Source organism: Undibacterium sp. 14-3-2 (genome assembly GCF_016595265.1).
GTDB classification, from domain to species: Bacteria; Pseudomonadota; Gammaproteobacteria; order Burkholderiales; family Burkholderiaceae_D; genus Undibacterium; species Undibacterium aquatile.
The window spans coordinates 1-57,671 of record NZ_JAENGS010000004.1 but is presented as its reverse complement, the minus strand read 5'-3'; the positions used below and the strand labels follow the sequence as shown (position 1 = coordinate 57,671).

Here is a 57,671-nt window from a genome sequence, read left to right as displayed (position 1 = left end):
AGAGCTGGAGCAATTGACGCAACTGCCAGACCTGCCAGCGATGAGCGACAGTACGAGACAGGTGCTACGTGGCATGCGGCATTTTTTTGCCCAGATCGATCTGGACTATCAGCGATCAGATAGTGAATTGGCTGAGTGCAGGCAGCGTCTCAGGCCAAATTCAGATGCGCTATCGCACGCAAATGCCAGCTTGCAGCAGGAGTGTGAAAGTGGCAATCAAATTCCGCCGACCTTGAAAGCGACGAACGATCAATTATTTTTTTCATCGGGAAAAAGTTCTGACGAAAATATCAATTCGGATAAGCTGAAGTCAGCGTTGACGGCGCTACAAAAACAGCAGTTTGCATTAGATCAGCATGCCATTGTCAGTGTGACAGATCCCAGTGGTACGATCATTTATGTCAATGAAAAATTTTGCGAGATCAGTAAGTACGGCTCCGCTGAACTCATAGGGCAAAACCATCGTATCGTTAATTCCGGATTACATACGCTGGCTTTTTTTCAGAATATGTGGAGAACGATTACCAGCGGTCATGTCTGGCACGGGGAAATTCGTAATAAGGCAAAGGATGGTAGCTATTATTGGACAAATGCGACTATCGTTCCTTTTCTGGATAGTCATCAGCGACCATATCAATATATTTCCATTCGCACTGATATCACGGAACAGTGGCGCTTACGTGAAAAGATAGAATCCAATCAGACGCTGATGCAAAACATGATGCATAACCTCGGACAAGGTGTGTACACGCTGGATGCACAAGGGGTATGTACGTTTCTTAACCCTGAGGCAGAGCGAATTCTGGGGCGGAGTCTGGTTGATTTGAAAGGGAAAATACTTCACGATCTTGTGCACTCTATACGTCCGGATGGTGCGCATGTTCAGAATCAGGATTGTCCGATACATCAAACAATCACATCCGGTGAAGTATTTCGTTCTGATCTCGAATACTTCCAGCATCAGTCCGGCAGTCTTTTTCCTGTGTCGATAGTCGCATCGCCAATTATTGATCGTGGCAAGATAGTTGGTTCCGTCGCTGTCTTTAAAGATATTTCAGACCGTTTAGCAACAGACCGGGCGCTTCGGGACAGTGAGGCAAGACAAAGGATGTTGCTCGACAATGCTGCTGACGCGGTGTTTGTTGCGAACACGAGTCAGCAATTGGTTTATGTGAATGATCTTGCCGCGAATATGCTGGGTTACTCCAGACTCGGGCTGCTTGGCAGCAGTATGTATAACTTATTGCCGTTAGCAGACCGGGAGCTGGCGATGCGCAATTTTTTGTGTCATATCCTGGAGGAGAAGCATTTCCGTGCCGAGATTACCTTGCTGAAAAAAGATGGGGATACCATCCCGGTTGAATTGAATGCCGCGCTTTTGCCGGATGGCAGCATCTATGGATCGTGCAGGGACATCACTGAGCGACTCCGGTTTGAGGCTGATCTGCTTCAGGCAAAAAATGATGCAGAGGCAGCGAATAAAGCAAAAAGCGAGTTCCTGGCGACAATGAGCCATGAAATCAGAACGCCGATGAATGGCATCATCGGAATGACGGAGTTGGCACTGGACACTGATCTCAGTGGTGAACAACGCGAATATCTTGAACTGGTTAAATTATCTTCCCAATCTTTAATGAGTATCATCAACGATATTCTGGATTTTTCGAAAATTGAGTCTGGAAAGATAGAGCTGGAAAAAATCGAGTTTTCTTTACGGGAATTGGTTGCTTCGTGTTTGAGGGCGCTGTCGCTCAGAGCGTCGGAAAAAGGCATAGAACTGGTCTATAAAATAGATGCAGCTATTCCGGAAATCGTGATCGGTGATCCTGGGCGTCTGCGTCAGATCATGACGAATCTCGTCGGTAACGCGATTAAATTCAGTGAAAAAGGTGAGGTGATTGTTGATGTCCAACTGGCACATGAAAATACGACACGACTCGACATTTATTTTTCTGTTACGGATCACGGCATCGGTATTCCGAAAGCAAAACAAAGCAGTATTTTTGATGCATTCAGTCAGGCGGACACGTCAACGACGCGTAAATATGGGGGGACTGGCCTTGGTCTGACAATTTCATCCCGACTGGTTCATTGTATGAACGGCTTGCTCGCGCTCAATAGCGAACCGGGGAAAGGGAGCACGTTTTACTTTACGATCAGCTTGGCAAAAGCTGAAAAAGATCGCGCTTCAAAACGAGTGGTGGATTTTGCTGGCATGACTGCACTGATTGTTGACGACAATGCTGTTAATCGCTTATTTTTTTCCGATACGCTGAGAAAATGGAAGATAAAACCCGTTGCTGCTACATCTGCAGAGGAGGCGCTGCGGTTGCTGTCGCAGCTGCAATCTGATGGGCGACATGTAGATGTGATTCTGCTTGATGTCTGTATGCCCGGTATGAGCGGCTTTGAATTTTTGACCCGGCTTGCTTCAGAATATGAAGAATTAAAATCAAAAACAGTGTTGCTTTCATCCGCAGGCTCGCGTGAGGGTTTCCTGGATTGCCAGGGATTAGGTATGACAAACTACGTTTTAAAACCTGTGAGTCAGTCCGAGCTTTACGATGCCATCAGTACCGTCGTGAAAGGTGAGAATAAAAAAACGACGCCGGGTGTTCAGGAGCAATTGGATAGTACGCAATATTCTTCTCCGCCATTACGCATTCTGGTTGTCGAGGATAATCCGGTGAATCAGAAACTGATTCTCGCGCTCTTGAATAAATGGAGTCATATTGCTACTGTGGCAGAAAATGGTCTGGATGCGCTGTCGCAGTTTTCACGGCAACCGTTTGATGCCATTCTGATGGATATGCAGATGCCGAAAATGGGAGGTGTCGAGGCAACGCAACGTATCCGCGACGCTGAACACTCACATGGCGATGGCCGACATACCCCTGTCATTGCAATGACGGCCAATGCCATGCCCGGCGACTGGGAACGATGTCATGAAGCGGGTATGGATTATTATTTATCCAAGCCTATCAGGGCGGAATTGTTAAGAGAATTACTGAAACAATTGGCGCAGAATACCAACGTGACCGCAGAGCAGGCACTGCAAAGTGCGAAAACTGACATGAATAACCCATCTTCAAAGACAGATATGCCGACAGAAAACACATCATTTGATTATGAGGCGGCTTTACTGAATGCCGACACAGAGATCGTCAACATTATCGCCCATTCTTTTCTTGACGCCTGTGATCAGTACAAGGCAGAAATTGCCGATGCCGTGGCGCGACAAGACAGCGAGTTACTGTACCGTTCTGCACACACACTGAAGGGGCTGGTTGGCAATTTCTGCGCGGTTCCGGTTGAGTCGCTGGCGAGGGAATTAGAGCATTTCGGTAAGACGAATGATTTGAGTGTGGCCGCGGCCAAGCAAGTGGAATTGTTTACTCAACTGGATCAGATGAATACTGCCTTGAAAAAGTTTTTGGCGACAAACTGATGCAAAAGCTGAACATTATTTACACACATAGTTGATTGCAGCCCCGCCAAAGATCAGCCACAGCCACAAGCTCATGGCGAGCAATACTGGTTTTATTCCTGCTTGTCGCAAGGTACTGATTTTTGTACTTAAGCCCAAAGCAACCATAGACATACAGAGAATAAAATTATCGGTGTTCGTCAACACGGTTCTGATTCCAGTTGGAATGATCAATACAGAGTTGATTGCAGCGACGCCGATAAACATGAAGGCAAACCAGGGAATTTCTATTCTGCTTTCGCTGCCATCAGTTTGTGGTATTACCTTCGTATTGTGTTTTTTAAGTAAGCGCAATACGAATGGCAGCAGGAGCAGAAATGGTGCCAGCATCATGACCCTGAGCATTTTCGTGATGACAGCAGCATCGCCCGCCGAGTCACTCACGGCCTTGCCGGCAACAATTACTTGCGCAACTTCATGCATGGTCGAACCTACGTAAATACCAAAGCCAGATGTCGAAAGCGGAATGACCTGGACATGCCTGTTCCACTCAAAAACAAGTGGATACATCAACATGCTGAGGGTGCCAAATATCATCACGCCAGAGATCGCAATACTGGCATCATCTGATTTCCCTTTAATCACTGGGCTCGTCGCCATGATTGCGGCCGCACCGCAGACAGAACTGCCCGCCCCAATCAAGACCGTTAATTTGTCGTCCAGCGCAAAGACTTTTTTTCCGAGAAATAAAGCGATGGCGAACGTTGTACCAAGGACGAGCGCGTCAATAGCGAATGCTGTGCCGCCGAGCTGTTGAATGTCCCTGAAACTCAGGCGCAAGCCGTACAGAATAATCCCGGCGCGCAACAATGTTTGTTTGGAAATCATCATGCCTTGCTCCAGCCCTCGATGCTGAAATATGGCATGGCTATTGCCCGCGATCATACCCAACAATATTGCGGTAGTCAGATTACTTAATCCATGGTTTTGCATCCAGACTAACTTGCTGAGCGACATAGCGATTGTCGCCAGTGTTGCGCATAACAGTAAGCCGGGAGCATATCCTCCCAGAGAAATCTTTTGGGGTGAGTTGGTTGAATCGGTGCGAATCATAATGATCTGTTTTTTGTGAATGAGCGCAGAATATCGTTTTTTATTAAACTAATAAAACGAATTAATTTTGTATAATTAAACTAAAAAATAGGTTAATTTATGAAAATCAGTCTGCGTCAATTGCAAGTATTCGTTTCAGTGGCAGAGCAGGGCAGCACTATGGCTGCGGCGAATGCTGTCGCACTCTCACAATCGGCTGCCAGTGCGGCACTGAATGAGCTGGAACATATGCTCAACACGCAGTTATTTGACCGTGTCGGTAAGCGTTTGCTGTTAAACGACAATGGTCGTCTATTAATGCCGCAGGCGCGCCTGATACTCGATGCTGCAAATTCGATAGAACTGCAGTTTTCGTCGGGGGATGCCAACTGGTCGTGTATCCGGATCGGTGCCAGTACAACGATAGGCAGTTATTGCTTGCCGGCTTTGCTGGCTGCCAGTCCAGTAACTGATTCACAACTGACTGCTTTTGCTCGGCACACCATGTCTCATCCGCAGATGACCATCGCGAATACGGCCGATATTGTCAGTGCTGTCGCGAATTACGAAGTCGATTTTGGTTTCATTGAGGGGCCTTGCCATCGCACGGATTTACTGGTTGAACCGTGGTTTGAGGATGAAATGGTCGTTGTTTGCTCACCGGAACATCCGTATGCGGCACAAAAGAATGGCAGCATCTGTATCAGGGAGTTGCGTTCTGCGTCCTGGTTGTTACGGGAGCACGGTTCCGGTACACGAGAAAATGTCGAGCAAGTGTTGTTGCCACATCTGAAAAACTTAAAACTGGCGGGCGAGTTCGGTACATCGGAAGCGATTATGCACGCGGCTGCTGCGGGTCTTGGGATCGCTTGCCTGTCACGTGTGGTAGTTGCTGATTTGCTGGCGCTGGGGAAATTACATGAACTGGAAACAAAACTTCCGCCACTAAAGCGTCATTTTTATCTGATATATAGTCCGCATAAACTATTGTCCCGGCATATACAGGATTTTTTGCAGTTTTGTCGTGGATGGCGACCCGAATAAAACGAAGCCACATCTTGATTGGATGTGGCTTCGTTTAATCATTCCTACAGATTGCGGCTTTGTTATTTGCTGATTGCTTTTGTGCGTTCCTGCAACCAGCTCAGCGCTGCACCAGTGACTCTTGGCGTCAGCCGTGCCAGCACCGTTGCATGGTAAGCGTTAAGCCAGTCGATTTCGTCATCACGCAAAAAGTTAACCAGAATACAGCGTGTATCGATAGGGCATAAAGTCAGCGTTTCAAATTTCAGATAGTCACCGAACTCCGTTGTCACTGCAGGCACGGTCAGCAGTAGATTTTCGATACGCACGCCCCATTGATCGGGACGATAAATACCAGGTTCATTGGACGTAATCATTCCTGCTTCCATTGCAGTATGGGCTTCTGCTAGTGCTCCTGAGATCGACTGTGGGCCTTCATGGACATTCAGGAAGTAACCAACGCCGTGGCCCGTTCCGTGACCGTAATTGATACCTTCCCGCCATATCGGCGCGCGCGCCACCGTATCCAGCATAGGTGATGGCGTACCGCGTGGAAACTGCATCTGCGACAGATTGATCATACCTTTGAGCACCAGCGTGAAATCACGTTTTTGCGCTTCAGACACCGTTCCTATCGGCATCACCCGGGTGATATCCGTGGTGCCATTCAGATATTGCCCGCCAGAGTCAATCAGTAACAGGCCGTCGCCTTCAATAACGGCGTGGGATTTTGGTGTTGCGCGATAATGTGGCATCGCGCCATTACCATTAAATCCGGCAATCGTGCCAAAGCTGGGTGAGATGAAATGCGGCTGACGAGCACGTGCTGCGCAGATTTGCTCATCAATCGTGATTTCTGTGATCGTTTGTTTGCCCAGACTGGTTTCGAGCCAACTGAAAAATTCACACAAAGCGGCACCGTCCTGCTCCATCGCTTCCCGCACGAATTGGGCTTCTTCCGCCGTTTTTCGCGATTTGGCAAACACGGATGGATTGATCGCCTCAACGACGCGGATTGAAGCAGGAATCGCGTCACGAAAGCCGTAAGTAATGCGGCGTGGATCAATTAATATGCTGTCTGTTGCCGGTAAATGTCGCAGAGCACTTTGGGCCTCTGAATAATCCGCAATTTCTATTTTATCCAGAGCCAGAACCGCAGCGAGATCCTGGTCAATTTTTCCTTTGGAAACAAACAGCGTCGCTTTGTCTGCGCTGATCAGCGCATGTGCGACAAACACCGGGTTGTAACTGACATCGGCACCACGCAAATTGAATATCCAGGCGATATCATCAACCGTGGAGACAAAATGCCAATCTGCATCCTTTGATCGCATTTGTTCGCGTACCTGCGTCAACTTATCTTTGCGACTGATGACAGCAAATGGTGCTTTGTGTTCGTATACCTGAGAGAGTGGCAAGCCAGGGCGATCCGGCCAGATATCTTGCAGCAGATCTTTGCTAGTATCGAGCCTGACAGACTTTGCTTGCAGCGCAGATGTCAGTGCGCGGGCGGTTGCCAGACCGAGTACGAAGCCATCGGCACCGACGGTTTGCCCGCTCGTCAGATGTTGTGCCAGCCAGTCGATATGTAAGGTCGCGGCAGCAGAAGCGATTTTCATCATCTGTATGCCCGTTGGTGCCAGCTCTTTTTCGGCCTGACTCCAGTAACGGCTATCCACCCATAAACCAGCGAAATCAGCCGTCACCACCAGCGTGCCGACCGAACCTGTAAAGCCTGACAGATACGTACGTCCTTGCCAGTGTTCTGGCAGATATTCGGATAAATGCGGATCAGCAGAAGGGATGATGTAAGCATCCAGACTATGCGCTTTCATGGCTGCACGAAGTTGCTGTAGCCGGGCTGGAATCGGGGAAATCATTGCGGACGCTGCGTTGGTGTTGCTTGTGCTGATTATGCTGTTCATGAAGTTATTTCCGGATAGGGAGAGTATCAAGACATCAGATTTTGGTAAAAGTTCTTTGTCTGCATAGTGCAATGCGATCAGATGAGGATCAACGGACAGGTCAGTTCTTCAGAAAGCGACGCATGACATAAGGTGCTGGTTCGTGGGGATTGGCGTGGGCGTAGTCGAGTTCCGGAGCCAGTTCAAATTCGTATGCGGTATATAAATCTAACAAGCGCGGCTGATCGGTTCTGACCCCTAGCCTGAGTTCAGTGATGCCAGCATTCTGTGCTGCATGGATGACTGCTTCCAGCAGATGTTGCGATAGCGATTGATTGCGAAAGGCCGGCAATATGCCCATGCGTCGTATTTCCCACACATTCGTATCGGTATCGAGAGCGGTCCAACGGACTGAGCCAGCTGGCATATCATCGATCAACAGCACAAAGCCCCCACCCTGGCATAAGTCGGCAATAACATCATCTGCATTTTCATGGTGCCCGGCAGAGCTGGCGGCAACTTTATTTGCCCAGCAACTGCGGGTCAGATGCGCAATCAGTTGCGCATCTTCGGGGACTGCTTCGCGTAGGGCTATATTCATGCTGGCAGAAAAATTAACGGACGCGCATTCCTGGTTGAGCACCTGGCCAGGCTTCAAGAATATACAGGCCGGGATTGGCTTTTTCGTCGGCCGCTGAGGCTGCCAGTACCATACCTTCGGACATGCCGAATTTCATTTTTCTTGGCGCAAGATTGGCCACCATCACCGTGAATTTTCCTATCAGTTGTTCTGGCTGATAAGCTGATTTGATGCCGGAAAATACGTTGCGGGTGCGGCCTTCGCCTACATCCAGCGTCAGACGCAGCAATTTGTCAGAGCCATCGACGTGCTCGCAATTGATGATTTTCGCAATACGCAGATCCACTTTGGCGAAGTCATCAATTTTGATTTCTTCTGCGAGTGCTTCTATGTCGCTGGCTTTTTCTTCTGTAGCGGGGGCCGCATCTGCCACTGGAGCATCAAATAACTGATCAAAAATCTTGATATCGACACGTTGCATCAGATGTGCGTACGGATGAATTTTATGTTGATGCGGAATCGGGGTGTTGACGTCTGCCCACTGCAAAGGTGCGATATCCAATTGCGCCTCTACCTGCGCTGCCAGTTGCGGCAGTACTGGTTTCAGGAAGATCGTCAGAATGCGGAAAGCTTCCAGCAAGCGGCTGCAGACTTCCTGTAATTTTGCATCGTTCTCTGGTTTCTTTGCCAGTTCCCAAGGTTTGTTTGCATCGACATACGCGTTAACCAGATCGGCTTGTTCCATCGCAGCACGCAGTGCTTTACCATATTCGCGGGACTCAAACAGCGCTTTGATTTCTGGCGCAGCATTGCGCAGATGCTGAATAAACGCGTCATCTGCTGTCGCCCAGTCGCTGGTAACAACACCGTCAAAACGCTTGGTGATAAAGCCGGCTGCGCGGCTGGCGATATTGATGTATTTACCGATCAGATCAGAATTCACGCGCGCCACAAAATCATCCGGATTCAAATCCAGATCTTCTACCTTGGCATTCAGTTTGGCGGCGAAATAGTAACGCAGCCATTCAGGGTTCATACCGATTTCCAGATAACGCAGCGGCGAGATACCTGTGCCGCGTGATTTCGACATTTTTTCGCCGGAAACGGTGACGAAGCCGTGGGCATACACATTATCTGGCGTTTTGTAGCCGGAAAATTTCAGCATCGCAGGCCAGAACAGGGTGTGGAAATAAGTAATGTCTTTACCGATGAAATGAATTTGTTCGGTGGTCGGATCCGCCATGAACGCATCGAAATCGCGACCGGTTTTATTGAAATAATTTTTCAGCGATGCCAGATAGCCGACTGGCGCATCCAGCCACACATAGAAATATTTGCCCGGCTGATCAGGAATTTCAATGCCAAAATAAGGTGCGTCACGGCTGATATCCCAGTCACCTAAACCGCCGTCGCCTTCCAGCCATTCTTTACATTTATTGGCGACTTCCGATTGCAGGCGATTGTCTTGCAGTGCCCAGCCACGCAGGAAGTCCACACATTTCTGGTTCGATAACTGGAAGAAAAAGTGCTCGGATGATTTCATCACCGGCGTAGCACCAGTGAGTGTTGAATACGGGTTTTTCAATTCAGTTGGTGCATAGACGGCACTGCAGACTTCGCAGGAATCGCCGTACTGGTCTTTGGCGCCACACTTCGGGCATTCGCCTTTGATGTAGCGATCCGGCAGAAACATGTTTTTGACCGGATCATAGAATTGCTCGATGGTCTTGCTGGTGATGAAGCCCGCTGTTTTGAGTTTGCGGTAGATATCCTGCGACAAGGCATGATTTTCCGGGCCATCGGTCGAATGCCAGTTGTCAAACTGAATATGAAAGCCATCGAGATATTGCTTGCGACCAGCCGCTATTTTCCCCACGAACTCTTGTGGAGAAATGCCGGCTTTTTCTGCCGCAATCATAATCGGCGCGCCGTGCGCATCGTCAGCACCGACAAAATGCACTTCGTTACCCGACATTCGCTGATGCCTTACCCAGATATCAGCCTGGATGTATTCCATGATGTGACCGAGGTGAAACGGAGCATTTGCGTAAGGAAGGGCGGTGGTAACGAAGAGCTTGCGGGTCATGGTTGATGCACTTTTTTATTTACGGACAAGGGCATTATTCTACCAGCGAAACTCTGGCTGAAAGTGTGTTTGCTGGAATGAGTGCTGAGCGAACAGGTATTTTCGCGGTCTTTTACCTTACCCTGCACAGTAACGTCGCCCTGAGTCAGATAACTGCCCCTGGGCTTGCCGGATTTTGTTGTTAATAGAGAGTTAATCGAGTATAGCCTGTGTCAGACGACCCATGCGCCATCACGATAGACTTCCTCGTCATCGAGTCGGACTGATTCAGTGATGGCAAAGACGTCGACATGGTGTCGACCTTCGCCCCGTTTGATATGCGGTTTCGCATAACTGCCATGTTTTGATCCTAATGACAGATGAATGCCGCACATGCGTTCATAGGTGCCGATGTCACGTACGGTACGGTCTTTGGAAAACGCGGGGTTCATTCCCAGCCCCAGCTCTCTGACCCAGATCACGCCATCATCCGCACGGATATTGGCCAGCACGCGGTCAAATTCCGGCGTGGAATCAAGCGCATCGACGACCTGGCCTTTACTGACAATCAGTGTGATCGGTTTTTCCGGTCGATTGACAGTAAATGTGGTGTCGCCAAACACAAAAATCCGCACGCGTCCGTTCACCGCTTCGAGATCAACGGATTCGGTGAACACTTCACCAATAGGAAATTGGCCACCGACGTTTTTCATTTCACGATAGTCGCCGATGTTCATCTTGGCGGATTCAAACTTGCCGCCGAAAATAAGCTGTTCGCCGCCGCTGTCAATAATACCGCTGCTGGCCTTGTCGATTTTCTCTTTGAGCGCGGGCCCCACAACCCGGTAGTACCCTGGGTCGTATGCCAGAGAGTCGATGTAATAATCCACTTCCTTGCCATCCATACGGCCAAGATGCGGATGCTCTATCACTTTCAGCCCTTTTTTAAACAGCTCCACACGCAAACGGTAAGCTTCAAGCCGGAAATTCGTCGATTGAATCAGTATGACCAGATCTGACGCTTGCAATTGCTCCAGCGTTTGTAAAATGAATGCCGGTGCAACCGCATCAAAGTCTATGCAGGTGGCCGTTGGCAGGCAGGCGCGGTAAGCCGCCGTCAATATCGTTGCCAGAGGTGAGTTCTGATCGTAAACGATGACGGCAGTTTTTTCCGGGCTGTGCTCAAACGCTGTGAGCAGTATGTTTTTTAAATGACCTGCGGCCGTATCAACGATGGTAGGCAGGGAGGGCGACAGGTTGGAAGGCGTAGACATAGATTGGTAGCGACCATCAGGTACGTATTCATGCGCCTGGTGGACTAAATGCGAAGGAAGACCGTATTTTAACAAGCTGCCTGAGTCCGGGCCGTTTTTTCCTTTGCTTTGGGACAAATCGATGTAAAGTTTTTCAGTGGAAGAAAAAAATGGCAGTTTTTTTTCCAGGAGCAATATTGCAGGCTCTGTGACAAGGTATGATCACGTCTCTCATGTGCCGAGAGATCGGTGATAGCCCGGTGACGCTAATCTTAATAATGACATCGATAACAAAAAATATTTTTTACCTCGTTTTTGTACAGGGCCTGATTTATCTGGCACCACTGGTGACTCTCCCTTATCTGACGCGGGTGTTAAGTGTGCCGGATTTTGCCGCCCTGGGTTTTGCCCAGGCAGTGATACAGTATTTTATTTTGATTACGGATTATGGTTTCGGGATTACTGCAACCAGACTGATCGCGATCAATAGCGGTGATAAGTACTCTGTTTCTGGTGTTGTTGCCAATACGCTCGCCGTGAAACTTATTTTGTCTGCCGCAGGCGGTTTGGCCTGTCTGTTGCTGATTGCCGTTTTTGCAGACGTGCAGCAGCACGCAGTGTTGTTCCTCGCATGCTTTATCGGCGTTTTAGGCAATGCACTTTTTCCGACCTGGTTATTTCAGGGCTTAGAGAGAATGCGGGCGCTCGCCCTGATTACCGCCGCATCGCGCCTGCTGCCTTTGCCGCTGGTTTTTGTTCTGGTTAAAACGACAGATGATCTGGTGATGGCAGCGGTGCTGCAAAACATCCCGGGTGTTGTCGCCGCTGTGATGTCCTTTTACTACGCGAGGCAAACTAAGATACTGGTAAGTGCCAGTATCAGTTTGCGCAGCATATGGGGGATGTTAAAAGAGGGATGGCCAGTCTTTTTGTCGAATATTTCCACCAGTTTTTACACGACGATCAATATCATTTTATTGAAGCTATTTGCCGGTGCCGATCAGGTCGCCTATTTTGCAGCGACCGATAAAATCCGCGTCGCTGCTCAAGGTTTCATTCAGCCTATCGCCGCCGCCTTGTTTCCCCGTATCGCCGCACTACATAAAGAATCCGATAAAAGCGACGAGTCGCGCTCGCTGATCCGGCGTGGTTCCTACATACTGTTAGGTGTTCAGTTAGCGGGTGGTCTCGTCCTGTTTTGTTTTGCCGACGTCATTGCATTACGCTACCTTGGCGCAAGTTTTGCGCAGGCAGCAATGTATCTGAAGGCACTTGCTTTTCTGCCGCTGGTGATTGGCTTTGCAACGATTATTTCTCAGTGGCGTTTTCTTGCTGTTGGTGAAAGCAGGATACTGAGCAAAATCTATCTGGTTGCCGGGCCGCTGCACGCGCTGTATGCCTGCTATCTGACGTATCGTTATCAATCGACAGGTTTGATCATTAGTCTGTATTTAACGGAAATACTGATTACCGTTGCAATGATTATCGCAGCAAGAAAAAAAGGTATTGTTTTATGGTGATTTTTTTAAGCATTCCTTCACCGTAGTCTGTACCGTTACTTGTTGATCTTACTTTTTCCCGCGCCACCCCATGCCGACGATAGATATTGCTTTAGCTTCATATAACGGAGAAAAATACATCTCCGCTCAGATCGATTCGATTTTTGCCAATGACGTGTCTGCTGTTGGTGCCTCGCTCGGTAAGCTGATTGTTTCCGATAACGTTTCAACAGATGCGACCGCAGAGATCGTGAGAAATATCTGCAACACATATACTCACGTGCAATTGCACATCAATCACCAGCGCGGTGTCATTCACAATTTTAATCATGCGCTGGCGCACACGGATGCTGCCTACGTCATGCTGGCTGATCAGGATGATGTCTGGCACAACAATAAAATCGCCCTGAGTTTTCAGAAAATGCAGGAGCTCGAACGCCAATTCGGGACGGAAGTGCCACTGCTGGTGTTCACCGATCTGGCGGTTACGGATCATCAGCTCAATGTGATTTCTCCTTCTTTTTTTGCGTATCAGAAAATTGATCCGGTCGGTTACGTTCGTCCAGAGTCCATGTTTCTGTATAACGTCGCACCCGGTTGCACCATGATGCTGAACCGTCGCTTGTTGGAAATGGCATCGCCGGTGCCTGATGGCGCAGTGATGCATGACTGGTGGCTGATGCTGGTAGCCGGTGTTTTCGGGCATATCGGCCATGTCGGTCAGGCGACCATGTTTTATCGCCAGCATGACAATAATCAGGTCGGTGCCAGTGTCAGTAGTTTTTGGGAGAAGCTGTTTTCTCCACGCAGAAAATTACAGCTGGCCCGTAAAAATTTACAGGATGCGATACGCCAGGCAAAACTGTTCACCGCACAATTTCCAGTTATTCCTGCAAAGTTTTCATCGACGCTCACCTATCTGACCGAGTTTGATCATCTCTCACGCTGGCAGCGTGTCAGAGGGCTGATGCAGCAAAAAATTATTGGCCCGACGTTCTGGGGTCGCGTGTTGCTGTATGCGGTGGCGGTTTTTTCGCCGGTTCTCCGTCGTACGCCTGGCTGTTGATGTCCGTGTGGATCAATGTTCCTGACCTTGAATTTGTGTTGTCATCGCTAGCACTATTTCACAGAGCATTGATCATCTTTGCATCTGCGGCTGCGTTTTTCCGCGCGTTTCGCTGCCACCTCGAATAAGTATCCGGTCACGCGGCTTGACAGGCGGTAGCGGTTGTCAGCGACGCGAATGTAAAGCCAGTCAAACAAGGGCTTTAGCAGTGGCCATCCGGTTGGCGCTGTGATCCAGCCTAGTCCGATGGCTTCATAAGCCAGCCGGAAAACGGCGACACCGGTCACGATACTGTTATCGGGTTTGATTGCATGGATGATGCGCATCAGTTCTGCCTGCGGTATGCCGTAAGGGCTGGTGTCAAACTGTTCGCCAGAAATATCAATAAACTTCAGCAAATCTTTATCGTTGCGTGCCTTCAGATTATCGATTTCAAGTTTGCATAGCGGGCAGGATTCATCGTATAGCAAGGTCAGCGGGTAATTGCTCATAAGGTTTTCTTTGAAAACAATGCAATGCGTGGAATGCTCTCAGCATACCTGTGATCGGCGATATCTGCAGGCATCGGTCGTTCGTCCTTGAGATGAGTTCCAGCCTTGTCCTGCCTTTTTTGATTTTTTTCAGACTTTCATCATCAGAATTGCATTTGACGCAGGGGCTAAAACTCAGTCTTTGCGCAGGGCTATCCGCAGTCTTTTCACGTTTTGCGCTAGACTTGCGGACATTGAATGGAGAATGACATGACACTGACCGTTGACGATATTAAAAATGCTTTATCAAAAGTGATTGATCCTAATACCCAGCTTGACCTGATCAAGAGCAAGTCCGCTAAAAACATCAAGCTCGATGGCGACGATGTGAGCCTCGATGTGGAGTTAGGTTATCCGGCAAAAAGTCAGTTTGACCTGATACGTAAGAGTGTGATTGCCGCTGTGCGCGCATTACCGGGTGTTGGTAATGTCAGCGTTAATGTGACATCGAAAATTGTCGCGCATGCGGTTCAGCGCGGCATCAAACTGATGCCGAATGTGAAGAACATTATTGCGGTAGCGTCAGGTAAGGGCGGTGTCGGCAAATCGACGACAGCGGTAAACCTCGCGCTGGCGCTGGCCGCTGAAGGTGCTGCGGTCGGTATTCTGGATGCTGATATTTATGGCCCGTCGCAACCAATGATGATGGGGATTAATGGTCGCCCTGAAACTGTCGATGGTAAAACCATGGAGCCGCTGGAGAATCACGGGCTGCAGGTGTCCTCCATCGGTTTCATGATTGATCCGGATGAGCCTATGGTCTGGCGCGGTCCTATCGTCACGCAGGCCTTGCAGCAATTGCTGGAACAGACCAACTGGCGCGATCTGGATTATCTGATTGTCGATATGCCGCCAGGTACTGGTGACGTGCAATTGACCTTGTCGCAGAAAGTGCCGGTGACTGGTGCCGTGATAGTGACAACACCGCAGGACATTGCGTTGCTGGATGCGCGCAAAGGTTTGAAAATGTTCGAAAAAGTCGGCATTCCTATTCTGGGCATCATCGAAAATATGAGTACGCATATTTGCTCCAATTGCGGACATGCGGAAGCGATTTTTGGTGAGGGTGGCGGCCAGAAAATGTGCGCGGATTATGGCGTCGATTTTCTTGGCGGTTTGCCATTGACGATGGCGATACGTGAACAGGCAGATTCTGGGAAGCCAACCGTGGTTGCTGATCCCGATGGGAAAATTGCACAAATCTACAAAGAAATTGCCCGCAAACTGGCTGTAAAAGTCGCTGAAAAGGCGAAAGACATGACCAGTAAATTTCCGAGCATCAGTATTCAGCACACCTGATCACATTGGTGGATATGGATGTCTTCCGTAGATAAAAAAGCAGATCGTCATTGGCTGGAGGTGGCGCTGGAGTTCGCCTCCCGCGCTACCATCGAGACTTCACCGAACCCTAAAGTCGGCTGCGTTATTGTGCGTGATGGTGTTGCCATCGGGTGCGGCTGGACCCAACCGGTGGGGCAGGCGCATGCAGAAGTTCAGGCGCTGCGCGATGCGGCTGCCAATGGTATGGATGTCCGGGGTGCAACTGCGTACGTGACGTTGGAGCCTTGCAGCCACTATGGGCGCACGCCGCCATGTGCAAACGCACTGATCGATGCCGGGCTGGCGCGGGTTGTGGCGGCTGTTGGTGATGCCAATCCACAAGTCGCCGGACGTGGATTGGCGATATTGCAGGCGGCGGGTATCGATGTAGAGTGTGCGACTCACGCTGATCTGGCGGATCGCGCCCGCGAGATGAATATCGGCTTTTTTACCCGCATGGAAACTGGCAAGCCGTGGGTGCGCATGAAGGCGGCTGCAAGCCTTGATGGGAAAACAGCATTGCCGAACGGTCAGAGTCAGTGGATTACTGGAGCGGAAGCCAGACACGATGGCCATGTCTGGCGTGCTCGGGCAGATGCGATACTGACGGGTATAGGCACGGTATTGGCAGATGATCCATTACTCAATGTGCGTGGGGTTGATACTCCGCGTCAGCCCTTACGCATCGTGCTGGATTCGAATTTAAGAATCCCCGTATCTGCAAAAATATTGCAAGGCGGTGTGCTGGTGATCTGCGCTATCGACGACCTGCCAAAGCGTCTGGCGCTGGAGGCATCGGGAGCGGAAGTGCTTTGTCTGCCAGATTCCAGCCGGCGGATTAGTCTGCCCGCATTGATGCTTGAGCTGGGGCGACGACAATTCAATGAATTGCATGTGGAGGCTGGTGCAACACTTAACGGCGCGATGATTGCGGCCGGTTGTGTTGATGAATTGCTGGTCTATCTGGCTCCTAAATTACTTGGTGACGGAGTAGGGATGTTTGCTCTGCCATTGTTGACGCATGTTGATCAGGCGCAGCAACTAGTGTTGCGTGATGTAGCGAAAGTGGGCGGCGATGTACGGCTGCTGGCCAGATTCTCCAAATAACCGCAGACTTATTTTGTTTCTACTTTATCCGGCAAGTGAATTGCTGAGCGGGGATATGTGGCAATTGATATATAAGCTGACGCAAAAAGAAAAAAGGATCGTTGAAAATCAACGATCCTTTTAAACTGGTCGGAGTACAAGGATTCGAACCTTGGACCCCCTGGTCCCAAACCAGGTGCGCTACCGGACTGCGCCACACTCCGAAAAACTAAACTGCATTTATCTTTTCACTGATACTTAAATAGTATCGCTTTAAGATGAAAAATCAATTATATGATTTTTAAAATTCTGGTCGGAGTACAAGGATTCGAACCTTGGACCCCCTGGTCCCAAACCAGGTGCGCTACCGGACTGCGCCACACTCCGAAGACCGACATATTAGCCTTATGACGCTTTGATGTCAATAGATTTGTCCCTGAGCGACTATTCGTTGCATGCTTAAAGTTCGCGATGACTTGAGAATGCCCGACGTTCGCCGGTCAGTGGATCATCAAAAGCGATGCTCTTCGCCAGTAATTGCAAAGGTGTACTGAAGTCGTCGCCTTTGCAAGCTTGTGCGATGGGATAAAAGCTGTCGTTTACTATCGGCGCTCCCAGACTTGCCATATGTACCCGCAGTTGGTGCTTTTTCCCTGTAACGGGTGTTAATCGATACAGATTCATATCGCCGCGTTGTTCCGCAATCTCAATCAGGGTTTCGGAGTTGATTACGCCATCGCTTTCACGCATCGTAAAAAAACGCTCACCTTCGGTCATGCAACTGCGGTGGATAAGAGGAAATGTTTGTGTGGGCAAGGCTGGTGCCAGAGCAAGATAGGTTTTTGTTATGCTGCGTTTCTGGAATAGCGCCTGATATTTGCCACGGGTTTCGGGATTGTGTGAGAGCAGGATCACGCCCGCTGTTTCCCGGTCTAAGCGGTGTATCGGGGTTAGCTGTTGCAGGCCGGTTTTCTTTTTTAGACGGACTAACAGCGTTTCCTGCAAAAAGCGTCCAACCGGCGTGACCGGTAAAAAATGCGGTTTGTCGACGACCAGTAAGTGATCATCCTGATGCAGGATGTGCGCTTCAAATGGAATAATGGTTTCACTATCGATTTCGCGATAGTAAAAAATACACATTCCACGCTTGGCTAAACTGTTCTTTTGTAATGGGTTACCATGCGCATCTACTACTTCATTTCTTTCCATGCGAGAAAGCCAGGTCGCTTCTCCTACATCTGGGAAATGCGAGGTCAGGAAGCTGATCATGTTGCTCCACTGGCCTTCAGGTAACCATAAATAACTTGGCGCGATGCCATCGCGCATGGGGAGGGGGGCTTGCATGGGAGATGGTGGATTCTTATTCTCGAAACTTAACTCTGTTTCTCTATAATACCAGCACGATGGAAAAAAATACCGAGCTACCCTTTACGCTGAGTGTAATCATGCAGCGTATGCCGATGAATAATCGGTGGCAGCCATTTCAATGGAAGCCACTGGAAATTCTGGCTGATACCCCTGATGCCAAAATACATCAGTTGATGAATGGTGATGGTGAGCAGCGCTGGCTGTTTCCCGGCTTTTCAGCGACCTTGCATGTTGATGAAACACCTGGTTATTTTCTGAATCTCAGCTCTGAAACACCATGCTGGTTCGTGATGTGGCGCATGGAAGATGTTGATGGCGTCGAGTTGGCTGTACCTAAATCTGTTTCACTTTCCTATGATGAGGCGGCACGGCAAATAGACGGCGGTGAACAAGTGGATATTTTGCCTTTGTCAACAGATGTTGCCGCCTGGCTTGCCGAATACACGCAGCAGTATTTCCGCTACGAAGGTAAAAAACCTCGTAAGCGTCCTTCCTTTGAAGGTGGTGAAGGTGTACAGAAAATGGCGCTTGCTGAAGCATCCGTCAACCGGAAGCCAAACTGATATGGCTGCCAGCGATTTTTTCAGCCGGTGGAGTAAGCGTGGCGCTGAAAAGGAGGTGACTCAGGAAGTCGTATCTGATTCGCGCCCGGAGCAATTGGCTGTCGTGACTCCTGTTGACACGAGTGAAGTTGAAAAAAATCCAGATAAAGCACCGGACATGGCTGACGTGGCGGCATTGCGTGATGAATCTGATTTTTCACGCTTTATGGCGAAAGATGTCGATGAGTCAGTGCGTCGCTCTGCGATGAAAAAGCTGTTTTCCAATCCGCACTTCAATATCATGGATGGCCTGGATATTTATATTGATGATTACGGTAAAGCCGACCCATTGCCGCCCGGAATGCTGGAGTCTTTGTTGCATGCCAAGACCTTGCTGAATCCATTGGCACATCTGGAACAAGGTTTGCAGCGTTTGCTCGATCCTGATCCTGTTGCGGATGAAGCAACGAGCACTGAGCGTGACGCGAAACCAAGTGCGTTGGCTGCAGAACTTGTGGCTGAGCCTACGCTGGCGGAATTGCCGTTGTCAGATCAGGTATCACCAGTCCCGCAGAGTACCGAATTGGCCAGCAAAATAATGCAGCAAAATAATGATGAGAGCGATCAGAATGAATCCGCAAATAAAAATTTGTAGTTGTAATAAAACCCTGCCTTTAAATGCTGCTGCGGCCGCGCAATTAGCGCAGGCAATTGGTGCGGAACATGTGCAAGTCAGTGACATGTTATGCCGCCGCGAAGTGGGAAATTTTTTAAGTGCAGTGCAAGGCGTTGATGACGTGATCGTCGGTTGTACTCAGGAGCGTGCCTTGTTTTCTGAGTTGGCGCAAACCAGTGTTGCACCAATAAAATTTGTGAATCTACGTGAGAGTGCCGGGTGGTCTGAAGAAAGTAAGCAAAGTCTGCCAAAAATGGCCGCCTTGCTGGCGGTGGCCAGTTTGCCTGCGCCCGAACCTGTACTCACGGTGAATTATCAGTCGGAGGGAAATCTGTTGATTATCGGTTCCGCAGATGTTGCTCTGCCGTGGGCGCATCGCTTGTCTGCGCAAATGGCGGTGAGCGTTTTGCTGACAGAGGGCGCGGCACACGGTGAGCGACTGGCAGACCGGACTTTCCCGGTCTGGTCTGGTAGTGCGATCAAGTTGCGCGGCTTCCTCGGGCAGTTTGAAGTGAGCTGGCAGCAAAGCAATCCGATTGATCTGGAAACCTGCACCCGTTGTAACGCCTGTATTGATGTTTGTCCGGAAAATGCGATTGACTTCAGTTATCAGATCGATCTGGATAAATGCAGTAATCACCGTGATTGCGTCAAGGCTTGCGGTGTGATCGGCGCGATTGATTTTGAGCGTATAACGGTTGTTCGTGATACGGCGTGTGATCTGATATTAGATTTGTCACGACAAGCCTTGTTCTCTATGTCTGATAAGCCTCAGGGATATTTTGCGCCGGGCAATGATGTGGCAGCACAGTTTGATGCGGTGTTGAAATTGTCACAGTTGATCGGTGAGTTTGAGAAGCCTAAGTTTTTTGTCTACAAAGAAAAACTCTGCGCCCATAGTCGCAGCGGCAAGTTGGGATGCAATGCCTGTCTGGATGTTTGCTCTACGGACGCAATATCGGCTGCGGGCGACAAGGTATCGGTCAATCCTAATTTATGTGCCGGATGCGGCGCTTGCACCACGGTCTGTCCTACCGGTGCGATGAGCTACGCCTATATGCGTGCGCCCGACACAGGCCTGCATATCAAAACAATGTTGTCGGCGTATGCTAAAGCGGGTGGTAATGCACCGGCAATTCTTTTTCATAGTAAAGAAGCTGGTGCTGCTTTAATTCAGCAGAGCGGGCAGTCCGCGCAAGCGGGTGGGCGTGGCTTGCCTGCGCGATTGATTCCGATGGCGCTGCATCATACGGCATCGACAGGCATAGAAATCTGGTTGTCAGCGATTTGTTATGGCGCTGCTTCTGTCGCGATTTTATTGACGGATGAAGAGGCGCCAGAATATCGCCTTGCTCTGCAAAAACAGATACAGATAACGCAAGCGATTTTGTCCGGACTCGGTTATCAGGGGCAGCATATTCATTTGTTGGAAACAGGTTCATCCGCCGAATTGTCATCGTTTTTGTATGCGTTAAAGCCTGCGCAAGTGCCACCGCCAGCATTGTTCAATGTTGCGCAAGATAAGCGTGTCAGCATGGACTTTGCACTCGATCATCTACTCAGGCATGCACCGGCCGCGGTCGATGAAGTGGCTTTGCCGAGCGGATCTTTATATGGATCAGTGGCGATCAATAAGGACGCCTGTACTTTGTGTATGTCATGCGTAGGTGCTTGCCCAAGTTCGGCTTTGATGGATAACGCTAATTCTCCACAGATACGTTTTATCGAGCGCAATTGTGTGCAATGTGGTTTGTGTGAGGATACTTGTCCGGAAAACGCAATAACACTGACGCCGAGGCTGCTGCTAACCGAGTCCGCCAAACAGGTACGTGTGTTAAATGAAGCGCAGCCATTTCACTGCATACGCTGCAGCAAGCCGTTTGCTACAGCGCAGATGATAGAAACCATGCTGCAAAAACTTGGGGCGCATAGCGCATTTGCAGGACATCTCGATCGCATTCGTATGTGCCCTGATTGTCGCGTTGTCGATATGATGAGTGCTGCTGATTTGCAGCGTCCGCACTAAGACGATTACCGGAAATACAGAAAAATGGAAACACAGATTAAATTTGAAACTGCCGATCAGGGCGAAGAAACGGCGCGCGCGGATTTATACGGCCTGCTTGCTACCCTGATGTATGCGCCGCCATCGAAAGATTTGCTACAAGTGCTGAGCAGCGCAGAAACCAATGGCGAGGGTGTGTTGGGTGATGCCTGGACGCATTTCATAGAGACGGCAAGAAAGTCCGACGCAGAATTGGTTCGGGATGAGTATGAGCAGCTTTTTGTTGGCACCGGTAAGCCTGAAGTTTTGCTGTACGGTTCGTATTACCTCAGTGGCTTTCTGATGGAAAAGCCGCTGGCAGCATTGCGAACCGATTTGCAGAATCTGGGGTTGGAACGTGCGGAACATATTGTCGAGTCTGAGGATCATATTGCCTCGCTGTGTGAAGTGATGCGTTACCTGATCGCATCGGACGACATTTTGCAAGCTAATCTGGCAACACAAAAACAGTTCTTTGCGACGCACATGCAAAGCTGGGTGGGAACGATGTGTGACGCGATTATCGCGCATCCGCAGGCTTCTTTTTATGCAAGCCTGGCACAGTTGGCAAAAGTTTTCTTTGATGTGGAAATGCAATCTTTTGATATGGAATAAGGGTTACTACTTATTTTTTTGTTGTAATCAAAAGTTTTTGTTCTGCAAATGTTAAATAGTATTAAATATTGATTTTCCTGTCGGGAATCTTTTTTTTGAATGGAGTAGACTGCTGAAAGTTCGGAGACGCGCGCACTTGCTTTCCTCCTTTTTAGAGAGGAAATAAGCTGCGAAACTGGTTTGAGGGTTTTTACCATACTTACCATACCGGTTTCAGCGATCAATCCTTGATCGCTTTTCAATCAGTCTCCAGGTTTAGTTGTCGACATCGGAGACGAACATGGATCAAAAAATTAAACGCCGTAGCTTGCTGGGTGGTTTAGGTGTGGCCGCTGCAGGCTTGTTTGCGCTGAAAGCGGCGCCTGTGGTGCAGGATAAAATTGAAACGCTGGCAGCTCCAGCAGAGCCTGAGGGCACTGGTTATCGCCTGACTGAGCACGTGAAGAAATACTACCGTACCACCACTATTTAATTCTGAGGTGAAGATATGTTGTTAACTCGTAAAGGTGACGCTGCGTCGCGTGCACAAACACGTTTTTCATCCGGACTTGCGGAGTCGCTCGCACGTGCACTGCCGACCATGGACAGACGTGGCTTTTTGAAACGCTCTGGTATTGGTGTTGGCGCTGGTATCGCGGCATCGCAATTAGGGCTGATTAAAAAAGCAAAAGCTTCCGTGTCCGGTGCTGCAACTGGCGGAAAAATTGAAGTACGCCGTACTGTTTGCACCCACTGTTCCGTTGGTTGTGCAGTCGATGCCGTCGTTGAGAATGGCGTCTGGGTCAGACAAAACCCGGTTTTTGATTCACCAATCAATCTTGGCGCGCATTGCGCGAAAGGTGCTGCTTTGCGTGAGCATGGTCACGGTGAATATCGTCTGAAATACCCGATGAAACTGGTCAACGGCAAGTATCAGCGTATCAGCTGGGATCAGGCCTTGACTGAGATTGCCGATAAACTGCTTGATATCAAAAAGACGTCTGGCCCTGATTCGACGTTCTTCGTCGGTTCATCGAAACACAATAATGAGCAGGCGATGTTGTTGCGTAAGTTTGTGTCTTTTTACGGCACAAATAATACCGATCATCAGGCGCGTATCTGTCACTCCACCACTGTTGCCGGTGTTTCGAATACCTGGGGCTACGGTGCGATGACCAATAGCTACAACGATATGCAAAATGCGAAAGCAGCGCTGTATATCGGCTCGAACGCGGCGGAAGCGCATCCAGTGTCGATGCTGCATTTGTTGCACGCTAAAGAAAACGGCTGCAAAGTGATTGTGGTCGATCCGCGTTATACACGTACTGCGGCAAAGTCGAATCAATATATCCGCATCCGTTCTGGCTCAGACATTCCGTTTTTGTACGGCATGATGTATCACATCTTCAAAAATGGCTGGGAAGATAAGCAATACATCCATGACCGTGTTTACGGCATGGAAAAAATCAAAGAAGAAGCGCTGAAGTGGACGCCGGAAAAAGTAGAAGAAGCTTGCGGTGTGCCTGAAGACCAAGTCTACAAAGCGGCTGAAACAATGGCTTTGAATCGCCCATCGACAGTGGTCTGGTGCATGGGACAGACTCAGCACACGATAGGTAATGCGATCGTGCGTGCTTCGTGTCTGCTGCAGCTGGTGCTAGGTAATATCGGTAAATCCGGTGGTGGTACGAACATTTTCCGTGGTCACGATAACGTGCAGGGCGCAACTGATGTCGGGCCGAACCCTGATTCATTACCGGGCTATTTTGGTCTGGCAACGGGCGCCTGGAAGCACTGGTGTAATGTCTGGGGCGTCGATTACGAATGGGTCAAGAAGCAATTTGCTTCCCAGGCCATGATGGAAAAATCAGGCACGACAGTATCGCGCTGGATTGACGCTGTGCTGGAAAGGAATGAACTGATTGATCAGGAAAACAACGTCAAGGCGATGGTGTTCTGGGGGCATGCGCCGAACTCGCAGACGCGCGGCCTGGAAATGAAAAAAGCATTCGATAAGCTCGATATGCTGGTGGTGATTGATCCTTATCCATCGGCGACGGCAGCGATGGCCGCGATGAAAACGGAAGATCAGCAACTCAATCCTAAGCGTCAGGTATATCTGTTGCCAGCAGCAACGCAGTTTGAAACATCGGGCTCGGTCACTGCGTCGAACCGTTCAATTCAATGGCGTGAAAAAGTCATTGAGCCGTTGTTTGAATCCCGTACTGACCACATGATCATGTATCAATTGGCAGAAAAACTCGGGTTTGCCAAAGAGCTGGTGGCAAAGCTGAAAATGGTGCCGGGTAAAGGCGGCATGATGGAGCCAGAGCCTGAATCCATGTTGCAAGAGATTAATCGCGGTACCTGGACGATAGGTTATACCGGTCAATCTCCTGAGCGTTTGAAAGCGCATATGCGCAACATGCATTTGTTTGATGTGAAAACGCTCAAATGCAAAGGCGGCAAGGACCCGGTCAGTGGTTACGATATGACAGGCGATTACTTCGGTCTGCCATGGCCATGTTACGGCACGCCAGAACTCAAGCACCCGGGTTCTCCTAATCTGTACGATACATCTAAGCACGTCATGGACGGCGGTGGTAATTTCCGCGCGAACTTCGGCGTCGAACGTGAGGGTGTCAGTTTGCTGGCGGAAGATGGCTCTCATTCTCTCGGTGCAGAGATCACGACTGGCTATCCGGAATTTGATCACATCCTGCTGAAAAAGCTGGGCTGGTGGGATGATCTGACCGAGGCAGAAAAGAAAGCGGCAGAAGGTAAAAACTGGAAAACTGACTTGTCTGGCGGTATTCAGCGCGTGGTCATGAAAGTGCATGGTTGCCATCCTTTTGGTAATGCGAAGGCTCGTGCAATCGTCTGGAATTTCCCTGATCCTGTTCCTCAGCATCGTGAACCTTTGTTTGGCACACGTCCTGATCTGGTCGCGAAATATCCTACTCACGATGATAAGAAAGCGTTCTGGCGTATGCCTACACTGTACAAGTCAGTGCAGCAGAAAAACATCGAAGCAAAACTGTACGAAAAATTCCCTATCATCCTCACCTCCGGACGTCTGGTGGAATACGAAGGTGGTGGTGAGGAAACCCGTTCCAACCCGTGGCTCGCGGAATTGCAACAAGAAAACTTTGTTGAACTCAATCCGAAAGCGGCGGCAGACCGCGGTATCCGTAATGGTGAATATGTGATTGTTTCTACGCCGACTGGTGCGCGCATCAAAGTCAGAGCATTGGTGACACCGCGTGTAGCGGAAGATACCGCGTTTATTCCTTTCCACTTCTCAGGCTGGTGGCAGGGCAAGGATATGAAAGAGTTTTATCCGGAAGGTGCGATGCCTATCGTGCGTGGTGAGGCAGTAAATACAGCAACCACTTATGGCTACGATTCGGTCACGATGATGCAGGAAACCAAGACCACGATTTGTAATATCGAACGGTTCTCAGCGTAATTTCACAGGAGAAGAAAATGGCAAGAATGAAATTTATCTGTGATGCAGAGCGCTGTATCGAATGCAACAGCTGCGTAACAGCATGTAAGAACGAACATGAAGTGCCGTGGGGCGTTAATCGCCGCCGCGTGGTGACCGTCAATGATGGCGTGATCGGACAGGAAAAATCGATTTCCGTCGCGTGTATGCATTGCTCTGATGCGCCTTGTATGGCGGTCTGTCCGGTCGATTGTTTTTACCGTACCGATGAAGGCGTGGTTTTGCACAATAAGGATATCTGCATCGGTTGCGGTTACTGTTCTTATGCCTGCCCATTTGGCGCGCCGCAGTTCCCTTCGAACGGAACTTTTGGTTTGCGCGGCAAAATGGACAAATGTACTTTCTGTTCCGGTGGGCCAGAAGAAGATGGCTCTGAAAAAGAGTTTGAAAAATATGGACGCAATCGCCTTGCCGAAGGTAAGTTGCCTTTGTGCGCTGAGATGTGCTCGACCAAAGCGCTGCTCGGTGGCGATGGTGATGTGATTGCCGATATTTTCCGTACCCGCGTGGTCAAGCGTGGTAAGGGCAGTGAAGTCTGGGGTTGGGGCACTGCCTACGGCAAGGGAAACAATCCAGAGGCTAAGCCTGAGTTGCAGCCAGCCACGGAGAAATAAATCATGAAAAAGACAATGTGGATTATTTCAGGTTTGCTTGCGCTGATGAGTTTGTCCGCCTGTGGAGAACGTGATCAGGCAACCACGACCAAACGTGGTCTGGTCGATGAAAAAGCATGGAAGGGTGCGCACAACGGTTTCGTTGTGAAAGAGTGGACTCCCGGCGATAAAACGGCATGGGAAAATCAGATCCGCGCCCGTAATCAATACCAGAACGAGTATGTCAAAACCAATTAAATGAAGGAGTTGACATGAGATCTTTGATTCTTTCGCTGACCTTGGCACTGACAGCAGCAGTAGCATCTGCCCAGGCTGCCGCACCGGCAAATGCGGCGGCAGCTACGACACCGGCAGAAAAACTGCCGGGCGTTGAGTCGGTCGATATCCTGAAACAAAATCAGGCCGAGCGCACGCAAACACAACCCGGCAATCTGGCACCGACATATCGTCTGGTGGCGGACGGCACCAAGCATTATTCGAGCTTGCCAGCGCTGGAGGCGGGTGTGCTGATACAGGGGAAAACGCAATTTCCCGGTCAGGCACGCGCGACGACAGCAGGTGAGGCATGGCGTCAATATCGGAATGGCCCGCTGACGATGATCGGCGGTGGCATTTTGCTGGCGGCGTTAGCCGCAGTGGCGGCGATGTATCTGATTCGCGGTCAGATTCGTCTCGATGGTCCGCGCACTGGCCGTCTGATTGAGCGTTTCACGCCGACTGAACGAACGCTGCACTGGAGTATGGCGTTGAGCTTCGTTGCTCTGGCAAGCTCCGGTATTGTGATGTTGTTCGGTAAGCACATACTGTTGCCATTCTTCGGTCTGACGCTGTTCGGCTGGCTGGCATTTTTATGCAAGAACATTCATAACTTTGTCGGCCCGATATTCACGGTGTCTATCATTCTGTTCTTTATCAAATTTGCCCGCGATAATTTACCGTCGGCATCGGATATTAAATGGATGGCGAAATTGGGTGGGTTACTCAGTGGTGCCCACGTAAGTTCGCATCGCTTCAACGCTGGTGAAAAAATTATTTTCTGGGGTGGCGTCGTTGGCCTGGGTCTGATTGTCAGTGCATCGGGTTTCGTACTTGATAAACTGGTGCCGGGGTTCGAATACAGCCGTGCTTACATGCAGATTGCCAGTATTGTGCATATTGCTGCTGCGATGCTGGCAGCGGGTATGGTGATTGGTCATATCTATCTTGGTACGATAGGGATGGAAGGCGCTTATGAATCCATGCGTACCGGCTATGTTGATGACGTCTGGGCGAAAGAGCATCACGATCTCTGGTATGCCGATATCGAGCAAGGAAAAATTCCGCGTGTGCGCAGTGCGACGGCGACAGCGGAGTCCAAAGTAGCCGTGGTCAACGCCTAGTTGAGTTGGAGAAAAAAATGAAATCTAAAAATTTATGGTCGGTGACATCGGTGTGCGTAGCGTTGCTGTCGGGCTTGTTTGCAACGGCCAGCTTCGCTAAATTGCCAGAACCGACACCAGAAGCAAAAGCAAAGGCGGCTGAAGCCAAAGCAAAAACAGCTTGGTCAGATAAAGTGGCAGCCTATCAGCTATGCAAATCGCAAGACAAAGTGGCGGCAGCTTATCTGAAGGGAAAAGACGCTAAAGCGGTGGTGGCAACACCGGCATGCACCGACCCAGGCCCTTATGTGCCGGAAGTCGCTGCGGCTCCGGCCAGTGCTTCGGCGACGTCCGCTGTTGCAGCGACAACGCCTGCAAGCAATACGCCTGTCGCGATTAAGAAGTAAGTCCTGTCCCGTAAAATACACATACTCCCCCCTTAAAATGGCATTTCACCCTTAATCTCCTTGTAGATATTGGGCTGCCAGATATACTCCGGGGGAGTATATTTTCACCGATTTGTGCCCTCCTGGCCGGAAAAAATAATGCCTGACTCTCCGTATATGCCAGAGCTGTCCAGATCCACCGTCGCGCTGACCAAAGAAGTGCAGGTCACCGATGAGCGTGGTCGCGTTAATCTGATCTCCATTCCTGCAGAGCGCCCATTAACCGTTTATCTTGATAAGCGTGAATTGGTGACGCTGATGACCATGGGTGGCAACCCGGAAGCATTGGTACTTGGCTACCTACGCAATCAGCGTCTGCTGCGCCAGATCACTGATATCGCTTCGGTACAGGTGGATTGGGAAGTGTCTGCGGCCGCGGTCGTCACGCATACCGGTGTGACGGACATTGAAGAGCGCACATCAAAACGTGTTGTGACGACGGGTTGTGGTCAGGGCACTGTGTTTGGCGGGCTGATGGATGAAGTCGATCAGATTGTGTTGCCAGACAGCGCGCGCATCCGCCAGTCTTCTCTGTATAAAATCATCGACACCATCCGCACTCAGCAGTCGGTGTATAAAAAAGCCGGCTCGGTTCACGGCTGCGCTTTATTTTCAAATCAGGGTGAACTTTTATATTTTGTTGAAGATGTCGGTCGTCACAACGCCGTAGATGCAATCGCCGGAAAAATGTGGCTGGATCGCGTTGATGGTGGCGACAAAATTTTTTACAGTACCGGTCGCCTGACTTCTGAAATGGTGATTAAAGGGGCGCAGATGGGCATTCCCATTTTATTGTCGCGCTCAGGTACTACCGAGATGGGGCATCAGGTTGCATCGCAGATAGGCATGAGTCTGTTTTCCCGTTGCACAGGGCGACATTTCCTGTTGCTGACACATCCGCAGCGTCTTGAGTTCGAACCAGAGTTGTTTGCTGAAACAACGCCAGCTTCGGTTTCTGTCTGACTCTCACTTCTTATTCAGCTTTTTTACAGTGCAGGCGTAGTCGGTATCCTCGTCGCGCTGAAAACGGTAAAATGCTGGTTTTAACTTTACCCGCATACTGGTGTTGCTTCTGCTACAGGCTGACGCAGCACGCGGTGCAATTCATCTCATGACTGTCGTCCGTACCCGTTTTGCTCCCAGCCCGACTGGCTATCTTCACGTTGGCGGTGCCCGTACCGCTTTGTTCAGCTGGGCGTTTGCGCGCCATCATGGCGGCACATTTGTTTTACGTATTGAGGATACCGATCTTGAACGCTCCACCCCGGAAGCGGTGCAGGCGATTCTGGATGGTATGAACTGGCTGGGTTTGCAGCATGATGAAGGCCCGTTTTATCAGATGCAGCGTATGGAACGTTATCGTTCAGTGCTGGCGGAAATGCTGGCTAATGGCAGTGCCTATCATTGCTATTCATCACCTGAGGAAGTCGAGGCGATGCGCGAGCGTCAACGTGCTGCCGGCGATAAGCCGCGTTACGACGGTACATGGCGCCCGGAAGCCGGCAAAACACTGCCAGCAGTACCTGCAGATCGTAAGCCAGTGATCCGTTTTAAAAATCCTCTGGATGGCGACGTTAGTTGGAATGATGTCGTCAAAGGGGCGATCACGATCAGCAATAAAGAACTCGATGATCTGGTCATTGCGCGTCCGGATGGCACGCCAACTTACAATTTCTGCGTCGCGGTGGATGACTGGGATATGCAGATTACCCACGTCATTCGTGGTGACGACCACGTGAATAACACACCGCGTCAGATCAATATTCTGAATGCGCTTGGCGCAACGCTGCCGCAATACGGACATGTTCCTATGATTCTGGGCACCGATGGGCAAAAGCTCTCCAAACGCCGCGATGCTGTCAGCGTGATGGATTATTTCGACAAAGGTTATCTGCCAGAGGCTATGCTGAACTATCTTGCGCGCCTGGGCTGGAGTCACGGCGACGATGAATTGTTCTCTATGGAGCAGATGTGCAGCTGGTTTGATCTGACCCATTTATCCGGTTCTGCGGCGCAATTTAATCCTGAAAAACTGGCCTGGATTAATAACCACTACATCAAAGCTGCTGATAATCAGCGTCTTGCCGATTTAATCCGTGTGCAGATGGAAAAAGATGGCGCCGTATTCACCGACGCGCCAGCTTTGCCTGCAGTGATTGCTTTGCTGAAAGAGCGCGCAAATACGACGGTGGAGCTGGGGCAGGCGGCCATGTTGTTTTATCGTCAGCCAGCGGCAGATGCTGCTTTGCTGACGCAACATGTGACTGCTGCGGTATTGCCTGCATTGCGCCAATACGCAGAAGCTTGCAAAACAGTCGAATGGAATAAAGTTGCTTTGTCTGCTGCGCTGAAGCAGGTGCTGGCAGATCATACGTTGAAGATGCCACAACTTGCGATGCCATTACGTCTGCTGTTAACCGGGCAGTTGCAGACGCCATCAATTGATGCTGTTGTCGAATTGTTTGGGCGCGAAGTTGTTTTGCAGCGTCTGGCAGTAATCGCAGCTGATTAATCGAGAGCGGGTGAGGGCTTTACAATAAAGCGTTCATCCCCTATAATCTCGCTTCTATTCTGTGTCGGGGGGTATAGCTCAGCTGGGAGAGCGCTTGCATGGCATGCAAGAGGTCAGCGGTTCGATCCCGCTTACCTCCACCAAAAAAGTGCACTGCCATTAAGGCAGTATGCGAAACAGAAAATACTTGCTGTCCCCATCGTCTAGAGGCCTAGGACATCACCCTTTCACGGTGAGTACAGGGGTTCGAATCCCCTTGGGGACGCCAATAAATTTAGTATGTTTATTGTGGGCAGCAAGTAAAGCAGTACCAGGTCAGTAACAAGGACAGAATATGTCCCCATCGTCTAGAGGCCTAGGACATCACCCTTTCACGGTGAGTACAGGGGTTCGAATCCCCTTGGGGACGCCAGATTTAAATCCACTTCCTGTTGTCAGGTAAGTGCAGGTCAGTAACAAGGACAGAATATGTCCCCATCGTCTAGAGGCCTAGGACATCACCCTTTCACGGTGAGTACAGGGGTTCGAATCCCCTTGGGGACGCCAGGTAAAAGCCAGCTTAATCAATTAAGCTGGCTTTTTTTATTGTGATGTCGGTTTTGCTCGTTGAAGTCCGGATACATTCATGAGCTGCATTATTCTTGTGTTCTGCCTTATCACTCAATGAAAAATTATCGGTAAGACTGCGCGCCCCAGTTCGCATATTGGTAAGCAACACAGCGAGACCCTCTTCATCTGATTTAAGCAGCATGATGTTGCCGCTTGCTCACCTGCACATAGCCTTGTTTTCTGAGGGTGAAAATCTCCATCTTGATAAAACAATCTCTGCGTAGTTCGATGAATTGTCTGGAGTAGTTCTATTGATGTATATCATGCGCAATCTCGCCCCATTAAAATCGCCTGTGTAGTATTGAGAGTTTTGCCGTGAAGCTATCTGGAAAAAAGGAGATGAGCGATGCACGCATTTGCAAATTTAAAGATAGGCGTTCGTTTGTCGATCGGTTTTGGTATTTTGATTTTAATGACGCTGAGCATGGGGGGCATAGGGCTGCAACGTTTCGCAGAAGTGAATGCCGTGAACAGCAGAATCATTGAAAAGGATTGGGTAAAAGCCGAGGCAGCGAATGTCATTAACGCCACTACCCGCGCCAATGCGCGGAATACGATGGAGCTTCTGATTGCGGATGATGCCACTCAGGCGGGCAGAGTCAAGCAATCGATTGAGGCGAATAAGCAGGTCATCAGTGCGGCCTTAGACACTCTGAAGCAACTGATTTATTTACCTGAAGGTCAGGCCTTGCTGGCGACATTGACCGAACGACGGACAGCGTATGTCGCTTCGTTTTCAAAAGTGCTGAAACAGATAGATGCCGGAGACAAAACCGGTGCAATTCAGACGATGAACACTGAGACATTACCGGCGTTGGATGCGCTGCAAGAACCTATCGTTGCCCTGACAAATTTACAGAAAAAAATTGTTGTTAACAGTAGTGGGGAAGTGCGGGATCGTATTGCTTCTGCCACTGCATTGCTGATTGTGCTGACTATCGCAGGTTTATTCGTTGGTGTCGGGCTGACGTGGTTTATTTCGCGCTCAATTACGCGACCACTCAGTGAGGCTGTGCATATTGCCCGTACCGTTGCTTCGGGTGATTTGACGACGAAAGCACAGATCACCACGAAAGATGAGTGCGGTCAGTTATTGCAGTCCATGCAGGAAATGAACGACAGCCTTGTGCATATCGTAAATCAGGTGCGTGGCGGTACAGACCTGATGGCTGCAGCCACACATGAAATCGCAGACGGCAATATGGAGCTTTCCTCTCGTACCGAAGAGCAAGCCAGCGCGCTTGAGCAAACTGCGGCCTCGATGGAGCAACTGGCATCGGCGGTGAGGGATAACTTTGAGTCGGGTATGCATGCCAACCGGCTTGCCGAATCAGCGGCTCAGGTCGCTGCTAAAGGTGGTGCCGTCGTCGGTGAGGTTGTGCAGACGATGGAAGCAATCAATGTTTCCTCGCGCAAGATTGCGGACATTATCGGCGTCATTGATGGCATTGCGTTCCAGACTAATATACTGGCGCTCAACGCGGCAGTTGAGGCCACCCGCGCGGGTGAGCAGGGGCGCGGCTTTGCGGTTGTGGCATCCGAGGTTCGTTCGCTTGCCGGGCGATCTGCGAATGCTGCGAAGGAAATCAAGACGCTGATTTCTGATTCGGTAGGTAATGTGAGTGATGGTTGCCGACTGGTGGAGCAGGCAGGTAGCACCATGGATGAGATCGTGGTACACGTGCGTCGTGTGGCGGACCTGATGGGAGAAATTACGAACGCAAGTAAAGAGCAGACGACTGGCATTGAACAGGTGAATCAAGCGGTCGCTCAAATGGATACGGTAACGCAGCAAAATGCCGCATTAGTAGAAGAGGCCGCGGCCGCAACCCAGTCTCTCGATCATCAGGCAAACTCTCTGGTGCAGGCGGTCAGTATTTTTAAGTTAGGTACGCCACATTCATCAATTGGTTTCTCACGCGCCTCGCCTGCGTTACTCAACGTTTAATCTGGATACGGACATGGCATATTTTGAGTGGGCCGACGACATGGTGATCGATAACGGGCCGATTGATGAAGATCACAAAAAATTAGTCAATCTGGTCAATGAGTTGCATACAGCGACCAGTGTCGGGCGCGGTCAGGAAGTGATTGAGGCAATCATGAGTGAACTGATCACCTACACAAAAGATCATCTTCTTCGTGAAGAGCAAGCGATGGCGGCACTGAAATTTCCAAATCTGGAGCGGCATAAAGAGGGACATCATCAATTTACGGAACGACTGAATACATTACAGAGCCAGTACGAAGCGGGAAGCATTACCGTAGCATCGCAGCTTTCGTCTGTTTTACGGGATTGGTTGTCTTTGCATATCCGCCGCTCCGATAAAGAAATTAAAGTGTATCTGCAAAAGAAGTGACAGATATCGCAGCCAGTTATCTGGATTCATCGCAATGTTTTGAGGGAAATACGACTCAAAAACAAAAAAAGCCCTGTTTGTATCAACAGGGCTTTTTTTACATGGCGAGTTTCATTTATTTTTTGGCTTGATATAGTTTGTCGAATTCACCGCCATCGTCAAAATGCTTTTTCTGTGCTTGTTTCCAGCCACCGAAAACTTCATCGACAGTGAAGAGATTGATCGCTTTGAAGTTGGCTGCATATTTTTTAGATGCTGCTTCCGAGCGCGGGCGGAAGAAGTGTTTGGCGGCAATTTCCTGACCTTGTTCGCTGTACAAAAATTGCAGATACGCTGTTGCTACTTTGCGTGTGCCGAGTTTATCAACAACTTTATCGACAACGGCGACCGGTGATTCTGCGAGTATCGATGTTTTTGGATAAACGACATCGTAGTGATCGCCAAATTCCTGCTTGACCAGTTGCACTTCATTTTCAAAAGTAACTAAGACGTCACCGATTTCCCTTTGCGTAAAAGTAGTGGTCGCGCCGCGCCCACCGGCATCGAGTACCGGAACATTTTTAAACAGACGATCAACCAATTGTCGCGCTTGTGCTTCGTTGCCACCGCTCTTAATAACCGAGCCCCATGCAGCGAGGTAGGAATAGCGTCCGTTGCCGGAAGTCTTGGGATTGGGAATGATCACTTTGACGCCAGGTTTGCCAAGATCATCCCAACTGGCGATGCGTTTTGGATTCCCTTTGCGCGTCAGGAACACCATGGTCGAATAAAATGGCGCAGAGTTGTTTGGGAATGATTTCGCCCAGTCTTGCGGAACCAGACCTTTCTCCGCAAGGATATCGATATCGTTTGCCTGATTCATCGTGACTACTGATGCTGCCAGACCATCGATGACAGAGCGTGCCTGCTTGCTGGAGCCGCCATGTGACTGATTAATCGTGATGGATTCTCCGGATTTCTTTTTCCATTCTGCGATGAAAGCCGGATTTACTTCTTTGAATAATTCACGCGTGACATCATAAGACGCATTCAGCAGCGGCTCGGCAGCCTGAGCAGTGAGCGAGGGGGTAAGCAGGCTGGCACCAATCAGTGCAACGATACCGGCAATGCTTAAGCGACGTTGCGCTTGCAAACCTGAGTTTGTTTTCATGTGCGATCTCCCAAATATAAGTTACCGTTATCTTCCATAAATTAAGCGCAGAAGGAAACGATAGTATTCTTCTTTACTTAGATGAAAAATGCATTTGTCGAATATGAAACAATAATTTTTCTGTATATCGTTGCGTGAAAACAATCTAAGTGATGTGCTCCCGAAGGCGTATTCGCAGACATAATTTTGCTACACTCAATCCCTTGTTTGTATTTTTACTTACTCTATGAAAACAAATACTTCTTTTTCTGCGAGCTTGCTGGTAACGCTGCTAGTGGGTACGTTGGCCGCACCGTTGGCCGTCGCGCTGGATAAAACTGCGAGTGCTTCAGCACATGCTACGCAAGCGGGTGGTATCGAATGGCGCAAAGATAATAATGTGGATGCGGCTTTCGCCTTAGCAAAGTCTGCCAATAAACCGTTATTTCTTTACTGGGGAGCGGTCTGGTGCCCGCCTTGCAATCAAGTCAAGGCAACGATATTCAATCGTCAGGAATTCATTGATAAGTCACGGCATTTTATTCCCGTCTATCTGGATGGCGATAGCCCGGGGGCGCAGAAATTTGCGGCGCAATTCAAAGTGCGTGGTTACCCGACGATGATATTGTTCAAGCCGGATGGAACTGAAATTACCCGCTTGCCAGGCGAGGTCGATTCTGAGCGCTATCTGCAGGTGCTGACGCTGGCATTGAATACCTCGGCATCGGTGGCTGATTCCTTAAAGCTGGCTTTAGCGGGAAATAAGTCGCTGAAGCAGGATGACTGGAGCCTGTTGGCGGATTATTCATGGGATGATCCTCAGCAAAAGCTGGTGAACAACAAAGATTTGCCAGCGACGTTATTGCGTTTGTCCGAGTTAAGTCCAGCTGGATTAAATGCAACGCGTCTGTATTTGAAAGCCTTATTTGCGGCTGCCAATGCCAGACCGGGGCAGACAGTTCCTGCCATTGACAAACAGCAGGCCACCGAGCGCTTAATCAAGTCACTTGCAGATGCGAAAGTTGCGCGTGACAACCTTGATCTCGTGGCTGGTTCTGCGGCGGAGCTGACGGAATTTTTAACTTCCGCAAAATCAGAGCAGCGTGGCAAACTCACTGCAGCATGGAATGTTGCCCTGAGTAAGCTCGCTGACGATAACAGCATATCGAAAACAGACAGACTGAGTGCCATCATTGCGCAGATCGCGCTGGCTAAGCTTGATAATGCTAAACCGTCGGCAGCCTTGCAAAAAGACGTGCAGAAGCGTGTGTCGCAAATCGAGCAGGCTACTGGCGACGCGTATGAGCGGCAATCGGTGGTAAGTTCCGCTGCCTATGCATTAGGAAATGCGGATTTGCTGGATGCGTCAGATACCTTGCTGAAAGCAGAATTAAAACGCTCGCATTCGCCGTATTATTTCATGTCAACCTTGGGCTCGAACGCGAAGAAGCGTGGCGATAAACTGGCTGCAGTAAATTGTTATGAACAGGCATATAACGCAGCAAAAGGGCCTGCAACCCGCTTGCAATGGGGTTCGAATTATGTGGTCGGTCTGATCGAACTGACGCCAGAAGACGATGCGCGTATTGAAAAAGCAGTTTCAGGTGTCTTTGCTGAATTGTCGAAAACAGAAAATGCTTTTTATCAGCGCAATCATGCTTATCTTGAAAAGATGGGCAAGAAATTAGGCGAGTGGAACAAAGATAGAAAGCACCAGGTGACTTTCCAGAAAGTGCATGCACAGCTAGATAGTATATGTGCAAAATTACCGGCAAACGATGGCCAGAAGGCGACTTGTCAGGGTGTCTTGTCGAAATCCTGATTCTCGTTAATCGAAGAAAAAATGCGGCTGAGGCCGCATTTTTTTTGCCCCGACAATCATGAATGAGATTTTCTGAAGTGCTGGATGCGCGCATCGCATCGCTTATACGAATTTTTGTATATACAAGTTACTTTATATGATTGGAACGAATTTGGTATCTTCGATAAAATCCATCATTCGTTATTTATTGGTTTGAGATTCAGTGATTCATATTGAGCAATTAGAAAAGCATTATCAGGTTGGCGGGCGTGAAGTACATGCGCTGCGCAACATACATCTGACTGTTCGCAAGGGGCAGATTTTCGGCATCATCGGACGCTCAGGAGCCGGTAAAAGTACTTTGCTGAGAGCGTTGAATTTACTTGAGCGCCCAAGCAGCGGCAAGGTTCTGATTGAAGGTGAAGACATCACCCAGTTTAATTCAGAACAGTTGCACAGCTTGCGGCAACGTATCGGCATGGTGTTTCAACATTTTAATTTGTTGAACGCAAAAACCATTACTGAGAATATCGATTTCCCCCTCAAGCTCGCCGGTACTTATAGTAAAGAAGCACGTCAGCAGCGTGTGGATGAATTGCTTGAATTGGTTGGGTTGACTGATCAGCGGCATAAATTTCCATCGCAATTGTCGGGGGGGCAAAAGCAGCGTGTAGGTATTGCCCGCGCGCTGGCCAATTATCCGCATCTCTTGTTATGTGACGAGGCAACGTCGGCGCTTGATCCAGAAACGACGCAGGCGATTCTGCGCTTGTTGTCAGACATCAATCAGAAACTGGGATTGACGATATTGCTGATCACGCATGAGATGCAGGTGATACGCACGATCTGCGATCAGGTTGCGGTGATCGACGCTGGCGAGATTGTTGAGAGTGGTGATGTTGCCGACGTATTCCTGCATCCGCAACATGTGGTGACGCAAAGTCTGGTCGCTGAAAATCAAGCGCTTGATCTTGATCTGTTGCAGAGAATTCAGCGTCATGACAACAGTCAGTTGCTGCGTCTGACCTATGTCGGCGCGGCGACGCATGAACCTATACTGAGTCGTATCGCGGCGCAGACTAAAGCGGATATCACGATTTTGCAGGGAACAATTTCCCGCATCAAGAACACGCCGTATGGTCAGCTGTTAGTTGAATTGTCGGGAACACCGGATCAAATTGCGGTGGTATTGAATTTGTTGCGCGACCTCGATGTGCGTACAGAAATCATTGAAGGAGCGCACTGATGGATTTTTCAAACATAGACTGGGAAGACATTGCGCAGGCGACGCTTGATACCTTGACGATGACGGGTTTCTCTTTATTTTTTACGGTGCTACTGGGTTTGCCTTTGGGTGTATTACTTTTCCTTACCGGTAAAAATCAGCTGTTAGAGCAACGCGGTATTTATGCGTTGTTATCTTTTGTAGTGAATATTCTTCGCTCGGTTCCTTTCATTATTTTGCTGATTGTTTTGATTCCGTTCACCTTATTGCTGGTGGGTACGTCACTGGGTGTGGCTGGCACTATCCCGCCGCTGGTCATCGGGACGACGCCTTTTTTTGCGCGTCTGGTGGAAAACGTTTTACGTGAAGTGGATCGCGGCATTATTGAGGCTTGTCAGGCGATGGGAGCGAAAACGCACCAGATCATTATTCATGCCTTGTTACCTGAAGCCTTGCCCGGCCTGCTGGCGGCGGGAACTGTAACGACAATCGCCTTGGTGTCGTATGCGGCGATGTCGGGTGTGATAGGCGGTGGCGGCCTTGGTGATCTGGCGCTGCGTTTTGGATATCAACGATTTCAGACGGACGTCATGGTCGTAACAGTAACGATATTGATAGTGCTGGTGCAGTTATTACAATTCTTCGGAGACAAGTTGGTGTTGCGATTTACCCGTAAGTAATTTCATTTATATAAATTTAAGGATAATAAATTATGGCTCTCTCTTTTAAACGTCACTTAGCTAGCTTGTTGGCAAGCACTTTCAGTGCAGCAGCTTTGCTTGCTTCCGGCGCAGCATCTGCTGCCGACACCTTGACTATCGCAGCAACGCCGGTTCCGCACGCGGAAATTCTTGAGTTTGTAAAGCCACTTCTGGCGAAAGAAGGTGTGGACTTAAAAATCAAAGTATTCACTGATTATGTTCAGCCTGCTGTTCAGGTCAACGAAAAACATCTGGATGGTAATTTCTTTTTGCATCAGCCCTATCTGAATGAATTTAAAAAGAGCCATAAAAACGATATCGAAGTACCTGTCGCTAAAGTGCACGTAGAGCCATTCGCAGCCTATTCGTCTAAATACAAAAAAGTAGCGGATATCCCTAATGGTGCGACTGTCGCGATTCCAAATGACCCGTCAAATTCGGGGCGTGCTTTGTTGTTACTGGCTAAACAGGGACTATTGAAATTAAAAGATCCAAGTAATATTTCTTCAACCAAAAAAGATATTATTGAGAATCCGAAAAATCTGAAATTCAAAGAACTGGAAGCTGCAACCTTGCCACGCGTTTTGAACCAGGTCGATCTGGCATTGATCAATACAAATTACGCTATCGAAGCAAAGCTGAATCCGGTGAAAGATTCTTTGTTCATTGAAGATGCCAATTCTCCGTATGCAAATTTACTGGTGGCACGTGACGATAATAAAAACAGCCCGGCATTTAAAAAGCTGATCGCAGCTGTGAACTCTCCTGAAGTGAAGAAATTCATTGAAGAAAAATACAAAGGTGCTGTTGTTCCTGCATTCTGATTTGTTGCCTCCACTTCCTCGTTCACATGCTTAAATTGGTCGTACGAGGATGCTGAAGTCAGTTAAAGCAGGCGAAAAAAAAGCTACTCAGTGAGTAGCTTTTTTTGATTCTGATGAAATCAGTTGCGAACGATACGTTTGTATTCGTTTGTGCGTGTATCGATCTCGATCACGTCATCCTGGCTGACGAACAGCGGCACTTGTACGGTATGTTGATGCGCTTCGATCGCATTTTCGATCTTCGCTTCTTTCAATACGTTACCGGAAGTATTGCCTTTAACTGCAGGCTCAGAGTACACAACCTGACGTGCAATCGTTGTTGGCAATTCAACAGAGATCGCTTTGCCATCATAGAAAACAGCTTCGCATTCCATGCCGTCTTTCAGGTAATGCAATGCATCGCCCAGATTTTCTTCTTCGATTTCATACTGTTCGTAGTCTGCATCCATGAATACAAACAATGGATCAGCGAAGTAAGAATAAGTTACTGGCTTTTTGTCGAGGACAACAACGTCAAATTTGTCATCGCCACGGAAAACGCTTTCCTGTGGGCTGTTTGTCAGAAGATTTTTCATCTTCCATTTGTAGGTGAAGCCTGTGCGGCTTGAACCGTTGACATCAGAGCGCAAGACGATCATAGGCTTGCTATCGACCATAATAATGTTGCCAACACGAATTTCTTTTGCAGGTTTCATAGCGAATAATTATAAAAAGTAGGTTGCATAAAAATCATCTGTCGCCTACTGGCAGAACGCCCCGCAAGCCCGTTTGATTCAATTTGAAAAACACATTAAAAATTAACCGCGTATTTTACCTTATTTTTATTCATTATTTACACTTTGCTGATGAACTGTGTGAGCAAACTTCAGTAAATTTGATGTCATATCGCCATTGGCGATTAATTGCTGTTGCCATTGCAGCGCCAGATGCGCAATTTGCGGCATGTCAGCTTCTAATGCTTGCCACGTTGTATTCCACTGAATCGGGTCTGTTGTCACGCCATTCCAGGCGAGCATCATTGCTGCAAGATTATTAGTGTTAGCCGTGTAGCATTTTAAGAAAGCATTCAGCTTTACATGGTGCAAGTTTTCATCTTGGGGATAGATGTGCCAGATAAATGGTTTGCCTGCCAATTGTGCACGCACAAACGAATCTTCTCCGCGGACAAAATTCAGATCGCACGCCCACAGCAGTTTGTCATAGTCCGGTTGCGGTACAAAAGGTAGTACGCGTATGGTCAGTGCACCGATGGTGGTAACGCTGCCAGCTGTTGCGGGTTGGCCTGTGAACGCCTGAACCGCTTCCTCAGCAACACCTTCCGGCACCAGGCAGGTGATAGGCGTTGCATTATTTTTCCATGCCTCAAACAAGGCAGTGGCCGGAGCATGTGGGTAGCAGAACAATGAAATTTTCAGCGCGTCAATTTCATTTCTGCTTAATCCTAAACTGGATAGAAACTCAGCGATTGTCGCCGGGTCTGATATAAATTGCTGACGCTGCCGCTCTAATTCTGACTCTATCAGGAGTCCGCCGGTTTTGCTGTTAAATCCTGGGAAGAAAAAATATTTTGTGAGTGGCAATGAGCCGTGAGGCGATGACAGCGTATGGCAGCCTTCCACCCATGCTTCCGCACTTAAACCTTCCAGATTCAGCCATACTGCGCGAGGTCGGCGTTGCGCCATCGCTTGAATGTAGGCGGGTGGAATGTCGCAGGCAAAAAATTCAATAACGATGTCGCTGATATCTTCCGGCGTAAATGTACCGTTCTGGTCGCGCCAGTGATGTACAGTGACTCCGGCGACGTTCTGCGTATCGATATTCAGTTTTACGTCAGGACAAATCCGCTGAAAGCTGCGCAGATCATCTACCCACAAGTGGACGTTGATGTGATGTTCGCGCTCCAGTTGTCTTGCCAGACGCCAGCAGATACCGATGTCGCCGTAGTTGTCAACGACCTTACAAAATAAGGTCAGGGATTTTAAGGATTGAACTTGTTCAGACATGAAAAATCAGTAACGTTGTTGAAGCCGTGCTGAGTGTCAGATGCGGCTTCTCGATATTATCGGTAATTGTTTTTCCACTCGCGCAATGCGGCAAAAGTGGAAGCATCATCTTGATGTGCAGATATTTTTCCGGTACTCAGTAAGCGTGCAATAACAGCGGGTTCGCGGCTGCGCAAAAATGGATTGCTATGCTTTTCCAGTCCTATCTGTCCCGGCACTGTCGGTATGCCTTCATCTCTTTTGCGTTGCTCGCGGAGTAAACGTTCTGCGATGGCCTGATTATCGGGTTCAACTTCTTTGGCAAAGCGCAAATTAGACAGCGTGTATTCATGCGCGCAATAGACCGCCGTATCGTCGGGCAGGGCAGCAAGTTTATCAAGTGAAGACAACATTTGTGCGGGCGTTCCTTCAAACACGCGCCCGCAACCACCGGCGAAGAGTGTATCGCCGGAAAATAACCAGTGCTGCGCTGACGCAAAATAGGCGATATGGCCCAGCGTGTGTCCCGGCACTGCGATCACTTGCAGCGTCCAGCTCATCTCAGGGATATCAACGATGTCGCCTTCTGCTAAGGGATGGCTGACCACCTGAATACCATCATTTACAGGGCCATATACTGGCACGTTAAAGTGCTGCAATAACGCCGGAACGCCGCCGATATGATCATTATGATGATGAGTCAGTAAAATGGCTGACAATGTCAGTTGATGTGCTTCAAGCGTCTTTAAGATAGGGGCCGCATCTCCGGGGTCTACGACTGCCGCATGTTTGCCGTCGTGGATGACCCACAGATAATTGTCGTCAAAAGCGGGCACAGTCAATATACTCAGAGAATTCGTCATAGACACGTATGGAAGCTGTGGAAAAGAACATTATAGACCTCGATACCTGGCTGGAGTTACCTGCGGGACGGTATATTCGCGACTGGGAAGAAGCCTTGCTGGCGAAGATCACGGTCGATATATTCGGTTTTAATGCATTGCAGATCGGCTTGCCGCAGATTAACGCACTGGCGGCGAGTCGTATGCCGCATCGATGGTGTTCAAATCCGGATTTGACGAATCTGACGGAAGAAAGTGCGAGTCGGGTCGTGGTGATGCATGATTTTTCTGAACTGCCTTTTGAAACGCAGAGCATAGATCTGATCGTTTTGCCGCATGTACTGGAATTTGCTGCGGAACCGCATCAGATGTTGCGCGAAGTAGAACGGGTGTTGATTCCTGAAGGCAGGTTGATCGTGACGGGTTTCAATCAGACCAGTTTGTGGGGGGCAAGACAATTTGTCGGGCGTCTGAATAAAAACTATTATCTGCCGCATGAAGGCGAGTTCATCAGCCCCGCCCGTTTGAAAGACTGGCTGAAATTATTAAATATGGAAATCGGGCAAGTGCATTTCGGTTGTTACGCGCCGTCTTGCCATACTGAAAAATGGTTGCATCGTTTTCAATTCATGGAAAAAGCCGGACAACGATGGTGGCCGTATTTCGGCTCAGTCTACGTCATGCAGGCAATTAAACGGGTGCGTGGTATGCGCATGATAGGACCCGCATTGAAGCAAAAGCGGGTTGTGCGCGGTGCTGCGATTCCGGTCGCAAATAAAGCAAAAAAATAAATATGGATAAGATAGAAATTTATACAGATGGTGCTTGTAAGGGGAACCCGGGTGTCGGCGGTTGGGGTGCTTTGTTGGTTGCAGGAACGAAAGAAAAAGAGCTTTTTGGCGGTGAGCGCGAAACCACCAATAATCGTATGGAGTTAATGGCGGTGATCCGCGCGCTGGGTGCACTGAAACGACCATGTCATATCGTTTTGCATACTGATAGTCAGTATGTGTTGAAGGGAATTACAGAGTGGATTACTGGCTGGAAAGCCAAAGGCTGGAAAACGGCGTCGAAGGCTCCGGTCAAGAATGTCGATCTCTGGCAAGAGCTTGATGCGGCGCAGCTGACACATCAGATTGAATGGCGCTGGGTGCGCGGGCATACCGGACACCCCGGCAATGAACGTGCCGATCAGTTAGCGAATCGCGGCGTTGATCTGGTCTTGTCTGGTGGGGCTTGAGGGTATCTCGCGTTCAAGTCATTCCCATTTTTTGACGTGCAGTGTTGACGCTGGTGCTGGCTTGTACGGGCATATGCCTTGCCAGCCCGCATAGAATATAGGCTGTGGAGCAAGCCTGAATTATGCCTCTGGTATGTCGTTCATGCCCTGTTGCAGTCGGCTCAGAAATTGATGGATGTGATAAGCGTCAACCAGTCCGTGATGAACGAAGCTGGCGACAGGTAACTGCATTTTTCCATCTTGCAGATGACATTTTCCTGCTGATATTTTCGGTACGCTATCCATGCCATCATGACGGCGTGCATGCGTGATACCTGTAAAATTAATCCACGGCATTGCAGAAAAGTGAATCGCGTCGTTGCGCTTGCATTCATCGGTAAAGCACAGACCGGTGTCATTTTTTACTTTGACCATCGCACTGTTCGCATCTGTTGAAAACACGGAAAAATCCTCGTGAAACTGAATCGGGCAAAAGCCGAAGGTATTATCGGCTCGGCTGATGGTGGCATTCGCGTGTATCCGTGCATATTCAACGACTTGCCCGTCTTCGATGCGATAGCGCATTGCCTTGGTATCATTAATCGCCTGTAAAATGCGGTGCAGATAAAGCAAAAAGAAAGACGTTTTGGTTTGCTTGCAATAATGATAGGCGGCATCACAGTCTATATTGGCGACGATGCCGTGAAATGGTTCGTCGCATCGGGAAAAGAAAGCGAAGTGTTCGCGTCGGTTCCAGCTTGCCAGATCAATGACTTTTTTCATACGGATGTCGATATAAAAACAGGGATAGAAAATTCTATCCCTGCGATGGTTTTGTTGCTGTGCTGTAGATCAAAAATGAACAACAGCGTTACCGCAATTGTTCAGCAATCGTGCAGCCGTTGTGCGTGCAATGTGATTGAATACGCTGACGTGTTCAGTGACACTTATTTTAGTGCTGCAATCATTTGTTCCAGCTTTACCGTGTCTGCGCAGAATGCACGTATGCCTTCCGCCAGTTTTTCGGTTGCCATCGCATCTTCGTTAAGTTGGAAACGGAATATTTTTTCATTCATGCTGATTTTTTCCAGATCAGAAGAGGCCGCCACTTCTGCGCTCAGCTTTTGTGTGATTACTGAGTTGGTATCAGCAAGCTTTTGCAGTAAATCCGGGCTGATCGTCAATAAGTCGCAACCCGCCAGTTCGAGAATTTGCGAGGTGTTGCGGAAACTGGCACCCATGACTTCGGTTTTGTAGCCAAATTTGCGATAGTAAGTGTAGATTTTTTTGACGGATAACACGCCTGGATCATCGGCGCCAAAAATTTCCTGACCGGTTTTTGCTTTGTACCAGTCGTAGATACGCCCGACAAATGGTGAAATCAGTTGCGCGCCAGCTTCTGCACAGGCAATCGCTTGTGCCAGTGAAAACAACAGGGTCATATTGCAACGGATGCCTTCTTTTTCGAGTATTTCTGCGGCGCGTATGCCTTCCCAGGTCGAGGCAATTTTAATCAGTATGCGTTCGCGTGATACGCCAGCGGCTTCATACATTGCGATTAACTGGCGGCCTTTAGCGACGGTTGCTTCGGTGTCAAAAGAGAGGCGGGCATCGGTTTCAGTTGAAACACGACCAGGAATTTCGTTCAGAATTTGCAAGCCGAAAGCGATCAGCAGATGATCGATCGTCTCATCAATGGATTTGCCCGCAGTATCTTTGACTGCTTTTTCCAGCAAGTGCTTATATTCCGCTTTTTGAACAGCCTTCAGAATCAGCGATGGATTAGTGGTGGCATCGCGCGGTGTGTAGGCCTTGATTGCCTGAAAATCGCCGGTATCGGCAACGACAGTCGTATATTGCTTCAGTTGTTCTAATTGATTCATATCTTCGGGCTATTCAAAAAAATCAGGGGTTAACTTCAACTGCAGGTAAGCCTGCAACAATATCACCAATGACAGCAGCTTCAAAGAAGTCACCTTCACGGAAAATCGTTAAAACAGCGTCTGTTGCTGACGCCTCACAAGAAACTAATAATCCGCCGGATGTCTGCGGATCGGTCAGCAATGCCTGTTGCGCAGCGCTGATACCGGCATTCAGTCGGACATCATTTCCGTAGGCTGCCCAGTTTCTGGCAGAGGCACCGGTGATAAAACCCTCAGTTGCGAGCTGCTCTACTTTGTCCAGCAAAGGAATGTCCTGCATGCTGAGTCTGGCAGTGACGTTGGCACCGCGGCAGACTTCCAATAAATGCCCGAGCAGACCGAAGCCGGTGACATCTGTCATCGCATGCACATCGTCGAGTTGGGATAGCTGTTGTCCCGGGCGATTCAGCTTGGTCGTGCTGTTGATCATGCTGGCGTAACCTGCGTCATCCAGCGCTTGTTTTTTGAGCGCGGCAGACAAGATGCCTACGCCAAGAGGTTTGCCAAGGATGAGTTTGTCGCCAGCTTTGGCATCCGCATTGCGTTTCACTTTTGAGGGATGTATCAAGCCCATGACGACCAGACCATAAATCGGCTCAACCGAATCTATCGTATGGCCACCTGCAATCGGAATGCCGGCTTCGGCGCAAATGGATTCTCCACCCTGAATGATTTTGCCGATAACATCAAGCGGCAGTTGATTGACCGGCATGCCTACCAGTGCCAATGCCATGATGGGCGTGCCACCCATGGCATAGACATCGGAAATGGCATTGGTGGCGGCGATGCGCCCGAAATCGAATGGATCATCGACGATGGGCATAAAAAAGTCGGTGGTGGCGATCAGTGCTTGCTCGTCATTGAGTTTATACACCGCAGCATCATCGGCCGTTTCTATGCCGACCATTAAAGCGGGCGGCACTGGAAAGCCGCTGGATTTTTTGAGAATTTCAGCGAGGACGCCGGGAGCGATTTTGCAGCCACAACCGCCACCATGGGAAAACGATGTCAGGCGAACAGCAGGTTCAATGTTGGTGGTCATAGATCATCAGGAGAGTGCGTTCATCAAGCTGATGATTATACGCCGGGGACATCAGTATAAAAAAAGCGACCACCGTAGTGATCGCTTTTTTGTGATATTGCTTATCTGGCAAAAGCTATATCGACGTACTATGCAGCAGAATGAAGCCGCACCGTCCGTTGTTCAGCTTCGTCCAGCAGACGATTAATAGTCGCCAAATGAACGACGTGCGCCACCTTCGCTGGAACGATTGCCTTTATAGCCACCGCTGCCTTCTTTACGTGGCGCAGCGCCTGTGCCTGCACCAGCTGGTTTGCTGAATGAGCGTTGACCTGGTTTGCTATTACCAAAGCCGCCACCGCCTGGTTTGCGGTTGTCGCCCGGTTTCCAGCCACCTGGTTTGCGCGCGGCAGAGCGTGGTGCAGATGCTGTTTTCTTCGGTTCAAAACCTTCGATCACATCGACCGGGATCAATTGTTTGGTGAAACGCTCGATGCGTTTGACATGCATACCTTCTGCGTGATTGACCAGCGATACTGCCAGACCTTTACGGCCTGCGCGACCAGTACGGCCAATGCGGTGTACGTAATCTTCAGGAAATTTAGGTAAGTCGTAATTGAATACGTGGGTGATGCCTGGTACGTCGATACCACGGGCAGCAACATCAGTTGCGACCAATACGCGGATCTGACCACGACGCAAACCGTCAAGCGTGCGGTTACGCGCGCCCTGATGCATGTCACCATGCAGTGCAGCAGCGGCAAAGCCAGCAATATTCAGGCGATCTGCAATCGTATCTGCATCACGTTTAGTCGCAGTAAATACTACGGCCTGATCCATGGATTCGTCGCGCAACAAATGGTCGAGCATACGATTTTTATGGGACAGATCATCTACGAAGTGAACTTTTTGCTGGATGTTTTCATGTTTGCTGGCAGAGCCTGCAATCTGAATCACCATAGGATCCGTCGTGATGCGTTTTGCCATGTTGCCGACAACGCCATCAAGCGTCGCAGAGAACAGCATGGTTTGACGGGTGGCTGGTGTCGCGGCAACGATTTTTTCGATGTCATCAATGAAGCCCATGTCCAGCATGCGATCTGCTTCATCGAGTACCAGCATTTGCAATTCAGAGAAGTCGATTTTGCCGGAATCCATATGGTCGATCAGACGACCTGGAGTCGCGACCAGAATTTCAGGATTGCGCGACAACAATTGCATCTGTTTTGGGTAAGGCATACCACCCAGAATCGATACGGCTTTGATACGGCGTGAATAGGCGCTGTATTTGTCAGTTGCGGTTGTGACTTGCAACGCGAGTTCGCGGGTTGGAGTCAATACCAGCATTTTTGGTTTTGCTGCGACAAAACGAGGACGGTCGCCACGTGAGCGGGCGGATTGACGTTCCTGATTTGGTGTTTTGCTATTGTCGTAAGTAACGACTTCAGCGGAAATCAATTTATGCAAGGCTGGCAGCATGAACGCCGCAGTTTTGCCGGAGCCGGTCTGGGAAGAGACCATCAGGTCACGTCCGTTGATCGCTGCGGGAACGGCTTGTTCCTGTACTGGTGTTGGCTTGGTGTAGCCGGAATCTGTCAGGGCGCGGATCAGGTTGGCGTGGAGGCCTAGTGCTTCAAAACTCATGGAATACTTTCGTAAAAATTTAGCGCGATGAGAAACTAACGCGCGCAAAAATGCAGCGCCAACCAAACGAAATAAACACAGAGAATCCAACAACGGACGACAATGAGATTTCGGCACAAAAGCTTTGCGCCAGGATGATGTCTTTGGTGTAACCAGACATGCAGGGCGGGAGGGCTTTTACATGCTAACTCCGGTACGGAGATGCACAGGCTTGCGATGCTACAGTTTTCTTTACTGCGTTTTATTGCAGTGCAAAAACGAAATGATACATGATTTTACTAAAATTAGCACCAGTTTTTAACAATTGCAGCGGCCTGTCTTAGCTGAAAGGGCGAGTTTCATCGCTTGCGGGCGGCTTATCTGACTTTTTTGCAGCTCTTCTGCCAGGCCATTTCTGCTTTTCCTTTTGCAGAAAATGCATAACGTTTTTCGCGCCAGCCGAGGGCGAATAAGGATAAGACCTGATCGTAATATGCATCGGCCTTGATGGCTTGTGCTTCCAATCGCAATTCCTGCTGTTGCAGCGCTTTACTTGCTTTGCCGGCCTGCAGGAAGGGTATCAGCGCGGCAGAAAATCCGGATGATCCCGGGCTTTTCACTTCGCCAGTTATGATGTTGACGAATTCTGGCGGGTAGCCTTTCATCTCGGTTAGTTTTGCCATTGGTGACAATGCCTTGATTAAGGTGGCGTGATCAGGATCGTGCTCGTTCATCATTCCCGCCCATAAATAAACCCGGATGGCGTTGTAACCGCCATCGCCTTTTTCTGCGCCGTTGATGTCAGTGGTGAAGCCTTTATTCGGATGAAACAGGATCCAGTCTGCGGCATAGCCTTGTGGTGACGAACCAAGAATGATCTGTATGGATGAGACCAGCAGTTGCTTCCAGCGTGGATCTTTATCTGTGCTGTCAAACCAGCGCAAGAGTTGAATCGGCAGGTAACTGGCATTGAGCTTCCAGGACTTATCCGCTAACGCAAATCCTGTTGGCGCGGGTAACAGCGTCAAGCCCAGTTTGGGGATGTCCGCCGTTTCTTCGTTCAGGATGCGTTGCGCAAGTAATTTTGAGAGCGCCGTGTAGCGCTTTTCATTCCAGGCATCGCCCGCGAGGCCAAGCGTGTAGGCGATCCATAAGTCGGCGTCGGATGCCGCATTTTTATCGATGATGCCCCAGCTTTCATCGGCACGTTTGCCCCATTGCCAGGCGGGTAGGTGGGCGGTCAGATCACCGTAGGCGAGATTGTTTTCGGTCCAGCGCAGGAGTGTGTCAAAACTTTCCCTGTCGTTGGCGATCAGGGCGAAGAACAGTGCATAAGCCTGGGCTTCGGAAACAGTCGGTTTGATACTGCCGCTGTGATCGATTACGCGACCATCGGCGGTGATAAATGTTTGTTTGAAATTCGACCAGGCCGGCCATGCAGAATGGCATCCATCATTCTCTGCCCATACATGATTGCTGCTGGCAAGGCCGATCAGACAAATCATCAGGACTATCAGTTGCTGAGTCAGTTTTGTGGGGAGCTCAAAAACGGCGCGCATAGTATTGAGTGAATTCGTGGCGTATGACGAAGGGTGGTGCTACGTTGATTTTGTCCAAGTGTAATCGATTGCAAAACGATCACGAGATTCTTGTTGAAATTGATGGCGTACGACAATACGACAGGCGATAAAAAAGGTGCAGCCAGTGCACCTTTTTACATGTCAGTATGTAGCGCTTCTTAGTGGTTGTAAGAATCGGCATTCAGACCCATCACATGCGAGAAGCCACCGTCAACATAAGTGATTTCGCCGGTGATGCCGTTGGCCAGATTCGACAACAGGAATGCTGCGGTATTGCCGACATCTTCGATAGTCACATTGCGACGCAGTGGTGCATGGTCAGCCACGAAGCCCAGCAGCTTACCGAAGTCTTTGATGCCAGAGGCTGCCAGTGTTTTGATCGGACCAGCAGAAATACCATTGACGCGTATGCCTTTTTTGCCGAGGTCTTCTGCGAGGTAACGTACAGATGCTTCCAGCGATGCTTTGGCCAGACCCATCGTGTTGTAATGCGGGATCGCACGAATCGCGCCGAGGTAAGACAGCGTCAGCAAGGCAGAATCTTCGCGCAACAGAGGCAGGGCCGCTTTTGCCATGGCCGGGAAACTGTAGGCAGAGATGTCATGTGCGATGCGGAAAGCTTCGCGTGAAAAGCCGTCGAGGAATTCTCCGGCAATCGCTTCGCGCGGTGCAAAGCCGATCGCATGAACCAGGCCATCAAGGCGATCCCAGTGCTGCGCCAGATCTTTGAAGGTAGCGTCGATTTGTTCGTCGCTGGAGACGTCGCAATCGAAAATCAGTTTGCTGTCAAATTCTGCTGCGAATTCGGTAATTCTGTCTTTAAAACGATCGCCGACATAGGTAAATGCGAGTTCAGCACCTTCGCGTTTGCATGCCTGTGCGATGCCGTAAGCGATAGAGCGATTCGACAGTAAGCCGGTGATCAGAATTTTTTTGCCTTGCAGAAATGCCATGTTGACTCCAGGTATTGTCGTAATGCGGATGCGGCTGTTAGCCGAAAATGCCTTGAAAGGCCGCATCAATATTACGATGTGGTTTTCGGTCATTTTTAAAAGCCTGTTTTACTTTCAAGCAGGTTTTTAAAAATTTTCCTTTACTGATTACTTTCACCAGCTTCTTATTAAGCCGGTTTTCGTTGCTTTCCGGATAGCGGGGTGGCAACAACAGGTCGGAATTGTAGATGCTTCGCGCAAATCGGGCAAATACTAACTTTCAATCAAATGATGGCAGCTGGACGATCAGTCGGGGACAAGTGCAAGCCCGGATGTTTTAATGCTGCGCCGGCGGGCGGCCTTTGTTTCTGATCGCGATCACAACATCACGTATCCATGCTTCTTTATTGCGAAAGACTGGCTTAACTTCGCCTAACATGCATACCCTGAGTTCGTTTCTCACAGCTGACGTGCGCAGAAAAAATAAGCGTGATCAACTGGTGTTTTTACTCTAAATATACTCCCCCCAGTATATTTTAAATGCCCAATGTTTATTCGGACTATTCAGCTGTTTTTAAACATACTCCCCGAAAAAGATTATTTGCAGAGGGTCGGGTCAGATTCGCCCGGGGCATCATTACTCCATCGTCTGCTCAGATGCCGCCGTTAACATGCGCTGCTTGCAGCCCGCGCGGTATCGCTTGCAACAGAGTTTGGGTATAAGGTTGTTGCGGATGCAGATAAAGCTCATCCGAATTCGCCAGTTCCACCACCTTGCCTTTATTCATTACCATGACCTGATCGGCGATGTATTTCACGACCGCCAGATCATGCGAAATGAAGATATAAGATAGGCCGAATTCTTCCTGCAAATCCTGCAGCAGATTCAGCACCTGCGCCTGCACCGAGACATCGAGGGCTGATACCGATTCATCGCAGATCAGCACTTCCGGTTTCATTGTCAGGCAGCGCGCAATCGCAATCCGCTGACGTTGGCCGCCGGAAAACTCATGCGGATAACGATGGAAAGCGGCGGCAGGTAAGCCGACCTTATCGAGTAACTGCATTGCCATCGCCACTCTTTCATTATTGCTGGCGCCGATCTGGTGTATCAGCATAGGCTCCATCAGGATCTGGCCGATGGTGAAGCGTGGATTGAGCGACGCGTAAGGGTTCTGGAAGATGATCTGGATCCGGCGCTTGTACGGTAAAAACGCTTTGTCCGACATCGACAAGATATCTTTGCCGTCAAACAGCGCTTGTCCGCTGGTGGCCTGATGCAGGCGCATCAGCGTTAAGCCCACCGTGGTTTTGCCGGACCCGGATTCGCCGACCACGCCCAGGGTTTTGCCGCGGGCGAGTTTGAAGGAAACATTCTCGACCGCTTTGAATTCTTTTTTGCCGAAAAAACCATCGCGTGTAAAAAAGCTTTTCCCCAGATTATTGACTTCGAGGATGATTTCTTCATCGCCGCGAATGCCGCGTTGCCGTTCTTTTTGCGCGGGCAGGGCACCTTGATGATGGATGAAATCGGCGATAACGGGCAAGCGCCACGGGCGGGTATCAAGCGAAGGGCGGCAATGCAGCAGCGCCTGCGTGTAAGTGTCTTTCGGTTGCTCGAAAATCTGTTGCACCGTGCCGGCCTCGCGAATGACGCCATGCTGCATGACAATGACATGATCAGCAATTTCACCGACCAGTGCCAGATCGTGCGTAATAAACAGCACCGACATTTTGTGCTTCACGCGCAGCGCGTCGATCAGATCGATGATTTGCTTTTGTATCGTCACGTCCAGCGCTGTGGTCGGTTCATCGGCGATCAGTAATTTAGGCTCGCAGGCAATCGCCATTGCGATCATCACGCGTTGTTGCTGACCGCCTGACATCTGGCTAGGATACGCATCCACTTTGGAGTGGGGGTCTGGAATGCCGACTTCTTCCAGCAGTGCAATCGCTCTGGCACGCGCCTGTTTGGCATTCATGCCCATGTGCAGGCGCAGGACTTCGGCAATCTGAAAGCCGACCGTGAAGACCGGATTCAGGGACGTCATCGGCTCCTGAAAAATCATGGATATGTCTTTGCCACACAGCTCGCGCCGTTGTTCTGTGCTGAGTTCCAGCAGGCTGCGGCCTTCAAACAGAATTTTGCTGTCAGAAGCAATGCTGGACGTGTCCGGTGGCAGCAAGCCCATCACGGCCAGTGAGCTGACCGATTTGCCGCTGCCCGATTCGCCCACCAATGCGACTGTAGCGTTATGCGGAATCGTGAATGACACGCCTTTGACCGTTTCTACACTGTCTTTTTTATTGATACGAAAAGAAACGCGTAAATTCTCGACCTGAAGTAATGGCGAAATAGAGTGAATCATGGTGCTTCCTTATTTCAGCTTAGGATCAAGCGCATCGCGCAGGGCGTCGGTGAACATAGAAAATGCCGTCACCAGCACCGCCATCGCGGTCGTTGCCGCCACTAGTTGCCACCATTTACCGAGGATCAGTTCATTCTGGGCTTCATTGAGCATGCTACCCCATGACACGGTACCGACAGGAACGCCGAAGCCGAGGAAGCTCAGTATCACTTCTGATTTGATGAAGCCGACTACCAGTATCGATACCTGCACCAGCGCGACGTGGCTGACATTCGGAAAAATATGGATGAACATCTTACGGAAATGGGTTGCGCCGATGGCGTCGGCGGCCCACACGTATTCACGCGCTTTGTGCTTCATGTATTCGGCGCGCATCAGGCGGAATGGGCCAGTCCAGCCGGTGAAGGCCAGAATCAGGATGATGGTGGAAACGCCTTTTTGCTGTAAAACTGCCGCAACCGAAAGTACCAGCAGCAAGTAAGGAATCGACGTGAAGATGCTGTAAAACCAGTTGAAGAAATCATCGGTGCGACCGCCGAAATAACCGGCAAATGCGCCGAATAAAGTGCCCAGTAATGTTGCCAGTACTGCGGCAACCAGACCTACCACAATCGAGGTTTCTGCGCCTTTAATTGTTTTCTTGATAATGTCATGCCCCCATTTGTCGGCACCAAAAGGGAGGGTGCTTGCACGTTCTGCGACGATGGCTTTGCCGGACTTGGCCAGTGCGGCATTGATGTCGGACATCTCTTTTGCCAGCGGATCACTGATGCCATAAAAATCCAGTGGCTCAGTTTGGCCGGAAGTTTTCTGACGCAATTCGCGCAAGACATCTTTCAAAGGATCAAGCGGATTTTCTGCTGTGTTTGCCTGAGCTGACTGAGCAGCATCCATTTTTTCTGCTGGCGCATCCGCGCCGATAAAGTGTGGCGGTGCGTAACTGACGCCGGTTTCCTGTTCCCAGTCGGCAGCAATCATGCCGCTGGCGGACAGGATGAGCATCAGCAAAAATGCCGTGACGATCGCCAGAGAAACCATGGCAATTTTGTCGGCACGCAAGCGACGCCATGCGAGCGTCCATAATCCCGGAGAGGTGTGAGGTTGCATAGTCATGATGTGCGATCCTTATTTCAACTGCACGCGTGGATCAACCGCCTGGTACAGCAGATCAGTCAGTAAGTTAAATATCATGGTGGCTGCGGCGACATAAACCGTAATTGCTTTGATGACGGGAAAGTCGCTGCGTTCGACCGCCAGTATCACTTCGCGGCCTATGCCCGGAATCGAGAAAAAACGTTCAATCAAAAATGCACCGATCAGCAGGGCAGATAAGTTCGACATCACATGGGTGATGATGGGAATGGAGGCATTGCGCAACACGTGTACCCATTTCACGCGCCGTTCAGGCACACCCTTGGCGCGCGCGGTACGGACATAATCCTGATTCACTTCGTCGAGAACAAAACTGCGGAATAAGCGCAGATTCGGAGCGACACCAACGGCCAGTGCAATCAGAATCGGCAGGGCGGAATATTTGAATAAATTTTCGCTGAAGCTGTTGCCCCATCCTTGTACCGGAAACAGACTTAATTGATACGCGAAGAAGTACTGGCCGACGATGATGTACACCAGAATACTGATGGACATACCCACCGTGCAAGCGATCATGACAGTGCGATCAGTCAGCGAGCCGCGTTTAAAAGCAATGGCCAGCGCGAGCGCAATGGCGATCAGTGTTTCTAAGATCGTCAGTGGAATCAGCACCGTCAATGAAGGACCGAGACGGCTGCCGATAATCGATGATACCGCCTCACCGGTACTCCAGCTATTGCCGAAATTAAAGGTCAGAATTTGCTTGATAAAAATCCAAAGCTGAACATAGTAAGGTTGGTCTATGCCAAGCTGGCTGCGGATATTCGCAATTTGTTCGACGTTAGACATTTTGCCTGCCAGCAGGTAGGCCGGATCGCCGCCGACCCAGTTGAACAGGAAGAATACCAGCAGAATCACACCCAGCATGGTGGGTGCCATTTGCCATAAGCGGCGCAAGATATAAGCGGTCATGAGATGTCCTGGTAATTCGGAAGAAGATGGTGCATTACTTGTTTTTATCGATGTCGATGTAGGTCCACTCGACATGCATCACAGGATGCTTTTTATAACCGATGACCCGCGCTTGCGAGAGCATATTGCGGTAACGCGCATAACCGATTCTTTGCGCCGAATAGACTTCCATTATCCGCGCCATTTTGTGATACAGCGCGTCACGTTCTTCGCCTGCTGGCAATTTTTGCGATGCTTCATACAGTTTGTCGTATTCAGGAATCGCAACGCAGCCATTGTTATTCATATGAATATTCTTGCTGTAAAACAGCTGCATAAAATTGTCGCCGTCGGGATAATCGGCAATCCACGGCGAAATACGTTGTGTCAACTGGCATTGCTTTTCTGCTTTCAGAATTTCAGCAAAAGGACGGAAATCCACTTTCATACGGATGCCGACGCTGTCGTAAGTTTTTTTCCAGACTTCTGCCTGTAATTTGCCGCGTGATTCGGTTTGTGCCGTATAGGTGATTTCCAGTGGCTGGCCATCTGGCAGGGTGCGGTAGCCGTCTTTTCCTTTTTTGTAGCCGAACTGATCAAGCAGCGCGTTTGCCGCCGCCGGGTTGTATTGAATGCTGCTGCGGTATTTTGGATCGTGTCCAACCACGCTGGGAGGGATGGGAAATTCAAGGGGAACCGCTTCGCCGTTATCGACAATCCGGATTTCGTCCTCGACTTTATGTGCCATGGCCACCGCACGGCGCAGGGCAATTTTTTCTTTGCTCAAGCCGCCCCAGACTGGGTCTTGCATGTTCCAGTAATAAATCGTCAGTTCGGGGTCGATAATGCGCGATAGTTGCACGCCCTTTTTCTCGAATTCAGGTTTCAGCTTGCCATTTTTCATGACTTGCGGAGCGAGCCCGCCGTAAAGCTGAAATAAATCGACTTCATCTTTTTGAAACGCCAGCAGGCGTGACTGATCTTCGAGAATGACGTTGACGATCACTTTGCCGATTTGCGGCATGCGCTTGCCTTTCATCGCCTTAACAATTTGCTGATCCGCTGGATCTGCGCTGGCGGCGTAGTCCCAGTAGACGGGACGATAGTCCGGATTTGCTTCCAGTACCATTTTCGATCCACGTACCCACTCTGTTAACTTATAAGGGCCGGTGCCGACTGGATTCGCCATCGCCAAGCCCTGTAAGTCCTGATATTTTTCTATGACTTCCCGTGCGACTGCTGACATCGCGGCATACGATAAAATCATCGGTAAATTGAAATCAGGGCGGCTGAGATGTATACGTAAGGTGTACTTGTCGACGATTTCCAGTCCCGGAATTTTGACGTCGTAGTCGAATTTCCCGGTTTTCTTCGCTTTGGCGGCATAAGCATCCAGGCCAATAATCTTATCTTCCAGCAACCAGCGGTGGCTTGATGCGATTTTCGGATCCATTAAGCGCTTGAAAGAGTAAACATAATCTTCCACTGTCAGTTCGCGCTTTTTTCCTTTGAACGCGTCATCCGGGGTGAAGTAAATGCCTTTCTTGAGGCGTATCGTGTAGTTTTTTCCATCCGCAGAGACTTCTGGTAAATCTGCGGCGGTCTCCGGGATAACTCTGGCAGGGCTGGCCAAATAGTCGTAGCTGAATAAGCGTTCAAAGACAACTTCGTTAATTGTATTGGAATATAAGTCGCGCGTTGCAGCGGGATCGAACCCGGTTTCCGCAACTGGGAAGATTGTTCTTAAGACTTTTGTCGGATCGGCAAAACCCGCGTCTTTGTTGGGCTGAGTTGCGTTACTGATTCCGCAGTACAGCGCGATAAGGAGAAAACTACCGATGACACACATCCGTTTGTATCCGTGCAGATGCATGACCCCGGCAGATTTGTTTTTTGCGAACTTAAAATTCATATAGCAATGTCTCCAACTTCCAGATATGACCAACCTCAGTGGCACTGATTCCGGCCACCTGATGCAGTCATTTGTTAATCTGATGAAAAGGCGGAGGAATTTCTTAGTAGTGCGCCGTAACCTTATCTTAAGTTTCTGGAAATAAGGAGATAGGAAGAAAATTTTTATTGCTTTTGATTGCACTTAAATGGTGCGATTTTGCGCATTTATAGGACGTGATCACGGTTTAAATGACAGATGATAAAAAAATTTTGCTGTCATGCATTAAAAAACAAAGAGAAACCGGCGCAACTTTTGTGGGATTTCAGTCGATATTTCTATTGAAAGTAAATTTTATTCAGTCCTGAGTATTCAGTAACGAATAATTTTATGAAAGTTTTTCATAGAGGGGGGCACGCACTAATTTTATGCTGCAAGGCACAAATTAATGCATTTCCTTTATTTTTCTTTTTTTGGCAGAATAATCGTTGTTGTTTTTCTGGGGAATACTATTTGCTAGCTATTGACAGTTGATGGCGAGAAATGGTTTTATGCGCCTTCGGAAAAATTTGGCAGATAAATTTACATATTTTTCTGTAGAATATAAGTTTATTTACATCAAGTTACTTTGGACAAAAATATTTACACGAAGTTGGTTTTTTTACTTCGCAGTCTGATAAATTGATTCGTGTAAATGTGTAATGTTTTGAGCAACCGATGCTCGGATATATTCAGATCTCGGTAATCTGCTTGGATTAAATGCGAATTTGCGATTGCAGAATTGATTGTTCGTTGCTGCGGTAGTTGAAGCTGAATGACGGACTGAAATTCTGGCCTCTATTTTGCTTAAGAAAAACCGGTGCGTTCTGTGTAGGAAACTACTGACCGCATAGCGTATTTATAATTGTTTTTGTTTGAACCGTTTTGACGTGAGTCAATAGTAGACCTTGTGGGGTTGGAGGAGTATTAATGGATTTTTCAGATCGCCAGCAAGAGCCGGGCAAGAAGTTCCTGGGCATAGGGCTGGTCATAGCGTTTCACGTAGTGCTGGTGTATGCACTGCTCAATGGCTTGGGTACCAAGCTCATCGA

The 57,671-nt window shown here is 49.3% G+C and carries 47 protein-coding genes and 6 tRNA genes (1 of these 53 running past the window's edge); 30 read left to right on the top strand and 23 right to left on the bottom strand.

The genetic code is table 11. From position 1 onward, the window contains the following. On the top strand, nt 1–3,448 hold the 3' portion of the coding sequence (locus Undi14_RS10350; RefSeq protein WP_200180037.1) for a PAS domain-containing hybrid sensor histidine kinase/response regulator. The gene continues 80 nt to the left of window position 1, outside the view; 3,448 of the gene's 3,528 nt are visible here — the last part of the coding sequence; its start codon lies beyond the left edge, outside the window; its stop codon occupies nt 3,446–3,448. 15 nt (nt 3,449–3,463) lie between these two features. Here the strand turns inward: Undi14_RS10350 and Undi14_RS10345 are convergent, their stop codons facing one another. Further along, nucleotides 3,464–4,540 carry a YeiH family protein gene (locus tag Undi14_RS10345; protein ID WP_200180035.1) on the bottom strand — a complete coding sequence of 359 codons (1,077 nt, stop codon included), beginning with the start codon at nt 4,538–4,540 and terminating at the stop codon, nt 3,464–3,466. Nucleotides 4,541–4,639: 99 nt separating this feature from the next. On the opposite strand from Undi14_RS10345, the gene Undi14_RS10340 reads away from it, so the two are divergent. Then, on the top strand, nt 4,640–5,563 hold the full coding sequence (locus Undi14_RS10340; RefSeq protein WP_200180033.1) for a LysR family transcriptional regulator: 924 nt from the start codon (nt 4,640–4,642) through the stop codon (nt 5,561–5,563). Between the two features lie 62 nt (nt 5,564–5,625). On the opposite strand, the gene Undi14_RS10335 is transcribed toward Undi14_RS10340, so the two are convergent. The 4 genes from Undi14_RS10335 to Undi14_RS10320 form a co-directional block, all read right to left on the bottom strand. Next, entirely contained in the window at nt 5,626–7,467 is a 1,842-nt protein-coding gene (locus Undi14_RS10335; RefSeq protein WP_200180031.1) for an aminopeptidase P family protein, read from the bottom strand. A gap of 100 nt (nt 7,468–7,567) precedes the next feature. Further along, nucleotides 7,568–8,047, bottom strand: a complete 480-nt coding sequence (locus Undi14_RS10330) for a GNAT family N-acetyltransferase (RefSeq protein WP_186898025.1) — start codon at nt 8,045–8,047, stop codon at nt 7,568–7,570. Between the two features lie 13 nt (nt 8,048–8,060). Next, entirely contained in the window at nt 8,061–10,112 is a 2,052-nt protein-coding gene (metG, locus tag Undi14_RS10325) for a methionine--tRNA ligase (protein WP_200180028.1), read from the bottom strand. Between the two features lie 212 nt (nt 10,113–10,324). Continuing rightward, nucleotides 10,325–11,365: a hypothetical protein gene (locus Undi14_RS10320; RefSeq protein WP_200180022.1), complete on the bottom strand. Its 1,041-nt coding sequence runs from the start codon at nt 11,363–11,365 to the stop codon at nt 10,325–10,327. A gap of 257 nt (nt 11,366–11,622) precedes the next feature. On the opposite strand from Undi14_RS10320, the gene Undi14_RS10315 reads away from it, so the two are divergent. Together Undi14_RS10315 and Undi14_RS10310 are read left to right on the top strand one after the other, a co-directional pair. Further along, entirely contained in the window at nt 11,623–12,864 is a 1,242-nt protein-coding gene (locus Undi14_RS10315) for a flippase (protein WP_200180020.1), read from the top strand. Between the two features lie 70 nt (nt 12,865–12,934). Further along, nucleotides 12,935–13,909 carry a glycosyltransferase family 2 protein gene (locus tag Undi14_RS10310; RefSeq protein WP_200180018.1) on the top strand — a complete coding sequence of 325 codons (975 nt, stop codon included), beginning with the start codon at nt 12,935–12,937 and terminating at the stop codon, nt 13,907–13,909. Between the two features lie 53 nt (nt 13,910–13,962). Here Undi14_RS10310 and Undi14_RS10305 read toward each other — a convergent pair whose 3' ends face one another. Next, a complete protein-coding gene (locus tag Undi14_RS10305) occupies nt 13,963–14,400 on the bottom strand; it encodes a thiol-disulfide oxidoreductase DCC family protein (RefSeq protein ID WP_186885239.1) in 438 nt (145 codons plus the stop codon). 249 nt (nt 14,401–14,649) lie between these two features. On the opposite strand from Undi14_RS10305, the gene apbC reads away from it, so the two are divergent. Both apbC and ribD read left to right on the top strand, forming a co-directional pair. Further along, nucleotides 14,650–15,738 carry an iron-sulfur cluster carrier protein ApbC gene (gene apbC, locus Undi14_RS10300; RefSeq protein WP_186898031.1) on the top strand — a complete coding sequence of 363 codons (1,089 nt, stop codon included), beginning with the start codon at nt 14,650–14,652 and terminating at the stop codon, nt 15,736–15,738. Between the two features lie 18 nt (nt 15,739–15,756). Further along, on the top strand, nt 15,757–16,866 hold the full coding sequence (ribD, locus tag Undi14_RS10295) for a bifunctional diaminohydroxyphosphoribosylaminopyrimidine deaminase/5-amino-6-(5-phosphoribosylamino)uracil reductase RibD (protein ID WP_200180016.1): 1,110 nt from the start codon (nt 15,757–15,759) through the stop codon (nt 16,864–16,866). 126 nt (nt 16,867–16,992) lie between these two features. Here the strand turns inward: ribD and Undi14_RS10290 are convergent. The 3 genes from Undi14_RS10290 to Undi14_RS10280 all read right to left on the bottom strand — a co-directional run bounded on the left by Undi14_RS10290 (nt 16,993) and on the right by Undi14_RS10280 (nt 18,189). Continuing rightward, a tRNA-Pro gene (locus Undi14_RS10290) sits at nt 16,993–17,069 on the bottom strand. Between the two features lie 86 nt (nt 17,070–17,155). Beyond that, nucleotides 17,156–17,232 (bottom strand) — tRNA-Pro (locus tag Undi14_RS10285). A 72-nt stretch (nt 17,233–17,304) separates the two neighbouring features. Further along, nucleotides 17,305–18,189, bottom strand: a complete 885-nt coding sequence (locus tag Undi14_RS10280) for an RluA family pseudouridine synthase (protein WP_234030527.1) — start codon at nt 18,187–18,189, stop codon at nt 17,305–17,307. Nucleotides 18,190–18,248: 59 nt separating this feature from the next. On the opposite strand from Undi14_RS10280, the gene Undi14_RS10275 reads away from it, so the two are divergent. From Undi14_RS10275 to Undi14_RS10190, 18 genes are all read left to right on the top strand, one after another. Beyond that, nucleotides 18,249–18,776: a DUF3305 domain-containing protein gene (locus Undi14_RS10275; protein ID WP_200180015.1), complete on the top strand. Its 528-nt coding sequence runs from the start codon at nt 18,249–18,251 to the stop codon at nt 18,774–18,776. Nucleotide 18,777: 1 nt separating this feature from the next. Beyond that, on the top strand, nt 18,778–19,410 hold the full coding sequence (locus Undi14_RS10270) for a DUF3306 domain-containing protein (RefSeq protein WP_200180014.1): 633 nt from the start codon (nt 18,778–18,780) through the stop codon (nt 19,408–19,410). Next, nucleotides 19,385–21,457, top strand: a complete 2,073-nt coding sequence (locus Undi14_RS10265) for a 4Fe-4S binding protein (protein WP_200180013.1) — start codon at nt 19,385–19,387, stop codon at nt 21,455–21,457. Before Undi14_RS10270 ends, Undi14_RS10265 begins: the two co-directional genes overlap by 26 nt. A 24-nt stretch (nt 21,458–21,481) precedes the next feature. Beyond that, the gene (locus Undi14_RS10260) at nt 21,482–22,090 is read left to right on the top strand and encodes a molecular chaperone (protein ID WP_200180012.1); all 609 of its coding nucleotides are present in this window, start codon (nt 21,482–21,484) and stop codon (nt 22,088–22,090) included. Between the two features lie 280 nt (nt 22,091–22,370). Continuing rightward, nucleotides 22,371–22,562 (top strand): hypothetical protein, encoded by a 192-nt coding sequence (locus Undi14_RS10255; RefSeq protein WP_186898038.1) that lies wholly within the window; start codon nt 22,371–22,373, stop codon nt 22,560–22,562. 15 nt (nt 22,563–22,577) lie between these two features. Beyond that, nucleotides 22,578–25,538 (top strand): formate dehydrogenase subunit alpha, encoded by a 2,961-nt coding sequence (locus Undi14_RS10250; RefSeq protein ID WP_200180011.1) that lies wholly within the window; start codon nt 22,578–22,580, stop codon nt 25,536–25,538. 17 nt (nt 25,539–25,555) lie between these two features. Continuing rightward, on the top strand, nt 25,556–26,191 hold the full coding sequence (gene fdh3B, locus Undi14_RS10245; RefSeq protein ID WP_186898039.1) for a formate dehydrogenase FDH3 subunit beta: 636 nt from the start codon (nt 25,556–25,558) through the stop codon (nt 26,189–26,191). A gap of 3 nt (nt 26,192–26,194) precedes the next feature. After that, a complete protein-coding gene (locus Undi14_RS10240; RefSeq protein WP_186898040.1) occupies nt 26,195–26,428 on the top strand; it encodes a hypothetical protein in 234 nt (77 codons plus the stop codon). A gap of 14 nt (nt 26,429–26,442) precedes the next feature. Beyond that, nucleotides 26,443–27,570, top strand: coding sequence for a formate dehydrogenase subunit gamma (locus tag Undi14_RS10235; RefSeq protein ID WP_200180010.1), 1,128 nt, complete (start codon nt 26,443–26,445; stop codon nt 27,568–27,570). Between the two features lie 17 nt (nt 27,571–27,587). Next, nucleotides 27,588–27,956 carry a hypothetical protein gene (locus tag Undi14_RS10230; RefSeq protein WP_186898042.1) on the top strand — a complete coding sequence of 123 codons (369 nt, stop codon included), beginning with the start codon at nt 27,588–27,590 and terminating at the stop codon, nt 27,954–27,956. Between the two features lie 138 nt (nt 27,957–28,094). Next, complete coding sequence (locus tag Undi14_RS10225; protein ID WP_234030525.1) at nt 28,095–28,958, top strand: formate dehydrogenase accessory sulfurtransferase FdhD; 864 nt, start codon at nt 28,095–28,097, stop codon at nt 28,956–28,958. 148 nt (nt 28,959–29,106) lie between these two features. Next, a complete protein-coding gene (gene gltX / locus Undi14_RS10220) occupies nt 29,107–30,507 on the top strand; it encodes a glutamate--tRNA ligase (RefSeq protein ID WP_186898043.1) in 1,401 nt (466 codons plus the stop codon). Nucleotides 30,508–30,574: 67 nt separating this feature from the next. Then, nucleotides 30,575–30,650 (top strand) — tRNA-Ala (locus Undi14_RS10215). Between the two features lie 49 nt (nt 30,651–30,699). Next, nucleotides 30,700–30,775, top strand: a tRNA-Glu gene (locus Undi14_RS10210). Between the two features lie 68 nt (nt 30,776–30,843). Beyond that, nucleotides 30,844–30,919: transfer RNA gene (locus tag Undi14_RS10205), tRNA-Glu, on the top strand. 58 nt (nt 30,920–30,977) lie between these two features. Further along, nucleotides 30,978–31,053: transfer RNA gene (locus tag Undi14_RS10200), tRNA-Glu, on the top strand. 409 nt (nt 31,054–31,462) lie between these two features. Then, nucleotides 31,463–33,064: a methyl-accepting chemotaxis protein gene (locus Undi14_RS18460; protein WP_200180008.1), complete on the top strand. Its 1,602-nt coding sequence runs from the start codon at nt 31,463–31,465 to the stop codon at nt 33,062–33,064. Between the two features lie 13 nt (nt 33,065–33,077). Next, nucleotides 33,078–33,476 (top strand): bacteriohemerythrin, encoded by a 399-nt coding sequence (locus Undi14_RS10190; protein ID WP_186898045.1) that lies wholly within the window; start codon nt 33,078–33,080, stop codon nt 33,474–33,476. A gap of 115 nt (nt 33,477–33,591) precedes the next feature. Here Undi14_RS10190 and Undi14_RS10185 read toward each other — a convergent pair whose 3' ends face one another. Further along, the gene (locus Undi14_RS10185; RefSeq protein ID WP_200180006.1) at nt 33,592–34,626 is read right to left on the bottom strand and encodes a sulfate ABC transporter substrate-binding protein; all 1,035 of its coding nucleotides are present in this window, start codon (nt 34,624–34,626) and stop codon (nt 33,592–33,594) included. A gap of 226 nt (nt 34,627–34,852) precedes the next feature. Here Undi14_RS10185 and Undi14_RS10180 point away from each other — a divergent pair, with 226 nt between their 5' ends. The 4 genes from Undi14_RS10180 (at nt 34,853) to Undi14_RS10165 (ending at nt 39,156) form a co-directional block, all read left to right on the top strand. Continuing rightward, nucleotides 34,853–36,427, top strand: coding sequence for a thioredoxin fold domain-containing protein (locus Undi14_RS10180; protein WP_200180004.1), 1,575 nt, complete (start codon nt 34,853–34,855; stop codon nt 36,425–36,427). Nucleotides 36,428–36,629: 202 nt separating this feature from the next. Further along, nucleotides 36,630–37,652, top strand: a complete 1,023-nt coding sequence (locus Undi14_RS10175; protein ID WP_200180002.1) for a methionine ABC transporter ATP-binding protein — start codon at nt 36,630–36,632, stop codon at nt 37,650–37,652. Further along, entirely contained in the window at nt 37,652–38,311 is a 660-nt protein-coding gene (locus Undi14_RS10170) for a methionine ABC transporter permease (RefSeq protein WP_186885259.1), read from the top strand. The genes Undi14_RS10175 and Undi14_RS10170 overlap by 1 nt, the downstream gene beginning before the upstream one ends. A 32-nt stretch (nt 38,312–38,343) precedes the next feature. Next, on the top strand, nt 38,344–39,156 hold the full coding sequence (locus Undi14_RS10165) for a MetQ/NlpA family ABC transporter substrate-binding protein (RefSeq protein WP_200180000.1): 813 nt from the start codon (nt 38,344–38,346) through the stop codon (nt 39,154–39,156). A 119-nt stretch (nt 39,157–39,275) separates the two neighbouring features. Here the strand turns inward: Undi14_RS10165 and Undi14_RS10160 are convergent, their stop codons facing one another. From Undi14_RS10160 to gloB, 3 genes are all read right to left on the bottom strand, one after another. Next, complete coding sequence (locus Undi14_RS10160) at nt 39,276–39,851, bottom strand: elongation factor P (RefSeq protein ID WP_186885261.1); 576 nt, start codon at nt 39,849–39,851, stop codon at nt 39,276–39,278. 126 nt (nt 39,852–39,977) lie between these two features. Further along, the gene (gene earP, locus Undi14_RS10155; RefSeq protein WP_200179998.1) at nt 39,978–41,159 is read right to left on the bottom strand and encodes an elongation factor P maturation arginine rhamnosyltransferase EarP; all 1,182 of its coding nucleotides are present in this window, start codon (nt 41,157–41,159) and stop codon (nt 39,978–39,980) included. A 56-nt stretch (nt 41,160–41,215) separates the two neighbouring features. Then, nucleotides 41,216–42,001, bottom strand: coding sequence for a hydroxyacylglutathione hydrolase (gloB, locus tag Undi14_RS10150; RefSeq protein ID WP_200179996.1), 786 nt, complete (start codon nt 41,999–42,001; stop codon nt 41,216–41,218). 8 nt (nt 42,002–42,009) lie between these two features. Here gloB and Undi14_RS10145 point away from each other — a divergent pair, with 8 nt between their 5' ends. After that, complete coding sequence (locus Undi14_RS10145) at nt 42,010–42,771, top strand: class I SAM-dependent methyltransferase (protein ID WP_200179995.1); 762 nt, start codon at nt 42,010–42,012, stop codon at nt 42,769–42,771. 2 nt (nt 42,772–42,773) lie between these two features. After that, entirely contained in the window at nt 42,774–43,220 is a 447-nt protein-coding gene (rnhA, locus tag Undi14_RS10140) for a ribonuclease HI (RefSeq protein ID WP_186885265.1), read from the top strand. 120 nt (nt 43,221–43,340) lie between these two features. On the opposite strand, the gene Undi14_RS10135 is transcribed toward rnhA, so the two are convergent. The 10 genes from Undi14_RS10135 to Undi14_RS10090 all read right to left on the bottom strand — a co-directional run bounded on the left by Undi14_RS10135 (nt 43,341) and on the right by Undi14_RS10090 (nt 56,601). Then, entirely contained in the window at nt 43,341–43,982 is a 642-nt protein-coding gene (locus Undi14_RS10135; RefSeq protein ID WP_200179994.1) for a chloramphenicol acetyltransferase, read from the bottom strand. A 164-nt stretch (nt 43,983–44,146) separates the two neighbouring features. After that, complete coding sequence (gene tal, locus Undi14_RS10130) at nt 44,147–45,082, bottom strand: transaldolase (RefSeq protein ID WP_186898054.1); 936 nt, start codon at nt 45,080–45,082, stop codon at nt 44,147–44,149. Between the two features lie 22 nt (nt 45,083–45,104). Then, entirely contained in the window at nt 45,105–46,151 is a 1,047-nt protein-coding gene (selD, locus tag Undi14_RS10125) for a selenide, water dikinase SelD (RefSeq protein ID WP_370589944.1), read from the bottom strand. A gap of 195 nt (nt 46,152–46,346) precedes the next feature. After that, entirely contained in the window at nt 46,347–47,786 is a 1,440-nt protein-coding gene (locus tag Undi14_RS10120) for a DEAD/DEAH box helicase (RefSeq protein ID WP_186898056.1), read from the bottom strand. A 356-nt stretch (nt 47,787–48,142) separates the two neighbouring features. Further along, nucleotides 48,143–49,324 (bottom strand): cellulose synthase complex periplasmic endoglucanase BcsZ, encoded by a 1,182-nt coding sequence (bcsZ, locus tag Undi14_RS10115; protein WP_234030524.1) that lies wholly within the window; start codon nt 49,322–49,324, stop codon nt 48,143–48,145. 179 nt (nt 49,325–49,503) lie between these two features. Further along, nucleotides 49,504–50,298, bottom strand: coding sequence for an enoyl-ACP reductase FabI (fabI, locus tag Undi14_RS10110; RefSeq protein ID WP_186898057.1), 795 nt, complete (start codon nt 50,296–50,298; stop codon nt 49,504–49,506). 632 nt (nt 50,299–50,930) lie between these two features. Further along, nucleotides 50,931–52,646 carry an ABC transporter ATP-binding protein gene (locus Undi14_RS10105; RefSeq protein WP_200179992.1) on the bottom strand — a complete coding sequence of 572 codons (1,716 nt, stop codon included), beginning with the start codon at nt 52,644–52,646 and terminating at the stop codon, nt 50,931–50,933. Nucleotides 52,647–52,655: 9 nt separating this feature from the next. Beyond that, entirely contained in the window at nt 52,656–53,759 is a 1,104-nt protein-coding gene (locus tag Undi14_RS10100; protein WP_200179991.1) for an ABC transporter permease, read from the bottom strand. Nucleotides 53,760–53,771: 12 nt separating this feature from the next. Then, complete coding sequence (locus tag Undi14_RS10095) at nt 53,772–54,710, bottom strand: ABC transporter permease (RefSeq protein WP_200179989.1); 939 nt, start codon at nt 54,708–54,710, stop codon at nt 53,772–53,774. 34 nt (nt 54,711–54,744) lie between these two features. Beyond that, nucleotides 54,745–56,601, bottom strand: a complete 1,857-nt coding sequence (locus Undi14_RS10090) for an ABC transporter substrate-binding protein (protein ID WP_234030523.1) — start codon at nt 56,599–56,601, stop codon at nt 54,745–54,747. Nucleotides 56,602–57,671 lie beyond the last annotated feature (1,070 nt).

Coding starts and splice junctions, on each gene's coding strand:
- earP (WP_200179998.1), bottom strand. CDS start 41,159: ATGTCTGAACAAGTTCAATCCTTAAAATCCCTGACCTTATTTTGTAAG.
- Undi14_RS10100 (WP_200179991.1), bottom strand. CDS start 53,759: ATGACTATGCAACCTCACACCTCTCCGGGATTATGGACGCTCGCATGG.
- gloB (WP_200179996.1), bottom strand. CDS start 42,001: ATGACGAATTCTCTGAGTATATTGACTGTGCCCGCTTTTGACGACAAT.
- tal (WP_186898054.1), bottom strand. CDS start 45,082: ATGAATCAATTAGAACAACTGAAGCAATATACGACTGTCGTTGCCGAT.
- Undi14_RS10345 (WP_200180035.1), bottom strand. CDS start 4,540: ATGATTCGCACCGATTCAACCAACTCACCCCAAAAGATTTCTCTGGGA.
- rnhA (WP_186885265.1), top strand. CDS start 42,774: ATGGATAAGATAGAAATTTATACAGATGGTGCTTGTAAGGGGAACCCG.
- fabI (WP_186898057.1), bottom strand. CDS start 50,298: ATGGCATTTCTGCAAGGCAAAAAAATTCTGATCACCGGCTTACTGTCG.
- Undi14_RS10240 (WP_186898040.1), top strand. CDS start 26,195: ATGAAAAAGACAATGTGGATTATTTCAGGTTTGCTTGCGCTGATGAGT.
- Undi14_RS10190 (WP_186898045.1), top strand. CDS start 33,078: ATGGCATATTTTGAGTGGGCCGACGACATGGTGATCGATAACGGGCCG.
- Undi14_RS10275 (WP_200180015.1), top strand. CDS start 18,249: ATGGAAAAAAATACCGAGCTACCCTTTACGCTGAGTGTAATCATGCAG.
- Undi14_RS10225 (WP_234030525.1), top strand. CDS start 28,095: ATGCCTGACTCTCCGTATATGCCAGAGCTGTCCAGATCCACCGTCGCG.
- Undi14_RS10095 (WP_200179989.1), bottom strand. CDS start 54,710: ATGACCGCTTATATCTTGCGCCGCTTATGGCAAATGGCACCCACCATG.
- metG (WP_200180028.1), bottom strand. CDS start 10,112: ATGACCCGCAAGCTCTTCGTTACCACCGCCCTTCCTTACGCAAATGCT.
- Undi14_RS10165 (WP_200180000.1), top strand. CDS start 38,344: ATGGCTCTCTCTTTTAAACGTCACTTAGCTAGCTTGTTGGCAAGCACT.
- Undi14_RS10145 (WP_200179995.1), top strand. CDS start 42,010: ATGGAAGCTGTGGAAAAGAACATTATAGACCTCGATACCTGGCTGGAG.
- Undi14_RS10160 (WP_186885261.1), bottom strand. CDS start 39,851: ATGAAACCTGCAAAAGAAATTCGTGTTGGCAACATTATTATGGTCGAT.
- Undi14_RS10270 (WP_200180014.1), top strand. CDS start 18,778: ATGGCTGCCAGCGATTTTTTCAGCCGGTGGAGTAAGCGTGGCGCTGAA.
- Undi14_RS10250 (WP_200180011.1), top strand. CDS start 22,578: ATGTTGTTAACTCGTAAAGGTGACGCTGCGTCGCGTGCACAAACACGT.
- Undi14_RS10315 (WP_200180020.1), top strand. CDS start 11,623: ATGACATCGATAACAAAAAATATTTTTTACCTCGTTTTTGTACAGGGC.
- bcsZ (WP_234030524.1), bottom strand. CDS start 49,324: ATGCGCGCCGTTTTTGAGCTCCCCACAAAACTGACTCAGCAACTGATA.
- fdh3B (WP_186898039.1), top strand. CDS start 25,556: ATGGCAAGAATGAAATTTATCTGTGATGCAGAGCGCTGTATCGAATGC.
- Undi14_RS10255 (WP_186898038.1), top strand. CDS start 22,371: ATGGATCAAAAAATTAAACGCCGTAGCTTGCTGGGTGGTTTAGGTGTG.
- Undi14_RS10265 (WP_200180013.1), top strand. CDS start 19,385: ATGAATCCGCAAATAAAAATTTGTAGTTGTAATAAAACCCTGCCTTTA.
- Undi14_RS10105 (WP_200179992.1), bottom strand. CDS start 52,646: ATGATTCACTCTATTTCGCCATTACTTCAGGTCGAGAATTTACGCGTT.
- Undi14_RS10330 (WP_186898025.1), bottom strand. CDS start 8,047: ATGAATATAGCCCTACGCGAAGCAGTCCCCGAAGATGCGCAACTGATT.
- Undi14_RS10090 (WP_234030523.1), bottom strand. CDS start 56,601: ATGAATTTTAAGTTCGCAAAAAACAAATCTGCCGGGGTCATGCATCTG.
- apbC (WP_186898031.1), top strand. CDS start 14,650: ATGACACTGACCGTTGACGATATTAAAAATGCTTTATCAAAAGTGATT.
- Undi14_RS10230 (WP_186898042.1), top strand. CDS start 27,588: ATGAAATCTAAAAATTTATGGTCGGTGACATCGGTGTGCGTAGCGTTG.
- Undi14_RS10280 (WP_234030527.1), bottom strand. CDS start 18,189: ATGCAAGCCCCCCTCCCCATGCGCGATGGCATCGCGCCAAGTTATTTA.
- Undi14_RS10185 (WP_200180006.1), bottom strand. CDS start 34,626: ATGAAAACAAACTCAGGTTTGCAAGCGCAACGTCGCTTAAGCATTGCC.
- Undi14_RS10340 (WP_200180033.1), top strand. CDS start 4,640: ATGAAAATCAGTCTGCGTCAATTGCAAGTATTCGTTTCAGTGGCAGAG.
- Undi14_RS10170 (WP_186885259.1), top strand. CDS start 37,652: ATGGATTTTTCAAACATAGACTGGGAAGACATTGCGCAGGCGACGCTT.
- Undi14_RS10260 (WP_200180012.1), top strand. CDS start 21,482: ATGGAAACACAGATTAAATTTGAAACTGCCGATCAGGGCGAAGAAACG.
- ribD (WP_200180016.1), top strand. CDS start 15,757: ATGTCTTCCGTAGATAAAAAAGCAGATCGTCATTGGCTGGAGGTGGCG.
- Undi14_RS10120 (WP_186898056.1), bottom strand. CDS start 47,786: ATGAGTTTTGAAGCACTAGGCCTCCACGCCAACCTGATCCGCGCCCTG.
- gltX (WP_186898043.1), top strand. CDS start 29,107: ATGACTGTCGTCCGTACCCGTTTTGCTCCCAGCCCGACTGGCTATCTT.
- Undi14_RS10180 (WP_200180004.1), top strand. CDS start 34,853: ATGAAAACAAATACTTCTTTTTCTGCGAGCTTGCTGGTAACGCTGCTA.
- Undi14_RS10135 (WP_200179994.1), bottom strand. CDS start 43,982: ATGAAAAAAGTCATTGATCTGGCAAGCTGGAACCGACGCGAACACTTC.
- Undi14_RS10320 (WP_200180022.1), bottom strand. CDS start 11,365: ATGTCTACGCCTTCCAACCTGTCGCCCTCCCTGCCTACCATCGTTGAT.
- Undi14_RS10310 (WP_200180018.1), top strand. CDS start 12,935: ATGCCGACGATAGATATTGCTTTAGCTTCATATAACGGAGAAAAATAC.
- Undi14_RS10305 (WP_186885239.1), bottom strand. CDS start 14,400: ATGAGCAATTACCCGCTGACCTTGCTATACGATGAATCCTGCCCGCTA.
- Undi14_RS18460 (WP_200180008.1), top strand. CDS start 31,463: ATGCACGCATTTGCAAATTTAAAGATAGGCGTTCGTTTGTCGATCGGT.
- Undi14_RS10335 (WP_200180031.1), bottom strand. CDS start 7,467: ATGAACAGCATAATCAGCACAAGCAACACCAACGCAGCGTCCGCAATG.
- Undi14_RS10235 (WP_200180010.1), top strand. CDS start 26,443: ATGAGATCTTTGATTCTTTCGCTGACCTTGGCACTGACAGCAGCAGTA.